The organism is Streptantibioticus parmotrematis, from assembly GCF_019890615.1.
GTDB lineage: Bacteria > Actinomycetota > Actinomycetes > Streptomycetales > Streptomycetaceae > Streptantibioticus_D > Streptantibioticus_D parmotrematis.
Map to the genome: position 1 here is coordinate 1 of NZ_JAINVZ010000027.1, position 56837 is coordinate 56837.

Sequence of the window (56837 nt, forward strand, 5' to 3'; positions counted from 1 at the left end):
TGCACGTGCGGCTCCAGCCATCCCACGGCGACCGCCCCGGCCGCCGCCAGCAGCAGCCCGACCGCGATCCAGCCGCGCCGCCCGGTGGCCACGTAGAGCATCACCACGAACAGCCCGAAGAACAGCAGCGACGTGCCGAGATCGGTCTCCAGCACCAGCACGCCGACGCTCACGCCCCACACCACCAGGATCGGCCCGAGGACCCGCCCGGTGGGCAGCTGCACCTTCCACACCAGCCTGCGCCCGGTGTACGCCAGCGCGTGGGTGTGCGCGGCCAGGTACGCGGCGAAGAAGACCGCGAGCAGCACCTTGGCGAACTCACCGGGCTGGATGGAGAAGGCCCCCAGCCGGATCCAGATCCGCGCGCCGTTGATCGCCGGGAAGCCGATCGGGACCACCAGCAGCACCAGCGCGACCACCATCGACAGATAGCCGTAGCGGGCCAGCGCCCGGTGGTCGCGCAGCGCCAGCACCACCGCGACGAACAGCGCCACTCCGAGCGCGGACCACACCATCTGGGTGGGCGCCGCCACGTCGTGCGGCGTCTGGAGGTCCAGCCGGTAGATCAGCACCAGGCCGGCGCCGTTGAGCAGCACCGCGATCGGCAGCAGCAGCGGATCGGCGTACCGGGCCCGGCGGCGCACCGCGAGGTGGGCGGCCACGGCGAGGGCGGCCAGCGTCCCGCCGTACCCGGCGGCGTTCGGCGGCACCGCGCCGTGGTGGGCCAGCCCGACGTCCACGTACCCGTAGATCGTGATCAGCACGGCGAGCGCCAGCAGCGTCAGCTCCACGCCGCGCCGCCTGGGCAGGCGTACGGCCGGCACGGGAGCGACAGCCCGGGGAGCGCTCATGGCTCGCAACCTAGCAAGCGGTGACCGTTATATCCGGTATGGCGGGGGTGGCGGCTGTCGGGTATGGCGGGGGTGGCGGTCGGGGCGATGCGTTGCGTATGGCGGTGGCCAGAGTTTTGATGGGTGGAGGTTCTGTACGAGTTTGTTGCGTTTTACAGCTAAAGGCCGATTCGTTCATTTCCCCACGGAACGTCTTCCTTGACGGAAGGTCCTCGTATGTCATCCCAGGCAGAAGCTCCCCAAGCACCGCCGGGAACCCCGGACGCCGATCCGCTGCGGTGGTGGGGTCTGACCGTCATCGCCATCGCCCAGCTGATGATCGTGCTGGACGCCACCATCGTGAACATCGCCCTCCCCACCGCCCAGGCCGACCTGCACATCTCGGTGGCCAACCGGCAGTGGGTGATCACCGCCTACACCCTCGCCTTCGGCGGTCTGCTGCTGCTCGGCGGCCGCATCGGCGACCTGTTCGGGCGCAAACGGGTCTTCATCATCGGACTGCTGGGCTTCGCGGTCGCCTCCGCGCTCGGCGGCGCCGCGCAAGGACAGGAGATGCTCTTCGCGGCCCGCGCGCTCCAGGGCGCCCTCGGTGCGATCCTCGCCCCCGCCGCGCTGTCCCTGCTGACCACCACGTTCACCGAACCGTCCGAGCGCGGCAAGGCGTTCGGCATCTACGGCGCCATCGCGGGCGGCGGCGCGGCCGTCGGCCTGGTGCTCGGCGGACTGCTCACCGAGTTCCTCAACTGGCGCTGGTGCCTGTTCGTCAACTCCCCGATCGCCATCGTCGCGGCGCTGGGGGCGACCAGGACCCTGCGCGACAACCTGCCACAGGCGGCGCGGGTACGGCTCGACTTCATCGGCGTGGTGCTGGGCTGCGGCGGCCTGCTGGCCATCGTCTACGGCTGCACCGAGGCGGAGACGCACGGCTGGAGCTCGCCGCGGGTGCTGGGGCTGCTGTGCGGCGGCGGCCTGCTGCTGGTGCTCTTCGCGCTCTTCGAGGGCCGGGTGCGCAACCCGCTGCTGCCGCAGCACATCGTGCGCGACCGCAACCGCGGCGGCGCGGCGCTCACCGTGGCCCTCGCGGTCATCAGCCTGTTCGGCACGTTCCTGTTCCTGACCTACTACCTCCAGACGATCAAGGGCTACTCGCCGGTGATCGCGGGTGTCTCCTTCCTGCCCATGACGGCGGGCATCGTCTTCACCTCCACCCAGGTCTCCAGCAGGCTGCTCACCCGCATCCCGGCGCGGATGCTGATCGTGCCCGGGCTGCTGCTGGTGGCCGTCGGGATGTTCATGCTGGTCTTCCTGCGCGCCGGCAGCTCCTACGCGGCCGTCGTGCTGCCCTCGGAGATCCTCATCGGGCTCGGCATGGGCCTGGTCTTCATGCCGTCGATGAGCGTGGCCACCTCAGGGGTGCGGCCACAGGACGCCGGCGTGGCCTCCGCGGTGGTCAACACCGCGCAGCAGGTGGGCGGTTCGATCGGCACGGCGCTGCTCAACACCATCGCCGCCAGCGCGGCCACCGCGTACATCACCGCCCACGCGACCAGCCCGCACGTCAGCAGGGGTCTCCAGGTCACCGGCACCGTGCACGGCTACAACGTGGCGTCGGCCACCGCCGCCTGCATCATGCTGGCGGCCGCGATCCTCGCCGCGATCCTGATCAACCACCACCCCGACCGCTACGAGGCGGCGGCCCGCAGCCGCAGGGAGGCGGAGGCGCAGTCGGCGGCGTGAGGCGGCGGCGTGGGGCGGGGGCGCGAGGCGAAGGCGTTGGCAGCGGCGTGAGGCGGGGGCGTTGGGCGCGGCGTGAGGCGGGGCGCACGGTTCCGCCGCCGGGGATTGTCAGACCCCTGCCCTAGTGTCGAAGGCATGGACAGCGAACTGGTCGACCTGCCGTACGCGGACCTGCTCCAGCCGCACACCGGTGGCCTCGACGTCGAGGGGCGCTACGACACGCTGCACTTCGACGGCCTCACGCTGAGCGGCCAGGACGCGGCGGGCTCCGGGTTCCTGGAGTGCGCGGTGACGGACTGCGTGCTGGAGGAGGGCAGCCTGCGCGGCGCCCGGCTGGGCGACGTGTGGCTGCGCGGCACCCGCTTCGTCGGCACGAGCCTGGCCGACTCCAGCTGGCTGGACTCCACCGCCACCTCCTGCGTGCTGGCGGGCGTGGAGGCGCACGGTGCGTCGCTGCGCCGGGTGGTCTTCCGGCGCTGCAAGTTCGACTCGGTCAACCTGCGCGGGAGCACCTCGCGCGAGGTGGTCTTCGAGGAGTGCGTCCTGCGGGACGTGGACCTCGGCGGCGCGTCCCTGACCGACGTCTCGTTCCCCGGCTCGTCGCTGGAGCGCCTCCACCTGGCGAAGGCCCGGCTGACCCGCGTCGACCTGCGCGGCGCCACCACGCTGGACCTGGCCGACGGCCACGAGGCGCTGCGCGGCGCGGTGATCAGCCCCACCCAGATGATGGACCTCGCCCCCGCGCTCGCCGCCGCCTTGGGCATACGCGTCGAGGCCTGACCGTCGCGGCCGTCCCGGGGCCGCCGGTTCGCCTCGGCCGCCCGTGAGCGCCGTGCCTCAGCCGTCCACCCAGTTGTGGGTGCGCACCAGGTCCATCACCCTGCGCCGCACCTGCACCACCTGGCCGGCCGTCAGCGTCGGCACGCCCTCCAGCAGCGCCTCGGTCAGCTCCTGCTGGAAGTCGCGGTAGGACAGCACGTCGCACAGGATCTCGTCGTCGTCCTCGCGCCGCGGCGCGAGGAGGTGCACGTCGGAGGCCTTCAGTCCCCGGTCGCCGTCCTCCACCTCGAAGCCGACCCGCAGCCCGGCGCGGTAGCGGTGCTTGTCCTCACGCAGGTCGTTGGCGTGCACGAAGACGTCCTCGCCACCGTCGTCCGGGGCGATGAACCCGTACCCCCGCACGTCGTCGAAACGCACGATCTTGCCGGTGACCACCGAACCCACGCCTACCCCCGCACCCTCAACCGCCCGAGAACCGGCCCGAGCCTACTCCCCGCCCGACCCGGCGGCGCGAGCCCGGTCGGCACCCTGGCCGGGACCCCGCTCGTGCGCCCCGGCGCGAGCCCGGTGACGTCGCGCGGTCAGGCACGCGGCCGCCCACACCACCGCCGACGCTGCCCCGAAGGCCGCGCCCAGCACGCTGACCGCCGTCCAGCCGCCCGCGTCGTAGGCGACCGGGGCGAGCGAGGAGCCGATCGCGCCGCCGATGAAGTACGTCGTCATGTAAGCGGAGTTGATGCGGCTGCGCGCCTCGGGACGCAGCCGGTAGACCTGGCTCTGGTTGGTCACGTGCAGCCCCTGCACCGCCAGGTCCAGCACCACGACGCCGATCAGCAGTCCGGACAGCCGGTGCCTGCCCAGCCACAACGGCAGCCAGGACAGCGCCAGCAGCACCGAGGTCACCGTCGTCGCCGCCGTGGCGTGCCCGCGGTCCGCGATCCGCCCGGCCGCGCTCGCCGCCAGCGCACCGGCCGCGCCCAGCAGCCCGAACAGCCCGATCGTGCCGTCCCCGTAGTGGTACGGCGCCCCCGACAGCAGGAAGGTCAGCGCGGTCCACAGCACCGAGAAGACCGCGAACGCCAGCGCCCCCAGCACCGCCCGCAGCCGCAGCACCGGTTCCTCGCGCAGGATGCGCGCGGTCGACGCCAGCAGCGCCGGGTAGCGCAGCCCGGTCCTGGCGGGCGCCGCGGGCAGCCGGAACCACAGCGCCCCGGCGAGCAGCACCATGGCGACCGCCGCGACCACGTACACCGTGCGCCAGCCGCCCAGTTCGGCCAGATAGCCCGCCACCGTCCTGGCCAGCAGTATCCCGAGCAGCAGTCCGCTCATCACGGTGCCGACGACCTTGCCGCGCTCGGCGTCGGTCGCCAGGTCCGCCGCGTACGGCACCAGAACCTGCGCCGTCGTCGCGCCGAGGCCGACGGCCACCGCGGCGGCCAGCAGCAGGGGCGCCGAGGGCGCGGCGGCCATCGCGGCCAGCGCGCAGGCGGTGCCGATCGCCATCACGGGCACCAGGCGGCGGCGGTTGAGCAGGTCGCCCAGCGGCAGCAGGGTGATCAGCCCGGCCGCGTACCCGAGCTGGGTGAGGGTGACGGTCAGCGCGGCGGCCGAGTGCGAGATGCGCAGCCCGCTCGCGATCGCGTCCAGGAGGGGCTGGCTGTAGTAGAGGTTCGCCACGCACACACCGGTGGCGACGGCGAACAGCCACACGGTGCCGTGCCCGATGCGCGGCGTCCCCACCGGCTCGTCGGTCGGAACGGGGGTGGTGTGCCGTGATCGGACTGGCATACGACCATGCTCGTCTCGGGGCGCGGATCGTGTCCACCGCGTTTCGCCTGCTGAACCGATCCGACACAGTCAACCACTAATCAACTCAACCCAACATCGCCGACTCGCTGCGGCGTCGGCGCGTGGCGCGGTTCGGTATCGCAATCGTCCCAAGTCTTGACAGCGACATCGGCATGTTGGTGACATCTGACGGGTCACGTTCGATTGTGTTCTTTTCCAACCCCGCGGGGAGGGGCCATGGATCGTTTTTCGCCCACCGGCCGAGGCACGGCCACCACGGGCGGCGCGCTGTCCCGGCGCTCACTGCTGCGCGGCGCGGCCCTCGGCGTCGGCGCGGCCGCGTTCGCGCCGCTGGTGACCGCCTGCGGCGGCAAGGGCACGCCCACCGGCGCTGCCGCCAAGACGGTGACCTTCGGTTCGAACGCCGCCGTTCCGCAGCCCAAGGGTGCCTACGAGACGCTCTTCGCCGCCGCGGGCAAGGCGACCGGGCTGACCGTCAAGCCCAACTGGGTCGACCACAACACGTTCCAGCAGAACATCTCCACCTACCTGCAAGGCAACCCGGACGACGTCTTCAACTGGTTCGCCGGCGAGCGCATGCAGTTCTTCGCGGGCCAGGGCCTGGTCAGCAACGTGGACGACGTGTGGTCGTCGATCGGCGGCAACTACACCGACGCGATGAAGGCGCAGAGCAAGGGCGCCGACGGGCACTACTACCTGGTGCCGTTCGACTACTACCCGTGGGCCGTCTTCTACAGCAAGAGCCTGTGGAAGTCGAAGGGGTACCAGGCGCCCACCACGTGGGACCAGTACGTCGCGCTGGCCAAGAAGATGAAGGGCGACGGGCTGATACCCATCGCCTTCACCGACAAGGACGGCTGGCCCGCGATGGGCACGTTCGACTACCTCAACATGCGCATGAACGGGTTCGACTTCCACATCGACCTGATGCGCAAGGGCGACAAGTGGAACACCCCGCAGGTCAAGGCGGTCTTCGACCAGTGGCGTGAGCTGATCCCCTACTACTCGCCCGGCTTCCTGGGCCTGACCTGGCAGGACGGCGCGCAGCAACTGCTCAACGGCAAGGCCGGGATGATGGTCATCGGCCTCGACCAGATCGGCACCATCTTCACCGGTGACAAGGCCGACGACCTGGCGTTCTTCCCGTTCCCCGAGGTCAATCCCACCTACGGGCAGCAGGCCGTGGAAGCGCCCATCGACGGCTTCATGGTCTCCAAGTCGCCGAAGAACCAGCCCGGCGCCACCAAGCTGCTGAAGTACCTCGGCACCGCCAAGGCCCAGCAGCTGTGGCTCGGCACCAACCCGGCCGACATCGCCACCGCCAACGGGGTCGACGCCGCGAAGTACACCGCCCCGCAGAACGCCGCGGTCAAGCTGATCGCCTCGGCGCGCAACCTGTCGCAGTTCATGGACCGTGACACCCGCCCCGACTTCGCCGACCCGGTGATGCTCCCGGCGATCCAGAAGTTCCTCAACGACCCCGGCGACATCGGCAGCATCCTCAGCAACGTCGACAAGCAGGCCAAGTCCATCTGGTCCAGCGGGAGTTGACGCGTGAGGCAGGGGCCCGGGCGGGCAGGGACGAGGCAAGGGCCCGGGCGGGCGAGGACCACAGCGAGGACAGCGAGGAAGCGATGACCGGAGTGCGGGCCCCGGCGGCCACGGAAGGGCGGCCCCCGAAGGCCGCGGGAGGCGGCAGACGGGGTCGGCTGCGGCAGCTCACCGCCCGCGACCGGTTCACGCTGTCGCTGATGGCGGGCATACCCACGCTGATCACCGTGGCGTTCGTGTGGGTGCCCGCGGTCGCGTCGGTGGTGCTGTCGTTCTCCAGCTGGTCGGGGTACGGGGACTTCTCCACCATCCAGTGGGTGGGCCTGGAGAACTACCGGAACATCTTCACCATCTACCCCGAGTTCCAGCCCGCCATCGAGCACAACCTCGCCTGGCTCGCGGTGTTCTTCTGCGTCCCCGCGCCGCTCGGGCTCTTCCTCGCCGTCCAGCTCGACAAGCAGATCCGCTTCTCCCGGATCTACCAGAGCATCCTGTTCCTGCCGGTGGTGCTCTCGCTGGCGCTGATCGGCTTCATGACCGAGCTGATCTTCTCGCCCACCCAGGGCCTGGTCAACAACCTCACCGGGCACGCCGACCACCACGTCATCGACTGGCTCGGCGACCCCCACCTGAACATCTGGGCGGTCATGGTGATGGCGTGCTGGCGCCAGACCGGCTACGTGATGGTGCTCTTCCTCGCGGGCCTCAAGAGCGTCGACCCGTCGCAGAAGGAGGCCGCCGCGCTGGACGGCGCCGGGGGCTGGCAGACCTTCCGCCACGTGGTGTGGCCCGCGCTGCGGCCGATCAACGTGGTGGTCCTGGTGGTCACCGTCATCGAGTCGCTGCGTGCCTTCGACATCGTCTACGTCATCAACAAGGGCACCGACGGACTGGAGTTGCTGTCGGTCCTGGTCACCGACAACATCATCGGTGAGGCCAGCCGCATCGGCTTCGGCTCCGCGCTCGCCACCATCCTGCTGGTGATCTCGCTGGTGTTCATCGTGCCGTACCTGATCTCCATGTTCCGGAAGGACGAGCGCGCATGACCGCCGTCACCACCGACCGCCCGGCCCGGCCCGGCGCCGCCGACCGCACGGCGACGCCCCGCCGCTCCCCGAAGGCGACCCGCGTCGCGCTGCACGTCTTCCTCGTCGGCACGTGCGTGGTGTGGCTGGCCCCGCTGATCTACGCGTTCTACACCGCGCTGCGCCCGTACGCGGACACCGCCCGGCGCGGCTACGTGTCGGTGGGCGGCTCGTACGGCGTCGGCAACTTCGAGACCGCGTGGACGCAGGCCCAGCTGCCGCACTACTTCTGGAACTCGGTCGTCATCACGGTGCCCGCGCTGGTGCTGACGCTGCTGCTGTCCAGCATGGTGGCGTTCGTGGTGTCCCGCTTCTCGTTCCGCATCAACATCGCGCTGCTGATGCTGTTCACCGCGGGCAACCTGCTGCCCCAACAGGCCATCATCACGCCGCTGTTCAAGATGTACCAGCTCATCCCGCTGCCCACCTGGCTGGCCGCCTCGGGCAAGCTGGACGACTCCTTCCTGGGCCTGATCCTCATCCACGTGGCGTTCCAGACCGGCTTCTGCGCGTTCGTGCTGTCCAACTACATGCGCACCATCCCCAAGGAGCTGGGCGAGGCCGCGCTGATGGACGGCGCGTCGGTGTGGCGGCAGTACCGCCAGGTCATCATGCCGTTGTGCCGCCCGGTGCTGGCGGCGCTCGCCACGCTGGAGTTCACCTGGATCTACAACGACTTCTTCTGGGCGACGGTGCTGATGCAGACCGGCTCCAACCGGCCGGTCACCGCGGCGCTCAACAACCTCACCGGCGAGTTCTTCGTCAACAACAACCTGATCTCGGCGGCGGCGCTGATCGTCGCCGTTCCCACGCTGGTGGTCTTCTTCGCCCTCCAGCGCCAGTTCGTCTCGGGCCTGACGCTGGGGGCGAACAAGGGCTGACGCGCGCCGCGTTCGCTGGCGCGCGTTCAGCTCAGGCGGACGGCCATCTGGTCGCGCACGGCGGCGACTTCGGCGGCGTACGTGGTGAGGTCGACGGAACCGGCGCTCTTCGAATCGGCGTTCATATCGCAGACGACGCCGATGGTCCCGCGGTCGGCCCACACGCACACGGGTATCGGCCTTCCCGCCCTCGCGCCCTGACGCATGACCTCGACACCGCAGGTCAGCGCATCGCCACCAGAAGGCGGTGTGATGTCGCGCAGTGGCTCGGCCAGGGTCGCGCCGACGGCGGTGAACTCCTTGGCGAACTGCTCCCGGACGAGGTCCGGTTCGTACACGGTCCCGTGGAAACCGGCCACGTAGAGCATGTCCTGCGGCGAGCCGGCGGGCAGGACACGGGTGTAGTAGAGCTGCGTGGTGTGCAGACCGGCGTAGTACAGGGGCTCGTCCCGGTGGCCGTTCATCGCCCTGTCCGCCGTGCCCCCGTCCGTCTTCACCAGCCGGAAGTCCCCGTACAGCAGGGTCTTCGGGGTGCTGAGGGTGTACTCAGGCGGGCGGGTGTAGACGTGGTGGTAGTCCCCGGCGATCTTGTACACGGGAAACCCGACGACCACCAGGAGCAGCCCGGCCACGACGAACACCCAGGGATTGCGCGGCTTGCGCGGGGGTTCGGGGATGACGAAGTACGGCTGGTGGGGCGGGTAGGGGTTGTAGGGAACGTAGGGGCCGCCGGGTCTGGCGGGGTTGTCGTCGGAGGTTTCGGCGGCCTCGGTGGTCGTGGTGGGTGCGTTCGGTGCGTTCGGTGCGTCCGGTGCGTCCGGTGCGTTCGGCGTGTCGGGCTGAGGTGTGGACATGCTGGAGTCGATCCCCCCTGCTGGTACGCGGCACGGCGCGCGGCTACGGAACCCCCCGGCGCGACGCCATGTCATGTACGCGTTGTAATGAGGCGTACATCATGCCGTACGTGGCGGATGACGTCTCCGATCACGCCCCAGATCACGCCCCCGACTACGCCTCCGCGGCAGCCGGAGCCGCGACCGCGTCGGGCGGGGACTGGTCACCGGCGGCGAGGTCGTTGCCGACCTGGCCGCCGAGCGTCATGACGTTGAGCGTGGCGGAGTTCTCGTTGGCGATGGCCTTCTCCACGCGCGCCACCAGCAGGCGGAACGCGGCGGTGTCGTCCAGCCCGGTGTACGGGCCGACGCGGGCCTCGTAGTAGATGCGTTCGTGGCCGAGGAGTTGCTCGGTCGAGCGGTAGTTCTTCCACTGCTCGCGGTAGCGGTAGACGCTCTCCAACGAGACGGAGCCGGTGACGACCAGGCTGAGCGCGGTGGCGATCTCACGGGCGTACGGCATGCCGATGTTGAGCAGCACGGGCACGAGCGCGGCCCCCACGACGGAGACGGTGCGCATGCGCAGGTACATCGCCTTGGTGCGGATCGCTTTGCGGTCGTACCACTCCTGGTAGGCGGCGAGCCGGGTGTCGAGATACCGGCGAGCGGTGATCCGCCCGGTGGGCGTCGCAGGTTCGTCGTTGTCGCCCGGGGCGGAGGCGGTGGCGTTGTCGGTCACAAGTCCCGCGCGAGAGTGAGGAATTCGGACCAGGCGGTGGGGGCGAAGGTGAGGTGGGGGCCGTCCTTGTCCTTGGAGTCGCGGACGTGGATGACTTCCGGGCAGGCGGCCACCTCCACGCACGCGTCGCCGGAGTCGCCGCTGTGGCTGGATTTGTGCCAGGAGACGGCGACTTCCACGCAATCCCCGTCCCCGCCGCTGCTGTAGGTCGACTTGCGCCAGGAGAAGGAGATTTCAACGCAGTTGTCACCCTGCGACCCGCTGTGGCTGCTCTTGAACCAGGCCAGTCCGGACGTGCTCATAGCCGCTCCCTGGAGTGTGGAGTGCGAAGACCACCTGTTGGCGAGCTGGAGCTCAGAACTGCTGTACGTAGGCGAGGAATTCAGACCAGGCGGAAGCGGAGAAGGTGAGGTTCGGACCGGTCTTGTCCTTGGAGTCCCGCACGTGGACGGCCTCGGGGCAAGCCGCGACTTCCACGCAGTCGTCACCGCTGCCGCTGCTGTAGCTGGACTTCTGCCAAGCGAGGGCGACCTCGATGCAGTCATCTCCTGAGCTGCTGCTGTAGGTGCTCTTGAACCAGGCCAGTTCGGTTGTGCTCATAGCGCTCCTCGCATCTTCTGCAGCAGGCTCACGGAGTCCTCAAGCGTAAGTGCCTGTGAGCGCATCCTGGCATACCTGCTCTGCAGAACGCTGATGGTCTTGGGATCGGCGATGAACTGTCCGCTCTCCTGACCTTCGTTGTACCCGTACCATCGGTGCTCCATCGTTTCCAACAGTCGGATCGGGCCATGCATCCCGGCATGCTCCACCCGCACCAAGGGCATGACTTGGACCTCGATGTTCCGACGACCGGAGAGTTCCAGCACATGGTCAATGAGCTCTCGCGTCACACCCGCCCCGCCCATCCGCCGAAGGAAAAGGTGCTCCTCCAGGATGAAGCCGTAGGACGTGTTCGGCCGTTCCCACAGCAACCGCTGTCGCTCAGCGCGAGCCTGCCACTGGGCCTCGATCTGATCGTCGCTGAGTGGTGGTAGCTGGTTGGCGAACAGACTCCTCGCGTAGGCCTCAGTCTGAAGCAGCCCGGGGATCAGCCGACACTCGTACGTGTACAGGGTGATCGCGGTCGCCTCCAACAGGGCCCACCGGCGGAACCACGCCGCCAGCCCCGGCTGCCGCCCCAGATGCCGTAATGCCTTCCGCAACGCCCCCGTGTTCCCCAGCACCTCCTCCGCCCGTTCCACGAACTTCACGTCCGGCATGCGGCGGCCCAGTTCGATCGACGCCACCGTGTGCTTGGAGAACCGCACGAGCGCGGCGAACTCCTCCCGGCTCAGGCCCGCGTGCTCGCGCAGCGCCTGGACGACCGCGCCGAAAGTCTTCAAGCTGTCCGAGGGATCAGGCTCGTTGCAGCTGTCGAACGTCCCGTCGACCATGACGTGCACCCACTTCCGCAAAGCCTCCGCGAGAAATCAACTGCAATATGATTACGGAGGGTTACGCGTACTGTCCACCCATCGTGCGCGTACGCTGACGGAGCGTACGCACCCGGACCCTGGCGAGCCGTCGTGGACGCGGGCCACATTGGCCCGCATGAACGCAACGCCGGTGGCCGGTGAGCAGGCCGAGACCGCAGAAGTCATCGCAGAGGTACGGGTGTTCGTCCAGCGCTTCAGCAGTACGCCGAGGGGCGCGAGCGCGGCGCGGCGGGAGGCGATGGCGAGGCTGGCGCGCTGGGGCGTGCCGAGGGAGTCGTCGGCGGCGGAGTCGGCGGAGCTGATCGTGGCCGAGCTGGCGGCGAACGCGGTGACGCACGGCGCAGTGGCGGGCCGGGACGCCGAGTTGAGGGTGACGCTGGTGCCGGGGACGTTGCGGATCGAGGTGACGGACACCCGGGCGGAACGGCGACCGCCCGACCCCGGACACCTGGCCGACGCACCCACGCTGGCCGAGTCGGGCCGTGGGCTGCGGCTGGTCGAGGCGCTGGCGGATCGATGGGAAGTGCGGGAGCGCCCGCCGGTGGGGAAGACGGTGTGGGCGGAGCTGGACCTGCCGGGAGTACGGTGAGCGCGCCGGGGGACGCACGGGGGCTGGCACGGGGCATCGCCATCGTGACGTGGACGTACCTCTGTATCGCCGCGCTGGTGACGTGTGGTGTGGCGTGGTCGGGGCTGCGAGCAGTGGGATGGGTGTTCACAGCGGGCTTCGTGGGATCGGTCCCGTTGCTGGTCCTGGTGGTGGCGTTCAACCGCCCGCGGTTCCTGGTGATCCCCAGCGCGCGGCACCTGACCCGGGCCGACGTCAAGGCGGGGGTCTGGACCGGTCGGCCGGTGCGGCACGGCGTCCAGCCGTAATCGCGTTGCCGGGGCCGTGTCGTCGTCGTTAGCGTGCGGCGGGTGAACGAGGGGAACGGCGCGCGGCCCGGGCCGGCGGACTGGCGTGAGGCGAACCGGGCGATGTGGGACGAGCGCGTCCCCCTCCACGTCGCGAGCGACTTCTACGACCTGGCGGCCTTCAGGGCGGGCCGGGACGCGTTGCGCGGCTTCGAGGTGGACGAGGTCGGCGACGTGAACGGCAAGAGCCTGCTGCACCTCCAATGCCATCTGGGCACGGACACCCTGTCGTGGGCGGCCCGGGGCGCACGGGTGACAGGCCTCGACTTCTCTCCCCAAGCGGTGTGCGCGGCACGGGAGTTGACGAAGTCACTGGGCTGGGACGAGTCGACGGCACGGTTCGTCGAGGCGGACGTGTACGACGCCGTGCCCGCGGTGGACGGGCAGCGTCACGACATCGTCTACACGGGCCTGGGCGCGTTGTGCTGGCTGCCGGACGTGCCGCGCTGGGCGCACACGGTGGCACGACTGCTGAAGCCGGGCGGGTTCCTGTACCTCGCCGAGTTCCACCCGGTGGGAACGAGCCTGTCGGAGCGGGACCCGAGCCGGTTCGCCATCGACTACTTCCACCGCGAGGCGCTGGTCTACGAGGACGAGGGCACGTACGCGGCGAAGGGCGCGGAAACCCACGGCAACCGCTCGGTGGAGTGGCAGCACCCGGTGTCGGAGGTCGTGACGTCGCTCATCGAGGCGGGCCTGCGGCTGGAGTTCCTGCGCGAATGGGATTTCACGCTGTTCGAGCACACGGCGGGCATGGTCAAGTGTCGTGACACGAGCGGCCGTTCGGGCAGCGGGGCGACGGCTTTCCGACTGCCGCCGGGCGCGCCGCGCGTCCCGCTGATGTACAGCCTGCGGGCCTCGGCCTGAGTACCTCGGCCCGAGAGCCCTCGGCCTGGTCACCCTCGCGCCGGACGACCGCGCGGGGTGGCGGGCCGAGGCCCGGCCGCCGCCGCGCGCGGAGAGGAGCGGGCCGCTTCCCACGCCGCCTCGATCATCCGGAACGTCTCGTCCAGCGCCGCGTCCGGATCGTCCGCGTCACGCGCCAGCGAGTAGGCGTCGATCACGAATCTCGCGATCGTGCGGCAGGCCGTCGGCGTCGGGGTCAGCCGGGCGTCGGCGGTCATGGCCGCCGCCAGCGACTCCGCGTGGCGCAGCCGCATCGACTCCTCGTACGCGCGCAGGGCGGGGGTTTCGTCGATCAGATGCCACGTCGGGCCGGCGTCGTCGCCGGTGCAGTGGCGTACCAACGCCTCGACCTCGTGCCGTAGCGCGGGGACGAGCGGCTCGTGCGCGGCCCGATCGGTGACCGCCCGGGTGAGGCGTCGCTCGAACTCGTCGTCCTGCTCGAAGACCAGGGCCTCTTTCGAGGCGAAGTGGGAGAAGAGCGTGGTCACGGCCACGTCCGCCTCTGCGGCCACGTCGCGGATGCCCACGGCGTCGTACCCGCGTTCCAGGAAGAGCCGCAGGGCGGTGTCGGCGATCTTCTGGCGGGTCGCGGCCTTCTTGCGCTCGCGACGCCCGGGTGGCGCGGTCATGCCCGCACGCTACCAGATGCGAAACTGAATCTGTTCCGAAATGCTAACTGTTAGTGTTACGGTCGGCGGCATGAGAAAAGTGAGCTTCGCCGAGTTCGGCGGCCCGGACGTCCTGCGCCTCGTCGACGCCGAGGAGCCCCACGCGGGCCCCGGCCGGATACGTGTCGCCGTGCGGGCGGCGGGCGTGAATCCCGTCGACTGGAGGATCCGTGAGGGGCAGAAGCTGAGTGCCCATCCGATCGCGTTGCCGTCCGGTGTCGGACTGGACGCCGCGGGGGTGGTGGACGAGGTCGGGGAGGGTGTCGAAGGGGTCGCGGTCGGGGACCGTGTGTTCGGCGAAGGGGCGAGCACGTACGCGGAGTTCGCCGTGCTGACGGCCTGGGCGCGGATGCCCGAGGGGCTGACGTTCGAGGAGGCGGCCGGGTATCCGTCGGTGGTGGAGACCGCGGTACGTGTCATCCGCGAGGTGGGCGTGCGGCCCGGGCAGACGTTGCTGGTCAGCGGGGCGGCCGGGGGAGTGGGATCGGCGGTGCTCCAGATCGCCCGCGAACGCGGCGTCACGGTGATCGGCACGGCCGGCGCCGCCAACCAGGACTACCTGCGCGGCCTGGGCGCGCTTGCCACGACGTACGGCGCGGGCTGGGTGGAACGAGTACGGGCGCTCGGCGCGGTCGACGCGGCCCTCGACCTGGCCGGCGCGGGGGTGCTCCCCGAACTCGTCGAGCTGGTCGGGGATCCGCGCGGGGTGATCACCATCGCGGACCTGTCCGCGCCGGACCACGGGGTCCGGTTCTCCGGCGTGGCCGGCAGCGTGCCGGACGCGCTCGCGGAGGCGGTCGACCTCATCGCGCGGGGCAGGCTCCACATCCCGGTGGAGAAGTCGTATCCGCTGGAGGAGGCGGCCGCGGCCCACGTCGACAGCCAGGCCGGGCACACGCGGGGACGGCGGGTGCTGGTCGTCGTGTGAGGCGGGCTCGACCGGTGCGAGGGGCGGGCGCGGTGAGCGGGCGTCGCGAATGGGCGTTACGGGGGGCGTTACGAATGGGCGTCACGAGCGGGTGCCGATGCCGGGTGCCGCGACCGGGTGTCGATGCCGGGTGCCCCGAGCGGGTGCGGAGGCCGCGGACCGGCGGCCGTAACACCCCATCGCGTCGCGGGAATCGGGCGAAGCCCCCAGCCGCCCCTGCGCCGCTCGGTAGGCTCGCCACCGTGCCCGACATCGGCCCGGATTCCCACCTCCTCACCGCCACCGACGACAAGCGGGGGTGGCTCGCGCACGGGGACGGTGTGGCGCCCCACCGTCATGCGGACGGGCAGTTGCTCTATCCCTCGGCGGGTGTCCTCGCCACCACCACGGAACGCGGTACGTGGGTCGCCCCGCCCAACCGTGTCGTGTGGACGCCGCCGGGTTTCGAGCACGGCCACCGCGCGTACGGGCAGACGGACGTGCGGGTGGTGGAGATGGCCCGTGGGCTGTGCGCCTCGTTGCCGGACCGGCCGATGGTCTTCTCGGTCTCGCCGTTGCTGCGGGAGGTGTTGCTGGTCCTCACCGGCGGGCGCGCGTTGCGGCCGGGCGCCCGGGACCGGCTGCGCGAGGTGGCGGTCGACGAACTCGCCGACCTCGGCGAAGAGGATCTGTACCTTCCGGAGCCCGCCGACGACCGTCTGCGCGCGGTCACCGGCCTCCTGCACGCCGACCCCGCGAACCCTTCGACGCTGGCGCAACTCGGGCGGACGGTCGGGGCGAGCGAACGCACCCTGAGCCGCCTGTTCCGGACCGAGTTGGGGATGAGCTTCCACCGCTGGCGGAGCCTGCTGCGGGTCCAGCACGCGCTGGTCAGGCTGGTCGAGGGGGACGCGGTCATCGACACGGCCACCCGGCTGGGCTGGGCCAATCCCACGAGTTTCATCGAGGCGTTCACCGCCGTCGTCGGCCAGACGCCGGGGCGGTATCAGGCGGAGCTGCGGCGGGGGGACCGCTGAGCAGGAGGTGGCCGGTGGTGTGGCCTCCGGGTGATGTGGTCCCCGGTAGTGGCGGGTTTCCGGAACATCCTGTCAGGTTGCCGGTTCCGCGCAGATCCGCCGTCCCGTGACCATGGAGGCATGACAGTAAACCCCGTCCAACCGCCGGTATCAGTAACCGAAGTGCACGAAGTGCATGAAATACCCGAAGCGCACGAAGTGTCCGAGAACACCACCGTGGTGATCGTGGGAGCGGGAGTCGCCGGACTCACGCTCGGGAACCTGCTGCTGCGCAGTGGGATCGACTGCGTGATCCTGGAGAGGCGCAGCCGTGAGTACGTCGAGCAGCGGCAGCGTGCGGGTGTCGTGGACAACCGGGGTGCCCGCATGTTCAGGAAGTGGGGACTCGAAGACCGGGTGATCGCCGGGGACCCGGTCAAGCCGGTGCTGAACTTCCGTGTCGACGGCGAGACGCGGCCCCTCGAACTCACCCTGGACGGGAACGACGACGGCCGTTTCTGCCCCCAGCAGGTCCTCGTCCGCAACCTCATCGACGCCTTCGTCGCCGACGGCGGTGACCTCCGCTTCGACGCCGAGGTCCTGTCGTTGCGGACCGTCGCCGACGAGGGGCTCCCGTACGCGCGTTACCGGGACGGCGACGGAACGACACGGGTCGTCGGCTGCGAGTTCATCGCCGGTTGCGACGGTGACCGAGGTGCGAGCAGGGCTGCCGTCCCCGAAGGGATCCTCACGAAGTACTCCCACGAGTACGGGTACGCCTGGCTGACGGTGCTGGCGGAGGTCCCCGCCACCCACCAGTCCCTGATGGCGTTGCATCCGCGGGGATTCGCCGGGCAGTTCGCCCGAGGGCCGCACGCGAGCCGGTTCTACTTGCAGTGTCCGCTCGACACGGACCTCTCCGAGTGGCCGGACGAGCGGATCTGGGAGGAGCTGGCGACCCGCTTCGACGAGCCGGTCGCGTCCCAAGGCCCCATCGTCAGCACGCAGTTGGTCCCGTTGCGCAGTGTGGTGTACAGCCCGATGAGCCACGGCCGGCTGTATCTGCTCGGCGACGCCGCGCACCTCGTTCCTCCGATGAGCGCGAAGGGCATGCACCTGGCCCTGCACGACGCGGAGGTCTTCGCGAACGCGGTCATCCACCACCGGTCCAACGGACAGGACACGACCCTGCTCGACGCCTACTCGTCGACGTGCCTGCGCCACGTGTGGGACTACCAGGCGTTCGCGGCGTGGTGGACCGAGCTGATCCACAACGCGGGCGACGCCTCCTACGGAGGCACTTTCCGCCACGAGATCGCCAGAGCGGACCTCACCCGCCTCTTCGACCCCGGCTCGACGTCCAACCGCTGGCTGAGCGAGTTCATCGGCGGGCTGGCCTAGCAGAGCCGAGGAGCCCGCGTGGGCGGGGGATGCGGGACGGCGGGCGCCCGCCGAAGCGGCTGCCCGCCCCTCGCCGACGCCGGTTCACCTCCGGTCCGGCGACACCTGCCCCCGGGCCACTGTCTCTGTCACACTTCCCTTCATATCTGGCGCACCGTCAGGCTGGTACAGCCGGTACAGGCAGGGGGATCGCATGGCGAGCAATGCCGCACCGAAACCACCGCTCGGAACGCCCTTCAGGATCCGCGACGACCTCATATGCGTCGGCTCCTGGAGCACCGCCGCCAAGGGCGCCTCCGTGCAGACGGTCGACGGAACGGGAAAGCGTGTGACCGTCACGCGCCTCGCCCTCGCGGGCCCGTTCGCGTTCGCACTGAAGAAGAAGACGGGCGACCTGAGTGTCGTGGTGTGCGGAGCGGACGGCACCACCCAGGTGACGAAGATCGGGCCGAAGAAGGCCCAGGACGTGATGGCCTGGGCCATCGCCTTCAACGCCTGGGCGCAGGCGTAGCGATGACGTGGAGCCGCGAGCCCGTACGGCGTGACGCCTCGACCGGCCTCACGCCGTCGTACGCGCCGACCCGAGCGGGTCGAACTTCGCTGCCGCGGCGATGAGTTGAGCGCTCCGCGCTCCGGCGCGGCGCGCGTGGTCGGCGTCGCTCGGCCGGCAGCGGAGGGCCTCGGGATCGTACGCGGTCATGATGACACCGGCGTGATCGGTCTCGGGCTCGTGAAGCGACGTCGGCCGGCCCCGGTGGCGGAGAGCCGTGTGCAGTCGGCGTGACTGTTCCACGTCGACAACGGGATCCACGGTGCCGTGGATCAGCGAGACGGGCACAGCGGGCACGCTGTCGTCGGCCTCGGCGAGGGCTTCCAGCGGATCGCGGCCCGTCAACGGATCGGGGCCGCTGTAGCCTCCGGCGATCCCCACGACGGCCCGCGGCCGCCACCCGTCGAGCGCGCCGGGCGTGAGCACGGCCGCCACGGCGACCTTGGCGCCCAGGGACCAACCGGCCAGCACGACGCGTTCCGTGTCGGCACCGAAGTCCGTCCCCCGCCGCCGCACGAAGGCGACGGACTCCCGTAGGTGCGTACGTCCCCCGTCGGACGCGTCCGGCCGCCAGTCGGGAACGAAGCACACCACACCGAGCGAGGCCACGGCCCGAGCGAGAGGAGCGAGAACGTCGCGTTCGTCGGGCCCCCTCCCGTGCCAGAGCAGCACCGAGGGCGCCATGCCCGCCAGGACCGCGGGCCGGTACACGTCGAGGCGCTGCCCACTCGCCCCGTAGACGCGCCCCTCCACCACAGCCACATCCACGATCCGCCCCCGGTCGTTGTGCGTTGCGCCCCCGGGTCGGGAACGCCGAGCCGCAACCTTAACGATCAGGCCCCCACGGCGCGGTGGTCGGAAAGCCGTCGTACGCGAGGCGTGCGCCGCCGAGGTGGGGGCGGCCGTCGTAGCCCGGCGCGCAACCGCCAATCCCGGCAACTGGCTCCCGCGGCACGGCGTCCCGGGTGCTGCGAGCCGGCATGCCCGTCTACAGGCGTCCGGAAAGACGCCGACGCTTCGGCGTCATCACGAGCGCCAGGGTGGGGTCGAAGTCGGCTCGATAGTGAACGATGCGATCATCCAGTGGGCCCGTGACGGATTCCTTCCGCGCTTCGAAGACAATGGCTCCGTCTTCGTCTCTGCCGGCGGTTCGAATGGGCGGCTGGATCACCTCTGCGCTCCAGACCGTTGCGACTCGTTGACTTGTGCGAGGTTCGCATACGATGCGGAATCCGGAGCGCTTCACTTTCGACTCCCTTGCCCATTCGGACGATTGGCGGCGAAGGATCGCTCTTACGGTTTCCAGCGCGGTGAGCTTCGGGAGCTCAAGCTCTGGGTCCTTCCACCTGTTCCGCTCGTGCAGATTGTGAATCGCTACCCATTCCTCCCTCGGCCTGCGATCGATCCAGGTGAACGACACCTCCTGCTCGGGTCGCAAAATCGCGTGCCCAAGGTCTACTTCCTCGCCGTCGAGCAAGAAGACCGATTGGTTCCGGTGCGTGTACCAAATCCTACGACCCGAGTCCTCGTGGTCGCGCAGAGTGAGAAGCATTTCGCATGGATGGGTGTTGACGAGCCTTCCCTCTATGACCACCTCAAGGCTTTCCTGGTCCCACTCCCGGACCCACCTGCATGCTTCAGCGCCGAGAAGGCCAGGAAGGTCACGTGCTGTCGCTGCTCTGTGTTCGAGCCCGGTGAGAAACAGGTTCACCGAGGGGGTGTGGGAGCTTCGAGCCGTTTCGTATGCTGCCTGGCCGGTTCTACGGGTGAACTCAAGGGATTCTCTTGCGATTCGGCTGGAGCGGCGTACGAAGAACGTAGACGCCAATGCAATTGCCGGAGAGGCCACGGAAAGAGCCTCGGGCCAAGTGGGCATGGGTTCCCTCTCGTTGACGGCGGCGCGCCCGCCGGGGTCCCTACCCTCAGCCCCTGTCCTGCTGGCCGTCGGCCTACGCGCCGTGGTCGCGAAAGGGCCCCGGGTCATCACGTGGTCCTGGCGGCCGCCCGCACCTTGCGCCGCATCCGCCCGCGCACACGCGAAGACCCCACATTCAGCGGACTCGCTGACGGTGGGGTCTTGTGGCACTCACTGACGAAGTGCCCCCGGCAGGATTCGAACCTGCGCACACGGCTCCGGAGGCCGTTGCTCTATCCCCTGAGCTACGGGGGCGTGTCGTTCGCTTTGCGGCGACGGGTAGAACCCTACCAGCTTCGCGACCATGCCCGTGACGGGGTTTTCGCGGGGTGGGGAGGGGGTGGGGAGGGAGACGCAGCAGGCCCGGGGAGGTGCGCCCGGTCGGGGAAGAAGTGGGTAAAACGCGGACGCAACCGCCGTCGCGCGCCTACGCTGCTGGTTGTGCAGGGCGCGCCCGGCCGGGTGCTTGTCGTGGACGACAACAAGGTCATCCGGCAGCTGATCAGGGTCAACCTCGAGCTGGAGGGCTTCGAGGTCGTGACCGCGGCCGACGGTGTGGAGTGCCTGGAGACGGTGCACCGCGTCCGGCCCGACGTCGTCACGCTCGACGTGGTCATGCCCCGGCTCGACGGCCTGCGCACCGCCGCCCGCCTGCGGGCGGACCCCCGTACCGCCCACCTTCCCCTCGCGATCGTCAGCGCCTGCGGCCGTTCCGAGATCGAGCGGGGTCAACGCGCCGGGGTCGACGCCTTCCTCGGCAAGCCGTTCGAGCCCGCCGAGCTGGTGCGCCTCGTGCACGACCTGATGCGGCGGCGCCCGGCCCGCGAGGCGCCCGCCCCGGCCGCCCCCGTCGCGCAGACCTGAGCCCCGCGCAGCCCCCGCCCCGCGTCCACCCCTCGAAACCGGTTCGCCCTCGCACCCCCCACCTCACCTACGCTGGTCCCGTGACCCCCGGAGACCTCTCCCTCGCCGTCCGGCGCGCCGTGCGGTGTGCCGTCGACGACGGCGAGCTCGGGGTCGCCGTGCCCGACCGCGTCGACATCGCCCGCCCCCGGGACGCCGCCGAGGGGGACTACGCGGTCAGCCTCCCGCTGCGGCTGGCGAAGGCCGCGGGACTCAAGCCGCTGGACGTAGCCGACGCCCTGGCCCGCAGGCTCACCGGCGCTCCCGGCCTCGCGCGCGTCGCCGTCGCGCCCCCCGGCTTCCTCAACGTCACCCTCGACGCCGCCGCCCGCGCCGCCCTGCTCGCCTCGGTACGCGCCCACCCCGGCCCCCGCGCCACCCTCGGCGACCTCCACCTCACGCCCGTCCACGACGGCGAGCCCCGCGCGGCCGCCGTCGCCGACGCGCTCACCCGCATGCTGCGCGCCTGCGGAGCCCACGAAGGGCCGCCCGCGCCGGTCCGGGTACGGCCCGCGCCGACGCCGCTCCCCGCACTCACCGCCGACGCGCTGCGCTGGGCCCTCGTGCGGCCGCCCGCGCGGGACACCCCCGCCCTCGACCCAGCCGTCCTGCTCTCCCAGCGCCACGCCAACCCGCTCTTCCGCATCCAGTACGCGCACGCCCGCGCCCACGCCCTCCTGCGCGGCGCCGCCGCCCTCGGCATCACCCCCGCCGACGGCGCCCCGGGCCACCCCGCCGAACTCGCCCTGCTCGCCGTGCTCGCCGACCACCCCCGCGTGGTGACCGCCGCCGCCCGCGACCGCGCGCCCGACCGGCTCGCCCGCGCGTTGGAGAGCACCGCCGACGCCTTCTTCGACTTCCACGACGCCTGCCCCGCGCTCCCGTTCGGCGACGAGAAACCCTCGGCCGCCCACCGGGTGCGGCTGGCGCTCGCCGACGCCGCCGCCCCGGTGCTGGCCGGCGGCCTCGCCCTGCTCGGCATCGGCGCCCCCGACCACCTGTGACCGACGTTTGAGGACGTAAGACCGTGAGCCGTTCCGCCCACCCCGCCGGACCCCGTTACGCCGACGTGCTGCCCGAGGGCCACTACACCGCCCCGCCCACCGACCTCAACGCCCTCGACCCGCGCGTGTGGTCCCGTACCGTCGCCCGGGGCGAGGACGGCGTCGCCACCGTCGGCGGCGTCAAGGTCACCGAACTCGCGGAGCGCTTCGGCACGCCCGCGTACGTCATGGACGAGGCCGACTTCCGCGCCCGCTGCCGTGCCTGGCGCGAGGCGTTCGGGAGGGACGCCGACGTCTTCTACGCGGGCAAGGCGTTCCTGTCCCGCGCGATCGTGCGCTGGCTGACCGAGGAGGGCCTCAACCTCGACGTCTGCTCCGAGGGCGAACTCGCCACCGCGCTCGCCGCGGGCATGCCCGCCGATCGCATCGCGCTGCACGGCAACAACAAGTCCGCCCGCGAGATCGAGCGCGCCGTCGAGGCGGGCGTCGGGCGCATCGTCCTCGACTCCTTCCAGGAGATCGCCCGCGTCGCCGGGATCGCCGAGCGCCTCGGGCGGCGCCAGCGCGTCCAGATCCGGGTCACCGTCGGCGTCGAGGCGCACACCCACGAGTTCATCGCCACCGCGCACGAGGACCAGAAGTTCGGCATCGCGCTCGCCGAGGGGCAGGCGGCCGAGGCGGTGCGCCGGGCGATCAAGCTGGACAGCCTGGAGCTGATCGGCATCCACTCGCACATCGGCTCGCAGATCTTCGACACCTCCGGCTTCGAGGTCGCCGCGCACCGCGTCGTCGGCCTGCTGAAGGACGTACGCGACGAGCACGGCGTCGAACTGCCCGAGATCGACCTCGGCGGCGGCCTCGGCATCGCGTACACCTCGGACGACGACCCGCGCGAGCCCGCCGAGATCGCCGCCGCGCTGCGCGAGATCGTCACCCGGGAGTGCGCGGCGGCAGGCCTCGCGGTGCCGCGCATCTCGGTCGAGCCGGGCCGCGCGATCGTCGGCCCGACCGCGTTCACGCTCTACGAGGTCGGCACCGTCAAGCCGCTGCGGGGCCTGCGCACGTACGTCAGCGTCGACGGCGGGATGTCGGACAACATCCGTACCGCGCTGTACGACGCCGAGTACAGCGTCGGCCTGGTCTCCCGCGCCTCCACCGCCGAGCCGATGCTGACCCGGGTGGTCGGCAAGCACTGCGAGTCGGGCGACATCGTGGTGAAGGACGCCTTCCTCCCCGCCGACGTCGCGCCCGGCGACCTGATCGCGGTCCCGGCCACCGGCGCGTACTGCCGCTCGATGGCGAGCAACTACAACCACGCGCTGCGCCCGCCGGTCCTCGCGGTGCACGAGGGGCAGGCGCGGGTGATCGTCCGGCGCGAGACGGAGGAGGATCTCCTGCGTCTCGATATCGGCTAGCAAGATCTTGGTCTCGGATCCTGGACAAAGGACGGAAAGTCCCGTCCGGTGGGTGAGACTGGTCCCACAACGGGCCGCCGCGGCCCGGTACCGGAGCGGGCCGCCGCGCCCGCACACGCAGGTGTTCGTAGGAATCGAGGTCGGATGATGCGTACGCGTCCGCTGAAGGTGGCGCTGCTGGGCTGTGGAGTGGTGGGCTCTGAGGTCGCGCGCATCATGACGACGCACACGCACGACCTCACAGCGCGCATCGGCGCCCCCGTCGAACTCGCCGGGATCGCCGTGCGCAGGCCGGACCGGGTGCGCCAGGGCGTGCCCGCCGAGCTGATCACCACCGACGCCACCGCGCTGGTCAAACGCGGCGACATCGACGTGGTGGTCGAGGTCATCGGTGGCATCGAGCCGGTGCGCACCCTGATCACCACCGCGTTCGAGCACGGCGCGAGCGTGGTCTCGGCCAACAAGGCGCTGCTCGCGGCCGACGGCGCCACGCTGCACGCGGCGGCCGTCAAGGCGGGCGTCGACCTCTACTACGAGGCCGCGGTCGCCGGGGCGATCCCGCTGATCCGGCCGCTGCGCGAGTCGCTCGCCGGTGACAAGGTCAACCGCGTGCTGGGCATCGTCAACGGCACCACCAACTTCATCCTGGACCGGATGGACTCCACCGGCGCCGGATACTCCGAGGCGCTGGACGAGGCGACCGCGCTCGGCTACGCGGAGGCCGACCCCACCGCCGACGTCGAGGGCTTCGACGCCGCCGCCAAGGCCGCCATCCTCGCCGGGATCGCCTTCCACACCCGCGTCACCATCGGCGACGTGCACCGCGAGGGCCTCACCGAGGTCACCGCGGCCGACATCGCGTCGGCCAAACGCATGGGCTGCACCGTCAAACTGCTGGCGATCTGCGACCGCAGCGCCGACGGCAAGTCGGTCACCGCCCGCGTCCACCCCGCGATGATCCCGCTCAGCCACCCGCTGGCCAGCGTGCGCGAGGCGTACAACGCGGTCTTCGTGGAGGCCGACGCGGCCGGGCAGCTGATGTTCTACGGTCCCGGCGCGGGCGGCTCGCCCACCGCCTCCGCGGTCCTGGGCGACCTGGTGGCCGCCTGCCGCAACAAGCTGGCCGGCACCACCGGCGCGGGGGAGTCCGCGTACACCCGGCTGCCGGTGAGCCCGATGGGCGAGGTGGTCACCCGCTACCACATCAGCCTGGACGTGGCCGACAAGCCCGGTGTGCTGGCCCAGGTCGCCACCGTCTTCGCCGAGCACGACGTGTCGATCGACACCGTGCGGCAGCAGAGCAGGGACCGCGGCGCCGACGGCGTCGCCGCGGACGGCACGGGCGGCGTGCGGGAGGGCGGCGAGGCCTCGCTGGTCGTCGTCACCCACCGGGCGCCCGACGCCGCGCTGTCGGCGACCGTCGAGGCCCTGCGGAAACTCGACACCGTGCGCGGCGTCGCGAGCATCATGCGTGTGGAAGGGGAGTAACCCATGAACGCTGTAGTGGACCGCCCTCGAATGTCCGGCACCCATCAGTGGCGCGGCATCATCGAGGAGTACCGGGACCGGCTTCCGGTGACCGCCGAGACCCCCGTGGTCACGCTGCTGGAGGGTGGCACCCCGCTCGTCCCCGCGCAGCTGCTCAGTGAACGCACCGGCTGCGACGTCCACTTGAAGGTCGAGGGCGCCAACCCCACCGGCTCCTTCAAGGACCGCGGCATGACCATGGCCATCTCCAAGGCCAAGCAGGAGGGCGCGCAGGCGGTCATCTGCGCCTCCACCGGCAACACCTCCGCCTCGGCCGCCGCGTACGCGGTGCGCGCCGGGATGGTGTGCGCGGTGCTGGTGCCGCAGGGCAAGATCGCGCTGGGCAAGATGGGCCAGGCGCTGGTGCACGGCGCGCGCATCCTCCAGGTGGACGGCAACTTCGACGACTGCCTCGACCTCGCGCGCGGCCTGTCGGAGAAGTACCCGGTGGCGCTGGTCAACTCGGTCAACCCGGTCCGCATCGAGGGCCAGAAGACCGCCGCGTTCGAGATCGTGGACGCGCTCGGCGACGCGCCCGACATCCACGTGCTCCCGGTGGGCAACGCGGGCAACATCACCGCGTACTGGAAGGGCTACCGCGAGTACGCGGCGGACGGCATGTCGACGCGTACCCCCCGCATGTGGGGTTTCCAGGCGGCCGGTTCTGCGCCCATCGTGAACGGCGCGCCGGTGCGCGACCCGCAGACCATCGCCACCGCGATCCGGATCGGCAACCCCGCGTCCTGGAAGTTCGCGGAGGCGGCGCGCGACGAGTCCGGCGGCCTCATCGAAGCGGTGACCGACCGTCAGATCCTGTCCGCCTACCGCCTGTTGGCCTCCCGGGAAGGCGTCTTCGTCGAGCCCGCGTCGGCCGCCTCGGTGGCCGGACTGCTCAAGGCGGCCGAGGAGGGCAGGCTCGACCCGGGCCAGCGTGTGGTGTGCACGGTCACCGGCAACGGCCTGAAGGACCCCGACTGGGCGGTCGCCGGAGCCCCGCAGCCCATCACCGTCCCGGTCGACGCGGACGCGGCGGCGGAACGCCTCGGCCTGGCCTGACGCCACGCCGCACTGCCGTGTGCACCGGAACCCGTCGGACGCCCCGGTGCATACGGCAGAGCGCGACACGCACCGTGCGCCCCGCGTGCGCCCTATGTCGCCACGCAACCTTCCTTCGATAGGCTGACCCCATCGGCGCCGCAGTGTGCCGTCCCCCGGACCATGCCACCGGCATCGTCCGGCCCGTCCGCCCACCGCTGTCCCGGGTGCCGGACGGAACCGCCCTCATCGCGCCGTACGGCCGTCACGCCAAGGCCCCAGGGTGGCAACGCACTTGCCCTACAAGGAGAGTCATCGACCGATGGCCGGTCCCGCCTTCCGCGCCGCCGCCGTCCGTGTGCGCGTCCCCGCGACCAGCGCCAACCTCGGCCCCGGATTCGACGCCCTCGGCCTGGCGCTCGGGCTCTACGACGACGTCGTGGTCCGGGTCGCCGACTCCGGCCTGCACGTGGACATCGCGGGCGAAGGCGCCGACACCCTGGCCCGCGACGAGAAACACCTGGTCGTACGGTCCCTGCGCACCGCGTTCGACCTGCTCGGCGGCCAGCCGCGCGGCCTGGAGGTGGTCTGCGCCAACCGCATCCCGCACGGCCGCGGCCTCGGCTCCTCCTCCGCCGCCATCTGCGCCGGGATCATCGCCGCCCGGGCGGTGACCATAGGCGGGCCCGACAAGCTCGACGACGCCGCGCTGCTGGAACTGGCCACCGAGATCGAGGGCCACCCCGACAACGTCGCGGCCTGCCTGCTGGGCGGGTTCACGCTCGCCTGGACCGAGTCCGGGGCCGCGCGGGCCATCCGGATGGACCCGGCCGCCTCCGTCGTCCCGGTGGTCTTCGTGCCGGCCAAGGCGGTGCTCACCGAGACCGCGCGCGGGCTGCTGCCGCGCACCGTGCCGCACGTCGACGCCGCCGCCAACGCGGGCCGTGCCGCGCTGCTCGTGGAAGCCCTGACCCGGCGTCCCGAACTGCTGCTCGCCGCCACCGAGGACCGCCTGCACCAGGAGTACCGCGCCCCGGCGATGCCGCAGAGCGTGGCGTTGGTGGGCCGTCTGCGGGCGGACGGCGTGCCCGCTGTCGTCTCCGGTGCCGGGCCCACCGTGCTGGCACTGACCGACGAGGGCTCGGCCGAGAAGGTCGCCGCCCTGGCCGGACCGGGGTGGGCCGCCAACCGGCTTGCCCTGGACATCTCGGGGGCCGGAGTCCTGCCGCTGGCGGGCGCCGGACGGGACGGCGCCGGGGGTGCCGTTGTCTGAGGGAACGGGGGTTTGAGCCGGTGGCCCGGAAGGGAAGAACCGCTCGCGGCGGCAGCACGCCCCGTGCGAGGCCGGCCGGCGGATTCCGGGGAGCCCCGGGGAGCCGCCCGGCGCGTGGCCCGGCGGAGGCGGCGGGGGCCGCCCACGTGACCGGCACGGGATCCGTCGCACGATTGCCGGGCGTGGAGAGGGGGAATATTAGTTGGATCAGGTAGTGTTAATCTCAAGTCTGCACACGGAGCCCGATGGGCCCGGTGCTCAGTGTCCCGTCTCGGGACCACCACTCTTCCGGGAGCCTCCCACACTGCCTGAGCAGCCTGCCTTCGCAGTGCCGAGCACGCTCCGGAGTCGGCGCGAGCGCGATGCCACCCCTGTGTGACCGGCGTCCGCACCGAAACCACGCAGTAATTTCTCCGCCGCCATCAGGCGGCACACCGCCCCGGATCCGGGCAGCACACGAGACCCGAATCCGGACAGCACAACCGGTCGCCGAGCCGATCTGGCCGACGCCCGCTCCAGGGAAGGACCCTTCGTGAGCGACACCACCGATCTGATGGGCGTACGCGCAGAGAACGCTGCCGCCGCGTCCGATGCCGCGCCTGCCACCGGTGCTGCCACTGGTACGGCCACCCGGCGCCGCAGGACAGGCACCGGCCTTGAGGGCATGGTGCTGGCCGAGCTGCAGCAAGTGGCCTCCGGCCTCGGCATCAAGGGCACCGCGCGGATGCGCAAGGGCCAGCTGATCGAGGTCATCAAGGAGCGCCAGGCAGGCGGTGGCGGCACCGCCGCCGCGCCGGCCGCCGACGCCCCCGCCGACAAGCCCAAGCGCCGCGCCACCTCCCGGGCGCGCACCGGCGAGGCCGCGTCCGCCGACGCCGCCAAGGCCGGTTCGGCCGAGGGCCAGCAGCAGATCGACATTCCCGGCCAGCCCGCCGGTGACAAGCCCGCCGAGCGCCGCGCCCGCCGCGCCGCCGAGGAGCCGCAGGCCGACGCCAAGCCGGCCGCCGAGGCCCGCACCGACAAGGCCGAGCGCGCCGACCGCGGTGACAAGGCCGAGCGCGGTGACAAGGCCGAGCGCGGCGGCGACAAGGCCGAGCGCGCCGACCGCAAGGACGACGCCGACGCCGCCCGTTCCGAGGGCCAGGGCGACCGCGAGGGCCGCCGGGACCGCGGCCAGGGCCAGCAGGGCCAGGACCGCGGCCAGGGCGGTCAGGGCGGCAAGAACGACCGCCAGGAGCGCGGGGAGCGCCGCCAGCGCGACCGGCGCCGCGGCGAGGACGGCGGCGCCCAGGGCGGCGGCGACGGCAACCGCCAGCAGCGCGACCGCCGGGGCGAGGACACCGCCGAGGACGACTTCGAGGGTGGCCGCCGTGGCCGCCGCGGCCGTTACCGCGACCGCCGTGGCCGTCGTGGCCGCGAGGACTTCGCGAACGAGCCGCAGGTCGCCGAGGACGACGTCCTGATCCCGGTCGCCGGCATCCTGGACATCCTGGACAACTACGCGTTCATCCGTACCTCCGGCTACCTGCCCGGGCCGAACGACGTCTACGTCTCGCTCGCCCAGGTCCGCAAGAACGGCCTGCGCAAGGGCGACCACGTCACCGGCGCGGTGCGGCAGCCCAAGGACGGGGAGCGGCGCGAGAAGTTCAACGCGCTGGTGCGACTGGACTCGGTCAACGGGATGTCCCCGGAGACCGGCCGGGGCCGCCCGGAGTTCGGCAAGCTCACCCCGCTGTACCCGCAGGAGCGGCTGCGGCTGGAGAGCGAGCCGGGCTCGCTGACCCCGCGCATCATCGACCTGGTCGCCCCCATCGGCAAGGGCCAGCGCGGTCTGATCGTCTCGCCGCCCAAGGCGGGCAAGACGATGATCATGCAGTCCATCGCCAACGCCATCACGCACAACAACCCCGAGTGCCACCTGATGGTCGTCCTGGTGGACGAGCGGCCCGAAGAGGTCACCGACATGCAGCGGTCGGTCAAGGGCGAGGTCATCTCCTCGACCTTCGACCGTCCGGCCGAGGACCACACCACCGTCGCCGAGCTGGCCATCGAGCGCGCCAAGCGCCTGGTGGAGCTGGGTCACGACGTGGTCGTGCTGCTGGACTCCATCACCCGTCTGGGCCGCGCCTACAACCTGGCGGCGCCGGCTTCCGGCCGCATCCTGTCCGGTGGTGTCGACTCGACCGCGCTGTACCCGCCGAAGAAGTTCTTCGGCGCCGCGCGCAACATCGAGGACGGCGGCTCGCTGACCATCCTGGCCACCGCGCTGGTCGAGACCGGCTCGCGGATGGACGAGGTGATCTTCGAGGAGTTCAAGGGCACCGGCAACATGGAGCTCAAGCTCGACCGCAAGCTCGCCGACAAGCGCATCTTCCCCGCGGTGGACGTCGACGCGTCCGGCACCCGCAAGGAGGAGATCCTGCTCGGCAGCGAGGAGCTGGCGATCACCTGGAAGCTGCGCCGGGTGCTGCACGCGCTCGACTCGCAGCAGGCCATCGAGCTGCTGCTGGACAAGATGAAGCAGACCAAGTCCAACGGCGAGTTCCTGATGCAGATCGCCAAGACCACGCCCGGCAACGGCGACTGACGGGCCGTCAGCGACACTCGTACGCCCCCGTCACGCACGCCGTGGCGGGGGCGTCGTCGTGCAGGGCAAGCCCTTTCCCGCACCCTCTGTCGCCTCATGGCATGTGCGCGTAAGATCGGCCCGCCGACCCGGGGGGAACACCGATTCGAGCGAAGCGCGCCCGTCGAGGCGCAGGCTTCGCCATGCCCGGCGTGCTTCCGCACGACGCTCAGGTCCCCTGGCCGATCGGCCTACGATCACGCTCAACGCATCAGGAGACCGAGTGTCCCAACCTGCCAGACGCGGGAAGCACCGCCGCCGGGCCCGCATCGCGGTGCCCGCTGCCGCCGCCACGCTCTTCATCGGCGGCGCCGGTGCGTTCCTCATGGCTCCCGCCGACGCGGCGACGCTGCCGGACGACATCGGCGCGCACCCGCACGCCGCCGCCTCCCAGGCGCAGCTGACCGCCCGCGTGCACGGCGCGCTCACCACCGCCGGGACCGCCGCGCCGCACGCGAAGCCGCGGTCCTCGGGCACCGCCGCCCCGGACGTCATCGGCGGCACGGCCACCAGCATCTCGTCCGCGCCCTGGATGGTGCAGCTGTGGTACGACGACGACAAGGGCACCACCGACACCAGTGACGACGTGAGCTTCTTCTGCGGCGGCACCGTGGTGTCGCCCACCAAGATCCTCACCGCCGCGCACTGCGTGTCCGGCTACGACTGGAATGCCCACGGCGCCGTCGTCTACGGCACCGACCAGGTCCCGACCACCAGCGGTGGCACCAGCGACCTGCACGGCGGCACGGTGACCGGCGTGTGGCGGCAGTGGAGCGACCCGTCGTTCAAGGCCGGCGCCGACGGCAACAGCGCCGACAACGACGTCGCCGTGCTGACGCTGCCCTCCCCGATCAACGTCACGCCGCTGCCCATCACCACCTCCGACGACACCACGTCGTACAAGGCGGGCACCCAGGCGAAGATCTACGGCTGGGGCCGCACCACCTCCGCCAACGACGACATCTCGCAGTCGCTGATGAGCGCCACGGTGCCCATCGACGCCGACTCCGCCTGCTCGTCGTACTGGGGCGGCAGCTACGTCCCCGGTGACATGACCTGCGTCGGGAACCCGGGCACCGGCTCCGACACCGGCACCGTCGGCGCCTGCAACGGCGACTCCGGCGGCCCCCTGGTGGTCAACGGCCGCATCGTCGGCATCGTCTCCTGGGGCGCCAAGGACTGCGTGGCCCAGGGCTCGTACGACGTCTTCACCAAGCTCAGCACGTACGTCGGCGCCACCGAACCGCGCATCGACGACACCGACCTGAGCGGTGACGGCCGGGCCGACATGTTCGCCATCGACACCAAGGGCCAGGGCTGGGAGTACGACTCCCGTGGCACCTCGTTCGGGCCGCGGCAGACGCTGGGCGACTGGAGCGGGGTCAACCTGGTGCGCCAGACCGACCTCGACCGGGACGGCGTCCAGGACCTGCTGGTGCGCACCGACGACGGCACCCTCTACTGGCAGCACTACGACCTGACCGCCAAGAAGACGGTGGCCACCAAGCTGGGGGCCGGCTGGAACGCCATGAAGTTCCTGCTGGTGCCGGGCGACCTCAACGGCGACGGCTACCAGGACCTGCTGGCCGCCGACTCCAGCGGCAACTTCTGGCTCTACCCCGGCACCGGCCACGGCACCTTCGGCGCCCGCGTCAAGCTGGGCACCGGCTGGAACATCTACGGTGCGAACGTCTTCGGCAAGGGCGACCTGACCGGCGACGGCAAGCTGGACCTGCTGGCCCAGGACTCCTCGGGCAACCTCTGGCTCTACCAGGGCACCGGAGTCGCCTCGCACCCGCTGGCCTCGCGCGTGAAGATCGGCTGGGGCTTCAGCATGTACAACGCGTACGTCTCGAACGGCGACATGACCGGCGACGGCCACTCCGACCTGATCGCCCGCGACTCCAGCGGCAACCTGTGGCTCTACCCCGGCACCGGAAGCGCCTCGCACCCCCTGGGGTCCCGCGTCAAGGTGGGTTCCGGCTACAGCGGCTACCACCTGAGCTGACCTCTGCGCTCCCCACCCGGTAGTTCCGGTTCGTCCCGTTGCGTACCGGGCGCCCCGGGAGATTAATGCCACACCGCACCGGTGCGGCCCACGGGCCCGTATCCGCTCTGACCAGGGCGGATACGGGCCTTCATGGTTCCTGGGCGATTCCGGGGGCCGGGAACCGGGCCTTGAGGATGGGACGTCGTCCCCATCGGAACAGGTCATATCTGAATTCCGGATATGGGGGCATAAGCGAACCGAGGCGAGAGGCGAAGCCCATGACGGACCAGCCCGAGCCCGGGAGCGGACAGCACGCCCCGGGCGACCGAATACCCGCCGGCCGCGGGCTCCCGCTGCGGGGCCCCGGCCGACGCCGCAAGCCGCGCTCCAGGGGCTGGAAGATCGCCGTGTGGTCCCTGGCGGGCCTGGTCGCGCTGGGCGGCGCGGGCACCGGCTTCCTGTACTACAAGCTCAACGGCAACCTCACCGGCGTGGACATCAACGCCGAGCTGGGCACCGACCGCCCGGCGAACGTGGACAACGGATCGATGGACATCCTGGTCCTCGGCTCCGACTCCCGCTCCGGCGCCAACCGCGAGTACGGCCACGACGAGGGCGGCGCCCGCTCCGACACCGCGATGATCGTCCACGTCTACCCGGGCCACAAGAAGGCCACCGTGGTCAGCATCCCCCGCGACACCCTCGTCGACCGGCCCGCGTGCAAGCTGCCCGGCGGCGGCACCGCGCCCGCCCGCAGCGGCGACATGTTCAACGACGCCTACGCCACCGGCGGCCCGGCCTGCGCGGTCAAGACCGTCGAGTCGATGACCGGGATCCGCATGGACCACTACGTCGAGGTGGACTTCACCGGCTTCAAGAACCTGGTGAACGCCATGGGCGGCGTCCCGGTCACCACGACCAGGGCCATCGACGACCCCGACAGCCACCTGAACCTCCCGGCGGGCCGGCACACCCTCGACGGCGAGCAGGCGCTCGGCCTGGTCCGCACCCGCCACGCGGTCGGCGACGGCAGCGACCTGGGCCGCATCCAGCTCCAGCAGGCCTTCGTCAAGGCGCTGATCGGCCGGGCCGGCGACGCCGGGCTCCTGACCGACCCGGCCAAGCTCTACGACATGGCCGACACCGCGACCAAGGCCCTGACCACCGACTCGGGCCTGGCCTCGGTCGGCAAGCTGGTCGGCTTCGCGCAGAGCCTGCGGGGCATCGGCGCGGGCGGGCTGAACATGGTCACCATGCCGGTGAACTACGACCCCACCGACCCCAACCGCGTCGTCCCGCTGACCTCCCAGGACGACCAGGTGTGGGCGGCCCTGCGCGCCGACAAGCCGGTCCCGGCCTCCGCCACCAAGGGCTCGGCGGGCGCGAACGCCGGAGCAGGCGGCGTGGTCACCCCGCAGCCCTCCCGGTCCACGACAGCGGGCCACTGACCCGCGGGCCGCCGACCGTACGCCTCTGACCAGGCACGCGGCCCCCGTCGGGGCGGGCGCGGGGCCCCGCGGAATACTTCGGGCGTCCACCCGGTTTGGGGAGTACGGGCCTGTCCTGGCAGACTGGTCCGCTGGCCCCGGTTCACGATGCGCAATCCCGCGCCTCGACCCGGCGCCCTCCCGAACCTAGGAGCACCCTTGAAGCGCGACATTCACCCGGAGTACGTGGAGACCCAGGTCACCTGCACCTGCGGCGCCTCGTTCACCACCCGCAGCACCAAGACCGACGGCGCCATCCGTGCCGACGTCTGCTCGGCCTGCCACCCCTTCTACACCGGCAAGCAGAAGATCCTCGACACTGGTGGCCGCGTGGCCCGCTTCGAGGCCCGCTTCGGCAAGAACGCCGGTTCCGCCAAGAAGTAGCGGCCCGCACGCCGGTTCCCGGCCGTCCCCGTCGCGGGGCGGCCGGAACCGGCGTTTGTCGTCCCTGCCCCATCCCGTTTGAATCCCGCTCCATCCCGTTTGAATCCCGCTCCATCCCGTCACCCACGAGGGAACCCGAAGATGTTCGAGGCGGTCGAGGAACTGATCGGCGAGCACGCCGACCTCGAAACGCGGCTTGCCGACCCGGCGGTCCACGCCGACCAGGCGGAAGCGCGCAAGCTCAACAAGCGCTACGCGGAGCTGACCCCGATCGTCGGCACCTACCGGGAGTGGAAGCAGACCGGTGAGGACAGCGCGACCGCCCGTGAACTGGCCGCCGAGGACCCGGAGTTCGCGGCCGAGGTCAAGGAACTGGACCGGCACCGCGAGGAGCTGACCGAACGGCTGCGCCTGCTGCTGGTCCCGCGCGACCCCAGCGACGACAAGGACGTGATCCTGGAGGTCAAGGCGGGCGAGGGCGGCGAGGAGTCCGCACTGTTCGCCGGCGACCTGCTGCGGATGTACCTGCGCTACGCCGAGCGCCTCGGCTGGCGGACCGAGATCCTCGACGCCAACGGCTCCGACCTGGGCGGCTACAAGGACGTGCAGGTCGCCGTGAAGGCGCGCGGCACCGTCGAGCCCGGCCAGGGCGTCTGGGCCCGCCTGAAGTACGAGGGCGGCGTCCACCGGGTGCAGCGCGTGCCCGCCACCGAGTCGCAGGGCCGCATCCACACCTCCGCCGCGGGCGTGCTGGTCACCCCGGAGGCCGAGGAGGTCGAGGTCGAGATCGGCCCCAACGACCTGCGCATCGACGTCTACCGCTCCTCGGGCCCCGGGGGCCAGTCGGTCAACACCACCGACTCCGCCGTGCGCATCACGCACCTGCCCACCGGCCTGGTGGTCTCCTGCCAGAACGAGAAGAGCCAGTTGCAGAACAAGGAGTCGGCGATGCGCATCCTGCGCTCCCGGCTGCTGGCCGCCGCCCAGGAGGAGGCCGAGCGCGAGGCGTCCGACGCCCGCCGCAGCCAGGTGCGCACGGTCGACCGCTCCGAGCGCATCCGCACCTACAACTTCCCCGAGAACCGGATCTCGGACCACCGGGTCGGGTTCAAGGCGTACAACTTGGACCAGGTCCTCGACGGGGACCTCGACGCGGTCATCCAGGCCTGCGTCGACGCCGACTCGGCGGCCAAGCTCGCCGCCGCCCAGTGAGCGACGCCTCGTACGTCCGCCCAGGAGAAGGAGCTTAGGGCCGTGAACCTGCTGCTCGCCGAGGTGGCGCAGGCCACCCAGCGGCTGGCCGACGCCGGCGTGCCCTCCCCGCGCTTCGACGCGGAGGAGCTGGCCGCGTACGTGCACGGGGTCAAGCGCGGCGAGCTGCACAACGTGCCCGACGCGGACTTCGACGCCCGCTACTGGGAGGCCGTGGCGCGGCGCGAGAACCGCGAGCCGCTCCAGCACATCACCGGCCGCGCGTTCTTCCGCTACCTCGAACTCCAGGTGGGCCCGGGGGTGTTCGTGCCCCGGCCGGAGACCGAGTCGGTGGTCGGCTGGGCGATAGACGCCGTGCGCGCGATGGACGTCGCCGAACCGCTCATCGTCGACCTGTGCACCGGCTCGGGCGCCATCGCGCTCGCGCTCGCCCAGGAGGTCCCGCGCTCGCGCGTGCACGCCGTCGAGCTGGACGAGGGCGCGCTGCACTGGACCCGCAGGAACGTCGAGGGCTCCCGTGTCGTGCTGCACCAGGGCGACGCGCTGAGCGCGCTGCCCGAGCTGAACGGCCAGGTCGACCTGGTCGTCAGCAACCCGCCGTACATCCCGCTCACCGAGTGGGAGTACGTCGCCCCCGAGGCGCGCGACCACGACCCCCAACTCGCGCTGTTCTCCGGCGAGGACGGCCTCGACACCATCCGCGGCATCGAGCGCACCGCGCACCGGCTGCTGCGCCCCGGCGGCCTGGTCGTCATCGAGCACGCGGACACCCAGGGCGGCCAGGTCCCGTGGATCTTCAACGAGGAGACCGGGTGGACCGACGCGGCCGACCACCGCGACCTCAACAACCGACCCCGCTTCACGACCGCCCGGAAGGCGACCCCGTGACCGCGCGCCCCACCGCACCGCACGCCCCCCTGGAGGAACGCTGATGGCTCGCCGCTACGACTGCTCCGACGCCGCCGACCGCGCCACCGGGCTGCGCGAGGCGACCTCCGCCGTGCGCCGCGGCGAGCTGGTGGTGCTCCCCACCGACACCGTCTACGGCATCGGCGCCGACGCGTTCTCCGCCGAGGCGGTCGGCGACCTGCTCCAGGCCAAGGGACGCGGCCGCAACATGCCCTCCCCGGTGCTGGTCGGCTCGCCCAACACGCTGCACGGCCTGGTCACCGACTTCTCCGAGAAGGCCTGGGAACTCGTCGACGCCTTCTGGCCCGGCGCGCTCACCCTGGTCGCCCGCCACCAGCCGTCGCTCGCCTGGGACCTCGGCGACTCGCGCGGCACCGTCGCCGTGCGCATGCCGCTGCACCCGGTCGCCATCGAACTGCTCACCGAGACCGGCCCGATGGCGGTCTCCAGCGCCAACCTCACCGGCCACCCGTCGCCGCAGACCTGCGACGCCGCGCAGGAGATGCTAGGCGACTCGGTCTCGGTCTACCTCGACGGCGGTCCGACCCCGGCGGCCGTGCCGTCCTCCATCGTGGACGTCACCGGCCCGGTGCCGGTCCTCCTGCGCGCCGGCGCGCTCAGCGCCGAGGAACTGCGCAAGGTCGTGCCCGACCTGGAGGAGTCGAATTGACCGGTCCCGACGCGCGACGGGACACCCGGGACACCGAGGGCGGCGCCTTCGGGGCGGACCGCTTCCGGGTGCTGTACGTGTGCACCGGAAGCGTCTGCCGGTCGCCGATCGCCGAGCGGCTGACCCGCATGGAACTGCGCCGCAGGCTCGGCCCCGGGGCGGAGCAGATCGCGGTGCGCAGCGCGGGCACCTGGGGGCACGTCGGCGCGCCCATGGAGGCGCACGCGGCCACCGTGCTGACCGAGTACGGCGCCGACCCGGCCGGCTTCAGCGGGCGTGAGCTGCTCGACGAACACGTCATCGAGGCCGACCTGGTGCTCACCGCCACCCGTGACCACCGCGCCCAGGTCATCTCGATGGGCCACGCCGCGGGCCTGCGCACCTTCACGCTCAAGGAGTTCACCCGGCTGGTGCGGGCCATAGACCCCGCGACGCTGCCCGAGGGCGGCGTCATCGACCGCGCCCGCGCGCTGGTGCGGGCCGCCGCCGCGCTGCGCGGCTGGCTGCTGGCACCCAGCGCCGAGGCCGACGAGGTCCACGACCCGTACGGCGCCCCGGTGACCGTCTTCCGGCACATCGGCGCCGAGATCCACACCGCGCTCGACCCGGTGGTCACCGCGCTCACCGGCGTGCCCGCCCCGGCGCACTCCTGACGACACGCGCCCCGCCGGACCGCTGAACGGAGCACGGCCACAGCGCGCGCCCCGCCCCGCACGCCTACAGTTGGTCCATGGCCCCGCCGGGGGCCGTACCCCCACGCACGCCGGGAGCGGCCGTTATGACGGTTGCCAGGACCACCCAGCCCAGTCGGCCGCCCAGCCGCGCCACCGCCGCCACGTACGGGCCGCAGGTCGCCGACTTCGAGGCGTTGCGCGCCCAGGACCCGGAACTGGCCGGAGTGCTGCTGGCCGAGTACGAACGCCAGACGGCCGGCCTCCAGCTGATCGCCGCCGAGAACTTCGCCTCCCCGGCCGTGCTCGCCGCCCTCGGCTCGCCCCTGGCCAACAAGTACGCCGAGGGCTACCCCGGCCGGCGCCACCACGGCGGCTGCGAACTGGTCGACCTCGCCGAGCGGATCGCCGTCGAGCGGGCCTGCGCGCTCTTCGGCGCCGACCACGCCAACGTCCAGCCCTACTCGGGCTCCTCGGCCGTCCTGGCGGCGTACGCGGCCCTCCTGGTGCCCGGCGACACGGTGCTGGCGATGTCGCTGCCGCACGGTGGCCACCTCACCCACGGCAGCCCGGCCAACTTCTCCGGCCGCTGGTTCGACTTCGCCGGGTACGGCGTCGACCCGGCCACCGGGCTCATCGACTACGACGAGGTGCGCGACCTGGCGCTGGCCCGCCGCCCCAAGGCGATCGTCGCCGGTTCCATCGCGTACCCCCGCCACCTCGACCACGCCGCCTTCCGTGCGATCGCCGACGAGGTGGACGCCTACCTCGTGGTCGACGCCGCGCACACCCTCGGCCTGGTCGCCGGGGGCGCCGCGCCCAGCCCGGTGCCGTACGCCGACGTGGTGTGCGCCACCACCCACAAGACGCTGCGCGGACCCCGCGGCGGCCTGCTGCTGTGCCGGGCGGAGCTGGCGCAGCGGGTGGACCGCGCGGTCTTCCCGTTCACCCAGGGCGGGCCGCAGATGCACACCGTCGCGGCGACCGCGGTGGCGCTCGGCGAGGCCGCGAGCCCCGCGTTCCGCACGTACGCCCGGCGCACGATGGACAACGGCCGCGCACTGGCCGCCGCGCTCGCCGCCGAGGACATCGCCCCGCAGACCGGTGGCACCGACACCCACCTGGTCGCCGCGGACGTCACCGCGCTGTGCCCCGGCGGCGGCCTCGTCGCCCGCGGCCGGTGCGCCGCCGCCCGGATCTACCTCGACAAGGTGCCGCTCCCCGGCGACCTGCGCCCGCCCGCCCCGCCCGGCCTGGTGCGCGGCGTGAGACTCGGCACAGCCGCCGTCACCACCCAGGGCATGGGGGAGCGGGAGATGACCGAGATCGCCTCCCTGGTGGCCCGCGCGCTGCGCGAGGAGCCCGGGGTGGCGGCCGACGCGGCCGCCCTGGCCTGCGCTTTCCCGCCCTATCCGGGAGGCGGCACGGAGCGCTCTGCGGCGCTCGGTGCGCAGCGCCCGGCGGGACGGACGTGAGCTGTGTGAAGACGACGTGCAACCGTTCGCGGTTCCTGTGTGTCCTCATCTTTGTTCACGCTCCCCGCTCGGAGGCGAATAAGGTGTGACACCGTGCGCGAATACCTCCTGACACTCTGCGTCGCAGCGGCGGTCACCTATCTGCTGACCGGCCCGGTGCGGAAGTTCGCCATCGCCGCGGGGGCGATGCCGGCCATCCGCGCCCGCGACGTGCACCGCGAGCCCACGCCCCGGCTCGGCGGCATCGCGCTCTTCGGCGGGCTGTGCGCGGGCCTGCTGGCCGCCTCGCAGCTGACCAACCTCAGTGACGTCTTCAAGCTCTCCAACGAGCCGCGCGCCCTGCTGTCGGGCGCCGGGCTGATCTGGCTGCTGGGCGTGCTGGACGACAAGTGGGGCGTGGACGCGCTGATCAAGCTCGGCGGCCAGATGATCGCCGCCGGTGTGATGGTGATGCAGGGGCTCACCATCCTGTGGCTGCCGGTGCCCGGTGTCGGGCCGGTCGCGCTCAGCCCGATCCAGTCGACGCTGCTGACGGTGGCGCTGGTCGTCATCACCATCAACGCGGTCAACTTCGTCGACGGCCTCGACGGCCTGGCCGCGGGCATGGTGTGCATCGCCGCGATCGCGTTCTTCCTGTACGCCTACCGGCTGTGGTTCGGCTACGGCGTCGAGCAGGCGGCGCCCGCGGCCCTGTTCAGCGCCATCCTGGTCGGCATGTGCGCGGGCTTCCTGCCGCACAACATCCACCCGGCCCGCATCTTCATGGGCGACTCCGGATCGATGCTGATCGGCCTGGTCATGGCGGCCTCCGCGATCTCGGTCACCGGCCAGGTCGACCCGGACGTCATCACCAACACCACCGGGTCGCTGCGCAGCACCGTGCACGAGATGGTCCCGGTCTACATCCCGCTGCTGCTCCCGCTCACCCTGATCGCCATCCCGGCCGCCGACCTCGTGCTCGCCGTGGTGCGCCGCACCTGGAACGGGCAGTCGCCGTTCGCCGCCGACCGCGGCCACCTGCACCACCGGCTGCTGGAGATCGGGCACTCGCACAGCCGGGCCGTGCTGATCATGTACTTCTGGTCGGCGCTGATCGCGTTCGGCACGGTCGCGTTCTCGGCCCGCTCCTCCAGCATGTGGATCCTGCTGGTCGTGGTGGTGCTGAGCGGGCTCGGCCTGGTCGTGCTGCTCTCCCCGCGCTTCAAGCCGCGCGCCCCGCGCTGGGCCGAGGGCTTCCTGCCGCCGCGTTACCGGGCCGGTGCCCGGGCGGCCGCCGCTGCCGCGACGGATGCCGACGCCGCCGCCGATGCCGCGCCCCGCGAGGCCGGGACGCTCACCGGACTGCACGGCGCGACGGCGATCGGTGACCGCACGCCCCAGACCGAGCGACAGAGCGTCACCAGCGTCAGGTGACAAAGCGCGGCCATCCGGACGAACCGGCTGCTCCGGACGGCGGTCAGCCGAAAGCGCTCATCTGTAGCCCCCAAGTGTGACAGTGAGCACACGATGTAGGTAAAGACCTCATCAAATAGTTTGTGATACCGTTCACGAAAGCCAGGACGTGAGCCGAAGGCCAGGGCGGAATCCCCAGCACTGGTCGTGCGGCCGCGGTCCTCCCGCCTCCCGACCGCGGGACGGGAGGCGCCCCGCCCGGCCTTATCCTCGATCAACACACCGGCCCGCCGCCCGGGCCGACGCTCGTCCAGGCACGCACGCGCCACCCGCCCCCGACCCACGCCGGAGCTGCCCCCCATGCAGTCCAACGACGCCCGGATCCTCCGGGGCGCCGCGATCGTCGCCGCCCCGGTGGGAATCATCGCCACTGTCGTCAGCGCGCTCGTCGCGGGCGGCAAGGGCCTGATCGGTGGTGCCGTCGCGCTCGCCGTGGTCGCCGTCTTCTTCGGCCTCGGCTCCTGGGCCGTGATGCGCCTGACGCAGGACCGCCCCCAGGCCGCCATGATGGCCGGCCTCCTGGTCTACACGGTGCAGATCCTGGTCATCGGCGTCTTCATCGTCGTCTTCAGCGGAACCACCCTCTTCAGCCCCCGCGCCTTCGGCATCAGCCTGCTGGTCACCGCGCTCTCCTGGGTGGGCGGACAGGTCAAGCAGACCCTCACCAGCCGCATGCTCTACGTCGACCCCAAGCCCTCCGTGCCGGCCAAGCGGGACGCGGACCTGGTGAAGACGGAGCCCGGCGATGGCGTATAAGGGGCGGGTAAAGCCGGTTGATCCCCATCTGCTATCGTCCGGAATCGCATCCGGCCGTGGGGGCCCCTCTCGTTCGAAGACGGTGCCGCCCCCTCGGCCAGCGGTGTACTCGGACCCGGATCGGCACGCACGGCACGGGGCCCGGGTGCCCGGTCTTCGGTGCAGGCTCCCAGTGGACCGCGGTGGCTCCGCCACGCCATGTCCCCAGTGCCGACCAGCGGCTCCACCAGCCGCGCTGACACACAAGGTTGCAGTTACTTATGCGTCACGACGAAGGAGTCACGGGTGAGTGCCCACACGCTGCTCGCTGAGAGCGGATGCCACATCAACGCGCACTGTGCATTTCCCGCGCCGGGCCTCAACTCGTTCGACTTCAAGCCGATCTTCAGCATCGGGAGCGTCGACTTCACCAAGCCGATGCTCCTCGCGGTCATCTGCATGCTGATCGTCGTCGGCTTCTTCTGGGCGGCCTTCAGCAAGCCGAAGCTGGTCCCCGGCAAGCTGCAACTGGTCGGCGAGATCGGCTACAACTTCATCGCCCGCAGCATCGCGCGCGAGGTGATCGGCAAGAAGGGCGACAAGTACGTCCCCTTCCTCGCGTCGATCTTCTTCTTCGTGTGGCTGATGAACATCATGTCCATCATCCCGCTCGCGCAGTTCCCCGTCGCGTCGCGATTCGCCTTCCCGGTGGGCCTGGCGCTGCTGGTGTGGATCACCTACATGTTCCTGACGTTCAAGACCCACGGTTTCCGGCGCGGCGTCAAGAACCTGGTGTGGCTGGACAACCTGCCCAAGCCCATCGTGCCGCTGATCGTCCTGCTGGAGTTCCTGCAGAACGTCATCCTGCGCCCGTTCACCCTGGCGGTGCGGCTGTGGGCCAACATGTTCGCCGGCCACATGCTCATCGTGGTCTTCAGCGTCGCGAGCTGGTACCTGCTGACCCCGTCGATCATGTCGGCGGTCGCGGGCAGCTCCTTCGTCCTGGCGGCCGGCATGACCGCCTTCGAGCTGCTGATCCAGTTCCTGCAGGCGTACATCTTCACGCTGCTCGCCTCGATCTACATCAGCGGAGCGCTCGAAGAGGGTCACTGACCCCCGGATCGACTCCTTCACCAGACTTCCGCCGGGAAGCCCCCCAGCGGACCGCATCACACAGGAAGACAGGGAAATGTCTCTCGAGCTTGTCAACCTCGCCGCCTCCACCACCACCGCCGGCCGTCTGGGCGCCGTCGCCTACGGTCTCGCCGCGATCGGCCCGGGTGTGGGTATCGGCCTGGTCTTCGGCCACTCCATCGAGGCCATGGCCCGTCAGCCCGAGGCCATGCCCATCATCCGCACCAACATGTTCCTCGGCTTCGCCCTCTGCGAGGTGCTCGCGCTCCTGGGTCTGGTGGCGCCGTTCATCTTCCAGAAGTGAGCTAGTCACCAACCAGTAGCCACTCGACGAAAGGTTCAGACATGATCGCCTTCCTGGCTGAGGGAGGAGCGCAGAACCCGCTCATCCCCGACACCACGGAACTGATCGTCGGCCTGCTCTGCTTCTTCATCGTCTTCGGCGTCCTCGGAAAGAAGCTCCTGCCGAACATCCAGAAGACCCTGGAAGAGCGCCGCGACGCGATCGAGGGTGGCCTGGAACGCGCGGAGAAGGCCCAGGAAGACGCCACCCGGACGCTTGAGCAGTACAAGGCCCAGCTCGCCGAGGCCCGCCACGAGGCCAACCGGCTGCGCCAGGAGGCGCAGGAGCAGGGCGCCACGCTCATCGCCGAGATGCGGTCCGAGGGCCAGCGTCAGCGCGAGGAGATCGTCGCCGCCGGTCACACCCAGATCGAGTCCGACCGCCGCCAGGCCGCCCAGGCCCTGCGGCAGGACGTGGGCCAGCTGGCCACCGAACTGGCGGGCAAGCTGGTCGGCGAGTCCCTCGAGGACCACGCCCGGCAGAGCCGCGTGATCGACCGCTTCCTCGACGAGCTCGAGGAGAAGGCCGAGGCGGCGCGATGAACGGAGCGAGCCGCGAGGCCCTGGGCGCCGCGCGCGAGCGCCTCGACACGCTGACGGACAACACCGCCGTCGACGTGATCAAGCTCGCCGAGGACCTGGCCGCCGTGACCGCGCTGCTCGACCGTGAGGTGTCGCTGCGCCGGATCCTCACCGACCCGTCGCAGTCCGGCGAGGCCAAGGCCGGGCTGGTGACGCGTCTGCTGTCCGGTCAGGTCGGCAGCGAGACCTCCGACCTGGTGGCCGGCCTCGTCCGGTCCCGGTGGTCCGCCCCGCGCGACCTGGTCGACGCGATCGAGGAGCTGGGCGAGAGCGCCGAGCTGATCGGCGCGCAGCGGACCGGCGTGCTGGACGACGTGGAGGACGAACTGTTCCGCACCGCGCGGATCATCGCCTCCGCCCCCGACCTGCGGGCCGCGCTCAGCGACCCGGCCGCGGAGGGCTCGGCGCGGGCCGGGCTGATCACCGGGCTGCTGGGCGGCCGGGCGCAGCCCGTCACCACCCGGCTGGTCGCGCGTCTTGTCGCGCTGCCGCGGGGCCGTAGCCTGGAAGCGGGGCTCGACGCCCTCTCCAAGCTGGCCGCGGCACGCCGCGGCCGGGTGGTCGCGGTGGTCACGACGGCGATCCCGCTGTCCGACCAGCACAAGCAGCGGCTCGGCGCGGCGCTCGCCAAGCTGTACGGCCGCCAGGTGCACCTGAACCTCGACGTGGACCCCCAGGTCCTCGGCGGGATCATCGTGCGGGTGGGCGACGAGGTCATCGACGGCTCCGTCACCAGCCGCCTCGAAGAGGCGACCCGGCGGCTGGCCGGCTGACCGGCCACCAACCTAGATAGCACTGAAGCGGCCCTGGTTGGGCCGTAGCGGAGGTCCTCCGGGGACGAACCCCGGGGCCGGGACCACCGCGAGTAACTTCGGGCCCAACAAGGAGAGCAGGGAACCCAGATGGCGGAGCTCACGATCCGGCCGGAGGAGATCCGGGACGCGCTGGAGAATTTCGTCCAGTCGTACAAGCCGGACGCGGCCTCGCGCGAGGAGGTCGGGACGGTCAGCGTTGCCGGCGACGGCATCGCGAAGGTCGAGGGTCTTCCCTCGGCCATGGCGAACGAGCTGCTGAAGTTCGAGGACGGCACGCTCGGCCTCGCCCTCAACCTGGAGGAGCGGGAGGTCGGCGCCGTCATCCTCGGTGAGTTCAGCGGCATCGAGGAAGGGCAGACGGTCCGCCGTACCGGCGAGGTGCTGTCCGTCGCGGTCGGCGAGGGCTACCTCGGCCGCGTCGTCGACCCGCTGGGCAACCCGATCGACGGCCTCGGCGAGATCGAGACCGAGGGCCGCCGCGCCCTCGAACTCCAGGCCCCCACGGTCATGCAGCGCAAGTCGGTGCACGAGCCGATGCAGACCGGCCTGAAGGCCGTCGACGCGATGACCCCGATCGGCCGCGGCCAGCGTCAGCTGATCATCGGCGACCGGCAGACCGGCAAGACCGCCCTCGCCGTCGACACGATCATCAACCAGCGCGACAACTGGCGCTCGGGCGACCCGAAGAAGCAGGTCCGCTGCATCTACGTCGCCATCGGCCAGAAGGGCTCCACCATCGCGTCCGTGCGCGGCGCGCTGGAGGAGGCCGGCGCCCTGGAGTACACGACCATCGTCGCCGCCCCGGCGTCCGACCCGGCGGGCTTCAAGTACCTCGCCCCCTACACCGGGTCCGCGATCGGCCAGCACTGGATGTACCAGGGCAAGCACGTCCTGATCGTCTTCGACGACCTGTCCAAGCAGGCCGACGCCTACCGCGCGGTCTCCCTGCTGCTGCGCCGCCCGCCGGGCCGTGAGGCCTACCCGGGCGACGTCTTCTACCTGCACTCGCGTCTGCTGGAGCGCTGCGCCAAGCTCTCCGACGAGATGGGCGCCGGCTCCATGACCGGTCTGCCGGTCGTCGAGACCAAGGCCAACGACGTGTCGGCGTTCATCCCGACCAACGTCATCTCCATCACCGACGGCCAGTGCTTCCTGGAGTCCGACCTGTTCAACGCGGGCCAGCGGCCGGCGCTCAACGTCGGTATCTCGGTCTCCCGTGTCGGTGGCTCCGCCCAGCACAAGGCGATGCGCCAGGTCTCCGGCCGTCTGCGCGTGGACCTCGCCCAGTACCGCGAGCTGGAGGCGTTCGCCGCCTTCGGTTCCGACCTGGACGCGGCCTCCAAGGCGGCCCTGGAGCGCGGCAAGCGCATGGTCGAGCTGCTCAAGCAGGGCCAGTACGCGCCGTACTCCGTCGAGGAGCAGGTCGTCTCCATCTGGGCCGGCACCAACGGCAAGCTGGACGACGTCCCCGTCGAGGACATCCGCCGCTTCGAGCGCGAGCTGCTGGACTGGCTGGAGCGCGAGAAGAAGGAGCTGCTGACCAGCATCCGCGAGGGCGGCAAGATGGGCGACGAGACCATCGAGGCGATCTCCGACGCGGTCGACACCTTCAAGAAGCAGTTCGAGACCTCGGACGGCAAGCTGCTGGGTGAGGGCTGAGCATGGGCGCCCAACTTCGGGTCTACAAGCGCCGTATCCGCTCCGTCTCCGCCACCAAGAAGATCACCAAGGCGATGGAGATGATCGCCGCCGCACGCATCGTCAAGGCGCAGCGCGCGGTGGCGGCGTCGACCCCGTACGCCGATGAGCTGACCCGCGCCGTCTCCGCGGTGGCCCAGGGTGCGAACAACAAGCACCCGCTGACCACCGAGGTGGACAACCCCCGCCGTGCCGCGGTGCTGCTCGTCACGAGCGACCGCGGTCTGGCCGGCGGTTACTCCGCCAACGCGATCAAGGCCGCCGACCGGCTCTCGGAGCGCCTGCGCGCCGAGGGCAAGGAGGTCGTGCCGTTCGTCGTGGGCCGCAAGGGCGTGGCGTACTACGCCTTCCGCAACCGGGACGTCGAGCAGTCGTGGACCGGCTTCACCGACAGCCCGACGTACGCGGACGCCAAGCGGGTCGCCGATCCGCTGATCGAGGCCGTGACACGGGACACCGCCGAGGGCGGCGTGGACGAACTGCACATCGTCTTCACCGAGTTCGTCTCGATGCTGACGCAGGCGCCGGTCGACCGCCGGATGCTGCCGCTCAGCCTCGCCGCGTCGGACGAGACCGAGCAGCCCGCCGGCCCGCGGGCCCTGTTCGAGTTCGAGCCGTCCGCCGAGGGCGTGCTGGACGCGCTGCTGCCGCGGTACGTCGAGAGCCGGATCTACAACGCCCTGCTGCAGTCGGCCGCTTCCGAGCACGCCGCCCGCCGCCGGGCGATGAAGTCGGCGACCGACAACGCCGAGGAACTCATCAAGTCGCTCTCGCGGCTTGCCAACGCGGCCCGCCAGGCCGATATCACCCAGGAAATCAGCGAGATCGTCGGTGGCGCTTCCGCCCTCGCCGACGCGACCGCGGGGAGTGACTGACACCATGACAACCTCTGTTGAGACGGCCACTGAGGCGGTCGCCACGACGGGCCGTGTCTCGCGAGTCATCGGCCCGGTCGTCGACGTGGAGTTCCCCGTCGACGCGATGCCGGAGATCTACAACGCGCTGCACGTCGACGTGGCCGACCCGGCCAACGCGGGCGAGACCCGGACCCTGACCCTCGAGGTGGCCCAGCACCTCGGCGAGGGCATGGTCCGCGCGATCTCCATGCAGCCCACCGACGGTCTGGTCCGCCAGGCCGTGGTGACCGACACCGGCAAGGGCATCACCGTGCCCGTCGGCGACGTCACCAAGGGCCGGGTGTTCAACACCCTCGGCCAGATCCTGAACGAGCCGGAGGCGGAGTCCGAGATCACCGAGCGGTGGGCGATCCACCGCAAGGCCCCGGCGTTCGACCAGCTCGAGTCCAAGACCGAGATGTTCGAGACCGGCCTGAAGGTCGTCGACCTGCTGACCCCGTACGTCAAGGGCGGCAAGATCGGTCTGTTCGGTGGCGCGGGTGTGGGCAAGACCGTCCTCATCCAGGAAATGATCATGCGTGTGGCCAAGCTGCACGAGGGCGTTTCCGTGTTCGCCGGCGTCGGCGAGCGCACCCGTGAGGGCAACGACCTGATCGAGGAGATGGCGGAGTCCGGCGTGCTGCCGCAGACCGCGCTGGTCTTCGGTCAGATGGACGAGCCGCCGGGCACCCGTCTGCGGGTCGCGCTGGCCGGTCTGACGATGGCGGAGTACTTCCGCGACGTCCAGAAGCAGGACGTGCTGTTCTTCATCGACAACATCTTCCGCTTCACCCAGGCCGGTTCCGAGGTCTCCACGCTGCTCGGCCGCATGCCCTCCGCGGTGGGCTACCAGCCGAACCTGGCGGACGAGATGGGTCTGCTCCAGGAGCGCATCACCTCGACCCGCGGTCACTCGATCACCTCGATGCAGGCGATCTACGTCCCCGCGGACGACCTGACCGACCCGGCCCCGGCGACCACCTTCGCGCACCTCGACGCGACGACGGTGCTCTCCCGGCCGATCTCGGAGAAGGGCATCTACCCGGCGGTGGACCCGCTGGACTCGACGTCCCGCATCCTGGACCCGCGCTACATCTCGCAGGAGCACTACGACACCGCCATGCGGGTCAAGGGCATCCTGCAGAAGTACAAGGACCTCCAGGACATCATCGCGATCCTCGGCATCGACGAGCTGGGCGAGGAGGACAAGCTCACCGTCCACCGCGCCCGCCGCATCGAGCGCTTCCTGTCGCAGAACACCCACGCGGCGAAGCAGTTCACCGGTGTCGACGGCTCGGACGTGTCGCTGGACGAGTCCGTCTCGGCGTTCAACTCCATCGCCGACGGTGAGTTCGACCACTTCCCGGAGCAGGCGTTCTTCATGTGCGGTGGCCTGGAGGACCTGAAGGCCAACGCCAAGAAGCTGGGCGTCTCCTGACGCCTCGCGCCCATCACGCGTGACGAGGGGCGGGCTGGTCCCGCCCCTCTCCCGCACCCCGTTATCCTGTGACCCAACACCCGTCGTCCCCGGCGGGTGGAGACCCGAGGAGCCATCTTGGCCGAGCTGCACGTCGAGCTGGTCGCCGCCGACCGCAAGGTCTGGTCAGGTGACGCCACGATCGTCGTCGCGCGCACGGCGTCGGGCGACGTAGGCATCATGGCGGGCCACACTCCGCTCCTGAGTGTGCTGGAGTCCGACCCGGTGACCATCCGCACCACGGACGGCGGCACCGTCGTCGCCGCGGTGCACGGAGGATTCATCACGTTCTCCGACAACAAGCTCTCGATCCTCGCGGAGATCGCCGAGCTTGCCGAGGAGATCGACGTCGAGCGCGCCGAGCGGGCTCTGGAGCGCGCCAAGTCGGAGACCGACGGCGCCGCCCAGCGTCGCGCCGACGTCCGGCTGCGTGCCGTCACGGGCGCGCGCTGACACCACGCGACCCAAGGCCGCGGACCGCTCACGAGGCGGTCCGCGGCCCGGTCGCACCGCGAGCGGTTTTTTCTCTGATACGGGTCCGGCCACGGCGGACGTGAGGCGAGGAGGTCGACGGGCATGGTCCTCGCTCTGCAGGTGTTCGGCGTGGTCGTGGCGGTCGCCGCGCTGGGCCTGTTCGTCTTCGGCCTGCGCCGCCGCCTGATCCAGCGCCCCGGCGGCACCTTCGACTGCTCGCTGCGCGTCCCCGGCGACCCGGCGGCCGAGCCGTCCGGCAAGGGCTGGGTGTACGGCGTGGCGCGCTACAGCGGTGACCGCGTCGAGTGGTTCCGGGTCTTCTCCTACGCGCCCCGGCCGCGGCGCGTCCTGGAACGCGCCGCGATCGAGGTCGTCCAGCGCCGCACGCCGCAGGGCGAGGAGGAACTCGCGCTGCTGTCGGACGCGTACGTGCTGACCTGTACGCACCAGGGCGAGACCCTGGAACTGGCGATGAGCGAGGACGCCCTGACGGGCTTCCTCGCCTGGCTGGAGGCAGCCCCGCCCGGCCAGCGCGTCAACGTGGCCTGAGCGGCCACCCCCTCAACGCGGCCTGAAGCGGCCCGACTTCCCCTCGCCGCCACGTCCTCACCGCTCCCCGCCCGGCACCCACAGCACGTCCCCCCGCTCCACGTTGGCGGTCCTCGCCAGAATGAAGAGCAGGTCCGACAGGCGGTTGAGGTACTTGGCGGTGAGGGGGTTCATCTCGTCGCCGTGGCTCTCCAGCGCCGCCCACGTCGAGCGTTCCGCGCGGCGGACGACCGTGCAGGCCTGGTGGAGCAGGGCCGCGCCGGGCGTGCCGCCGGGGAGGATGAAGCTGCGCAGCTTCTCCAGCGGTTCCAGGAAGCGGTCGCAGTCCGCCTCCAGCTTGTCGACGTAGGCCTGCTCGACCCGCAGCGGCGGGTACTTCGGGTCCTCGACCACCGGCGTCGCCAGGTCCGCGCCCACGTCGAACAGGTCGTTCTGCACGCGGGTCAGCACCGCCGCGACCTCCTCGGGCAGACCGCCCAGCGCCAGCGCCACCCCGATCGCCGCGTTGGCCTCGTTGGCGTCGGCGTAAGCGCCGATGCGCGGGTCGGTCTTGCGGGCCCGGCTCATGTCGCCCAGGGCGGTCGTGCCGTCGTCCCCGGTCCGGGTGTAGATGCGCGTCAGATTGACCATGCGCCAGACTCTAGGACAGGCCGCTGGACCGGGTGCGCGGGGCGCGTGCGGCGAAGAACACACCGTGACGCGGGCCTCTTCCTGCTGCGCCGGGGCGTGAACGAGCGTTAAGGTCCGGCCAACAACGTCAACAGTGGGGTGTGTCTCGTGGCGAAGAAGCTGGCCGTCATCGGAGCCGGCCTGATGGGCTCCGGCATTGCTCAGGTTTCCGCGCAGGCGGGGTACGACGTGGTCCTGCGCGATGTCACCGACGAGGCGCTGGCTCGCGGCAAGGGCGGCATCGCCACGTCCTACGAGAAGTTCGTCTCCAAGGGCAAGCTCACCGCCGAGCAGGCCGAGGCCGCGCTCGGCCGGATCACCACCACGACCGACCTGGACGCCGTCGCGGACGCCGACATCGTCGTCGAGGCGGTCTTCGAGAAGATCGAGGTCAAGCAGGAGATCTTCCGCACCCTCGACAAGCTGGTCCGCGACGACGCGGTGCTCGCCTCCAACACTTCCGCGATCCCGATCACCAAGATTGCCGCGGTCACCGGGCGCCCGGAGCGGGTCGTCGGCACCCACTTCTTCTCGCCCGTGCCGCTGATGCAGCTGTGCGAGCTGGTGCGCGGCTACAAGACCAGCGACGAGACGCTGGCCACCGCGCGGGCCTTCGCTGAGGAGATCGGCAAGACCTGCATCGTCGTCAACCGCGACGTGGCGGGCTTCGTCACGACCCGCCTGATCTCCGCCCTGGTCGTCGAGGCGGTCAAGCTCTACGAGGCCGGGGTGGCCTCCGCCGAGGACATCGATGTCGCCTGCAAGCTGGGCTTCGGCCACGCCATGGGCCCGCTGGCCACCACCGACCTGACCGGCGTGGACATCCTGCTGCACGCCACCGGCAACATCTACACCGAGTCGCAGGACGAGAAGTTCGCCCCGCCGGAGCTGATGCGGCGCATGGTCGACGCGGGCGACATCGGCCGCAAGAGCGGCCAGGGCTTCTACAGCTACTGAGCCGCGGGCCGGACGCCGCCGCGCCGTGGACGCCAGGGGAGTGCCCCGGCGCCCACGGCGGCGGCGAAGCGCCGAGGCCACCGCACGCCATCACCCCATGGAGTGAATTCGGTATCGGTTCGCTCACGGACGGCAACCCCGGGGTGCGACGGATCGTCAGTTGCGTTGAGACTGAGGGGGTCATCGAACCCCGGAGCACCATGGGAGCGCGCATGCACATCAAGGGCGACCACGCCCGGCTCGTTGTCGGGGGACGCCTCGACGTACGCAGCGCGGCGGACGCCCGTGCGGTGCTGCACACCGCGCTCGACTCCGGCCACGGGGACCTGGTGCTCGACCTGACCGACCTCGACTCCTGGGACGCCACCGGCCTGGGCGTCATCATGGGCGCCCACCGCCGCGCGGGCCGCGCCAACCGGCGGCTGGTGCTGCGCGGGGTGCCGCCGCAGATGCAGCGGCTGCTCGTCGCCACCCGGCTGCACCGCATCCTCACCATCGACGGCGGCCCCCTCGGCGCCGCGCCCGCCGACGAGCTCCCGGCGGACCCCCTCCCGCACGCCTGACCCGCGCCCCCGGGCTCCGCCGTCCTCCGAGCGCGCCGTCCGCGCGCCCGCGTGCTCCCGAAAGGCCTCCGCGCCCGCGTGCTCCCGAAAGCCGCATCCCGGGCGGTGCTTCGGCCCTGGTTTCCTTCGGTAGTCTGCGAAGGTTTAGGGTTCGGTTTCCGGCGTGTCGACTCCGGCGCGCTGTGGAGGGGAGCCGGACCGGTCCTGAAGGCGGACGTACGGACTTCCGTTACGACGACAGCCCGTACGCGACGCATATGGGGGCGGAGACGATGGACCCACACGACCACGGACCCCGGCAGCAGCACCAGGCGCCCGGCCCGGCGGGCCCCGGCGGCGCGCCCGACGCGAACGACCTGTCGGCGGTGTTCGACAGCGGGGTCACGGCGGGCGGCAGCGTCCCCGGCGCCCCCCGCGCTGCCGCGTCCGACGCGACGGCCCCCGGCGACGAGGCGGCCGGGCGCTCCGCGTACCGCGATCCGCTGATATCCGAGGCGGGCACCGGCGCGACCGCCCGCGTGGCCCAGGTCGTCGCGGGCGACCTGCTGCTGACCGTCAACCCCGTCGACGGCAGCGAGGTCGTCGGCTGCCCGCCCGCCAGGATCCCGGCCGTCGCCCGCCGCACCGCCGAGGACCGCGCCGCGCGCGACCGTGCCGCCCGGCCCGCCCCGGTCACCGGCCACCCGTTCCCCGACCTGCCCGTGCTGGAGCGCGCCGAGGAGACCGACCGGCTGGTCAAGCTGGTCTCCCGGGGCCGCTCGGTGCGCGTCACCGGCCCCGCCGGCTGCGGCCGCACCGCGCTGCTCGACGCCGTCGCCGAACGCTGCGCGGACCTCGCCCCGGACGGCGTGATCCGCCTGACCGGCCACCGCCGTACCGTCGCCGACCTGCTGCACGAGCTGTACGCGACCGTCCACACCGTCGACGCCCACCGCCCCGGGCCGGACCGGCTGCGGGACCTGGTGCGCGAGATCGGCGCGGTCGTCGTGCTGGACGACGTGGAGTTCGGCGGCGCGCCCCTGGAATCGCTGCTGGCCGCCGCGCCGGAGTGCGCCTTCGTCATCACCGCCACCCCCGACGTCGCCGCGCCGCTGCCCGACTCCCACCTCGAAGAGGTCTTCCTGCCCGGCCTGTCCCAGGAAGGCTGCCTGGACCTGCTGGCCCGCGTGGCCGGTCGCGACCTGTCGGAGGAGGAGAGCGCCTGGGCCGCCGACCTGTGGTTCGCCTCCGAGGGCCTGCCGCTGCGCTTCGTCCAGGCCGGTGCGCTGCTGCGGCAGCGCGATCAGGCCCTCGCCCGGCCCGGCGCCGCGGACCTGCCCGCCGACGCGCCCGCGGGCGACGTCCCGCCGCCGCCCGCGGGCCGGGGTCAGCTGCCGTCGCTCGCCGAGGCCGCCGCCCCTGCCGACCTGCTCGCCTCCCGGCTCGGGCCCGACGCGCAGGAGGCGCTGCGGTTCGCGGTGGCGCTCGGCGGCGAGTGCCCGCACTCGTCCCACCTGCCCGCGCTGGTCGGCGCCGAGCACGCGGACGCCGCGCTCGCCGAACTGATCGCCACCGGCCTGGTCACCCCCTCCGGCGCCCGCTACCGGCTGGCGGCCGGGGTGCTGGGCCAGCTGACCGAGGGCGGCGTGGAGACCGGCGGTTACGCCCAGACCGCCGCCACGCACTACGCCTGGTGGACCGGCCACCCCTCGGTCCCGGCGGAACGGATCGCCGCCGAGGCGGACGCCGTGCTCGCCGCCATGGCCGCCGCCCGCGCCGCCGGTCACCACGAGTGCGCGGTACGGCTCGCCCGCGCCGCCGCGCCGCAGTTCGCGGCCGGGCTCGACTGGGGTGCGTGGGAGCGGGCCCTGCGCGCGGGCCAGGAGGCCGCCCGGCTGGCCGGGGACGTCGCCGAGGAGGCCTACTTCCACCACGAGTTGGGCGTCCTGGCGCTGTGCTCCGGCAACCTGGACCGGGCCCGCACCGAGCTGGAGGCGTCGATCGGGATGCGCGGGGTGCTGGCCGACCGCCAGGGCACCATCGTGGGCCGCCGCACCCTCGCCCTGGTCACCGACCGCGCCGGACGTCCCGCGGTGCCCGCTCCGGTACGGGCCGAGCCCCCGGCGGCCGCGCCGCAGGAGCGCCTCCCGCGGACCGAACGCACCCCGCTGGTCCCGCCGACCGTGCCCATCGTGGCCGCGGGCACCGCCGCGGCGCCCTTCGAGGACGCGGCGGTCACGGTCCTGACGCCCAGGGTCGGCGCGAACGGACCGGCCCACAAGCGGCGCTTCCCCTACCTCGCCACCCGCCGCAACCTCGTCGCCGCGGGCGCGGGCGCGGTCCTGGTGGCCGTCCTCGGCACGGTCGTCACCCTCGGCGCGACCTCCCAGCGCGACCCGTCGACCCCGATGACGGTCAAGCCCGGCGGCGGCCCGGCGGCCCGCAACGACGACAACTCGGGCCTGCCCGCCGACCCGTCGGCCCCGGCCACGGGCACCTCGACGACCCCGTCGACGGCGGTGTCGGGGGGCCCGGCCACGTCGCCCTCGGCCTCCGGCGGCCCCGCGAGCGGCTCCACCGGCACGAGCCCGGCCCCGGGTACGACGGAGACGAGCAGCGCACCGTCCGGCGGCGGAAGGCCGTCGCCGTCGCACTCGCACCCGGCGCCTCCTCCGCCCACGCAGTCGTCGCCGCCCCCCTCTCCCTCGCCGAGCCAGAGCACGACGCCCACGCCGTCCCCGTCGACGACCACGACGCCCACGGGAACGGACTCGGCGAGCGGACCCGCTCCGACGACCACCGGGACCGACTCCGGCGCCCCCAGCGCGTCGGACACCGGGAGCGCCCCGGCGGCGTCGGACAGCCCCTCGTAAGCCCGCACGCACCCATGGGAAAGCCCCGACGCCAGCGATGGCGTCGGGGCTTTCCCGTTGCGGAGCGGCCCGGGGGACGGATCAGAACAGGCGCAGCTTGTCGTCCTCGATGCCGCGCAGGGCGTCGTAGTCGAGGACCGCGCAGGAGATCCCGCGGTCGGTGGCGAGCACCCGCGCCTGCGGCTTGATCTCCTGGGCCGCGAAGACGCCCTTGACCGGGGCGAGATGGGGGTCGCGGTTGAGCAACTCCAGGTACCGGGTGAGCTGTTCGACGCCGTCGATCTCGCCGCGCCGCTTGATCTCGATCGCGACGGTGGCGCCGTCCCCGTCCCGGCACAGGATGTCCACCGGGCCGATCGCGGTGGGGTATTCGCGCCGAATCAGCGTCCACCCCTCGCCCAGGGTCTCGATGCGGTCGGCCAGGAGTTCCTGGAGGTGTGCCTCCACCCCGTCCTTGATCAGACCGGGGTCGACGCCCAGCTCGTGGGAGGAGTCGTGCAGGACCTCCTCGATGGTGATGATGAGCTGTTCGCCGGCCTTGTTGATCACCGTCCAGACCCCGTCGCCCTCCTTGAGGGTGCACGGCGGGGACATCCAGTTGAGGGGTTTGTAGGCGCGGTCGTCCGCATGGATCGACACACTGCCGTCGGCCTTGATGAGGAGGAGTCGCGGGGCCGAGGGCAGGTGGGCGGTGAGCCGGCCTGCGTAGTCCACGGAGCAGCGAGCAATGACGAGACGCACGGTCGCCCACGCTACTTCAACCGGAACCCCTGGCGCGATCCGGCCTGATGGGACGGGGGTGGACTCCTGTGACAGGCCACGCATTCGAACGCAAAGCCGGGCACTTGATATGGCCTGGAGAGTGGCCGGTTGTACGCGCAAGCGCCTGGTGTGGCCGCAGCCATACGCCTACGGTGGGTAGCGGGAGTCCGTCATACGGTTGTCACGTCTGCGGATTTCCTCCGACATCCGTCAGGCCTCGCGGGAGTGTCCCGTGGGGTCGCGAGAGGAGTACCCATGTCGCTCGACGTCTCACCGGCCCTCCTGGAACAGGCCGAGCGAGGCGAGGTCGACGAAGCCGAATTCGTCGACTGCGTCCGGACCTCCCTGCCGTACGCGTGGGAGATGATCAGTTCTCTGGTGGCACAACTCAAGGTCGACGGGGGAGAGTTCGCCGACAACCAGGTTCCGCCGCCGGACGAGCAGGCGCGTGGCCAACTGCTGAGGGCCCTGGCGAGCGACGCGATACGCGGCGCGCTGCAACGGCATTTCGGCGTCCGGCTCGCATTCCAGAACTGCCACCGGGTCGCGGTCTTCCCGCTGGACGCCGCGGTCGACCAGAGGTACGCCAAGTTCACCTCGGTGCGGGCCCAACTGCTCAACCAGTCGCCGGAGTTGCGCGACTGCTGAGCGATCCGGACGGGTCCGGCCGCTCCGGGCCCCGTCCGCTCACGATTCCCGCCGTCCCCGCCCTCCCCACGACCCCGACGCCCTTCTCCGCCTTCTCCAGCTCCCGCTGCGCGACCCCACGGCCCGACGGCGCCCGGACCGGGACGCGATCGGATCGAGTCGATCACGCCCGCCCGGACCCCTCGCGCCGAACGTGCCGATCAGGCCAGCAGCGGGAGCACCTCACCGCCCAGCCGGGCCACGCAGGCCTCCGTCTCCGCCAGGTCTCCACTGCCCTCGGCGAGCAACGCGAAACGGCTGATCCCGGTCCGCTCGACGGTCGCCGCGATCCGGTCCGCGCACACCCGGGGCGAGCCCACCGGGTGCAGCGAGCACAGCAGATCGGTGTAGGCGTGCGCGTCGCGCCTGGCACGCGGGCGCCCGTCCACCGTCACATGCGCCGCGAGCCCGTGCTGCAACCAGCCGGGCATCGCCTTGCGCAGCGTCTCCACCGCGCCCCGCGTGGTGTCGGCGACCTGGGTGACCCCGGCCGAGACGTGTTCCGCCGCGGTGGCCGCCACCTCGTCCGGATCGCGCCCGGCCGCCAGCGCCTCCTGCCGCCACAGCGCCGTCATCGCGGCCTTCTCCTCGTCACCGCAGTGCATGCCGAGCAGCATCGGCAGCCCGCGCGCCGCCGCCAGCCGGACCGTGGCCGGTGACGTGCAGGCGACGATCACCCGCGGCCGGGCGGGCACGCCGATGTCGTCCAGGTCGTCCGGCCGGGGGACCACCGGCACCTCGCGGAAGCGGTGGCGCGGCCCGTCCGAGCCCACCCGGGGCTCCGACAGCCAGCGCAGCAGCAGGTCGAGCGACTCGGGGAAGTCCTCCTGGTAGGCGTCGAGTCCGGTGCCGAAGACCTCCAGGTCCTGCCAGGGGCCGCCACGTCCGACGCCGAGGACGAACCGCCCGCCCGACGTCAGGTGCAGCAGCGCCGCCTGCTCGCCGAGCGCCACCGGGTGCGTGGTCGGCAGCACGCTGACCGCCGTGCCCACGGTGATCCGCCGGGTGCGGCCCAGCAGCAGCGCCGCCAGCGTGACCGCCGACGGGCACACTCCGTACGGCATGAAGTGGTGTTCGGCCAGCCAGACCGAGTCGAGCCCGGCCCGCTCGGCCGCCTCGGCGGTGCGCACCGTGCGGTGCAGCGCCTCGGCGTGTCCCTGGCCCGGGAACTGCGCCGAGAGCGCGAACGCTCCCACCCGTGGTGTCTCGCGCATGTCGTCCTCACCTCTCTTCCCCGCCCGTTCGCCCGCGGTGCGGCGGACCGGATTCCGCCTGGTGAACGGGAGGCTCCCCCATGGGGGTTAACGCCTGACACGTGCCAAAGGCACGGTCGGCGCCGTGATTTCGTGACTGCGTGATTGTCGGACGCGTGACGCCGCGTTGTCCGCCGGTTACCGGAGCCGGTCCGGGCCGCGTACGCTGGTGTCCGGGTCTGCCGGAACCCGCCCTGTCGCCGACTCGCCCCCGTACGAGGTGTCCCGTGTCCCCCCGCCGAAACCGCCCGCACCGGGCCGTCAAGCCCGAACCGAGCCGGGACGGCGAACGCCACGGGCTGGAACGGACCGAGAGCTGGCACGGCGAGGAGTGGGTGAT

Annotated in this window: 57 protein-coding genes and 1 tRNA gene (1 of these 58 running past the window's edge); 43 read left to right on the forward strand and 15 right to left on the reverse strand. The window is 71.5% G+C overall.

Features of this window, described 5'->3' with window-relative positions; all coding sequences use genetic code 11:
- The coding region (locus tag K7472_RS27800; RefSeq protein WP_222981337.1) for an FtsW/RodA/SpoVE family cell cycle protein at positions 1-851 on the reverse strand (851 nt) is incomplete at its 3' end.
- A 216-nt stretch (positions 852-1067) separates the two neighbouring features.
- On the opposite strand from K7472_RS27800, the gene K7472_RS27805 reads away from it, so the two are divergent.
- Positions 1068-2588: an MFS transporter gene (locus K7472_RS27805; RefSeq protein WP_222981338.1), complete on the forward strand. Its 1521-nt coding sequence runs from the start codon at positions 1068-1070 to the stop codon at positions 2586-2588.
- 135 nt (positions 2589-2723) lie between these two features.
- The gene (locus K7472_RS27810; protein ID WP_222981339.1) at positions 2724-3368 is read left to right on the forward strand and encodes a pentapeptide repeat-containing protein; all 645 of its coding nucleotides are present in this window, start codon (positions 2724-2726) and stop codon (positions 3366-3368) included.
- Between the two features lie 57 nt (positions 3369-3425).
- Here K7472_RS27810 and K7472_RS27815 read toward each other — a convergent pair whose 3' ends face one another.
- On the reverse strand, positions 3426-3812 hold the full coding sequence (locus tag K7472_RS27815) for a cold-shock protein (protein ID WP_308014121.1): 387 nt from the start codon (positions 3810-3812) through the stop codon (positions 3426-3428).
- A 42-nt stretch (positions 3813-3854) separates the two neighbouring features.
- A complete protein-coding gene (locus tag K7472_RS27820) occupies positions 3855-5156 on the reverse strand; it encodes an MFS transporter (protein ID WP_222981340.1) in 1302 nt (433 codons plus the stop codon).
- 237 nt (positions 5157-5393) lie between these two features.
- Here K7472_RS27820 and K7472_RS27825 point away from each other — a divergent pair, with 237 nt between their 5' ends.
- From K7472_RS27825 to K7472_RS27835, 3 genes are all read left to right on the forward strand, one after another.
- A complete protein-coding gene (locus K7472_RS27825; protein ID WP_222981341.1) occupies positions 5394-6728 on the forward strand; it encodes an ABC transporter substrate-binding protein in 1335 nt (444 codons plus the stop codon).
- Between the two features lie 83 nt (positions 6729-6811).
- Positions 6812-7774, forward strand: coding sequence for a carbohydrate ABC transporter permease (locus tag K7472_RS27830; RefSeq protein ID WP_222981342.1), 963 nt, complete (start codon positions 6812-6814; stop codon positions 7772-7774).
- The gene (locus K7472_RS27835; protein ID WP_222981343.1) at positions 7771-8694 is read left to right on the forward strand and encodes a carbohydrate ABC transporter permease; all 924 of its coding nucleotides are present in this window, start codon (positions 7771-7773) and stop codon (positions 8692-8694) included. The genes K7472_RS27830 and K7472_RS27835 overlap by 4 nt, the downstream gene beginning before the upstream one ends.
- 26 nt (positions 8695-8720) lie before the next feature.
- Here the strand turns inward: K7472_RS27835 and K7472_RS27840 are convergent, their stop codons facing one another.
- The 5 genes from K7472_RS27840 to K7472_RS27860 form a co-directional block, all read right to left on the reverse strand.
- Entirely contained in the window at positions 8721-9548 is an 828-nt protein-coding gene (locus K7472_RS27840) for a hypothetical protein (protein ID WP_222981344.1), read from the reverse strand.
- Positions 9549-9702: 154 nt separating this feature from the next.
- Positions 9703-10266 carry a DUF4231 domain-containing protein gene (locus K7472_RS27845; RefSeq protein WP_308014122.1) on the reverse strand — a complete coding sequence of 188 codons (564 nt, stop codon included), beginning with the start codon at positions 10264-10266 and terminating at the stop codon, positions 9703-9705.
- Positions 10263-10568 (reverse strand): DUF397 domain-containing protein, encoded by a 306-nt coding sequence (locus K7472_RS27850; protein ID WP_222981345.1) that lies wholly within the window; start codon positions 10566-10568, stop codon positions 10263-10265. Before K7472_RS27850 ends, K7472_RS27845 begins: the two co-directional genes overlap by 4 nt.
- A 52-nt stretch (positions 10569-10620) precedes the next feature.
- Positions 10621-10866, reverse strand: coding sequence for a DUF397 domain-containing protein (locus K7472_RS27855; RefSeq protein ID WP_222981346.1), 246 nt, complete (start codon positions 10864-10866; stop codon positions 10621-10623).
- Entirely contained in the window at positions 10863-11699 is an 837-nt protein-coding gene (locus tag K7472_RS27860) for a helix-turn-helix domain-containing protein (protein ID WP_222981347.1), read from the reverse strand. The genes K7472_RS27855 and K7472_RS27860 overlap by 4 nt, the downstream gene beginning before the upstream one ends.
- Positions 11700-11856: 157 nt before the next feature.
- Between K7472_RS27860 and K7472_RS27865 the strand changes: the two genes are divergently transcribed.
- The 3 genes from K7472_RS27865 to K7472_RS27875 all read left to right on the forward strand — a co-directional run bounded on the left by K7472_RS27865 (position 11857) and on the right by K7472_RS27875 (position 13523).
- Entirely contained in the window at positions 11857-12330 is a 474-nt protein-coding gene (locus K7472_RS27865) for an ATP-binding protein (RefSeq protein ID WP_222981348.1), read from the forward strand.
- On the forward strand, positions 12327-12617 hold the full coding sequence (locus K7472_RS27870) for a hypothetical protein (protein ID WP_222981349.1): 291 nt from the start codon (positions 12327-12329) through the stop codon (positions 12615-12617). Before K7472_RS27865 ends, K7472_RS27870 begins: the two co-directional genes overlap by 4 nt.
- A gap of 102 nt (positions 12618-12719) precedes the next feature.
- On the forward strand, positions 12720-13523 hold the full coding sequence (locus K7472_RS27875; RefSeq protein WP_222981409.1) for a class I SAM-dependent methyltransferase: 804 nt from the start codon (positions 12720-12722) through the stop codon (positions 13521-13523).
- A 29-nt stretch (positions 13524-13552) separates the two neighbouring features.
- Here the strand turns inward: K7472_RS27875 and K7472_RS27880 are convergent, their stop codons facing one another.
- Positions 13553-14191 carry a TetR/AcrR family transcriptional regulator gene (locus K7472_RS27880; RefSeq protein WP_222981350.1) on the reverse strand — a complete coding sequence of 213 codons (639 nt, stop codon included), beginning with the start codon at positions 14189-14191 and terminating at the stop codon, positions 13553-13555.
- A gap of 70 nt (positions 14192-14261) precedes the next feature.
- Here K7472_RS27880 and K7472_RS27885 point away from each other — a divergent pair, with 70 nt between their 5' ends.
- The 4 genes from K7472_RS27885 to K7472_RS27900 all read left to right on the forward strand — a co-directional run bounded on the left by K7472_RS27885 (position 14262) and on the right by K7472_RS27900 (position 18065).
- On the forward strand, positions 14262-15158 hold the full coding sequence (locus tag K7472_RS27885) for an NADP-dependent oxidoreductase (protein ID WP_222981351.1): 897 nt from the start codon (positions 14262-14264) through the stop codon (positions 15156-15158).
- Between the two features lie 242 nt (positions 15159-15400).
- Entirely contained in the window at positions 15401-16174 is a 774-nt protein-coding gene (locus K7472_RS27890; RefSeq protein ID WP_308014123.1) for an AraC family transcriptional regulator, read from the forward strand.
- A gap of 198 nt (positions 16175-16372) precedes the next feature.
- Positions 16373-17554, forward strand: coding sequence for a 4-hydroxybenzoate 3-monooxygenase (locus tag K7472_RS27895; protein ID WP_308014124.1), 1182 nt, complete (start codon positions 16373-16375; stop codon positions 17552-17554).
- 193 nt (positions 17555-17747) lie between these two features.
- Entirely contained in the window at positions 17748-18065 is a 318-nt protein-coding gene (locus K7472_RS27900; RefSeq protein WP_222981353.1) for a hypothetical protein, read from the forward strand.
- Between the two features lie 48 nt (positions 18066-18113).
- On the opposite strand, the gene K7472_RS27905 is transcribed toward K7472_RS27900, so the two are convergent.
- From K7472_RS27905 to K7472_RS27915, 3 genes are all read right to left on the reverse strand, one after another.
- A complete protein-coding gene (locus K7472_RS27905) occupies positions 18114-18866 on the reverse strand; it encodes an alpha/beta hydrolase family protein (protein ID WP_222981354.1) in 753 nt (250 codons plus the stop codon).
- A 226-nt stretch (positions 18867-19092) separates the two neighbouring features.
- Positions 19093-19815, reverse strand: coding sequence for a hypothetical protein (locus tag K7472_RS27910; protein WP_222981355.1), 723 nt, complete (start codon positions 19813-19815; stop codon positions 19093-19095).
- Between the two features lie 387 nt (positions 19816-20202).
- Positions 20203-20274 (reverse strand) — tRNA-Arg (locus K7472_RS27915).
- A 186-nt stretch (positions 20275-20460) separates the two neighbouring features.
- On the opposite strand from K7472_RS27915, the gene K7472_RS27920 reads away from it, so the two are divergent.
- The 26 genes from K7472_RS27920 to K7472_RS28045 all read left to right on the forward strand — a co-directional run bounded on the left by K7472_RS27920 (position 20461) and on the right by K7472_RS28045 (position 48754).
- The gene (locus tag K7472_RS27920; RefSeq protein WP_222981356.1) at positions 20461-20883 is read left to right on the forward strand and encodes a response regulator; all 423 of its coding nucleotides are present in this window, start codon (positions 20461-20463) and stop codon (positions 20881-20883) included.
- Between the two features lie 80 nt (positions 20884-20963).
- Positions 20964-21926 (forward strand): ArgS-related anticodon-binding protein NrtL, encoded by a 963-nt coding sequence (nrtL, locus tag K7472_RS27925; RefSeq protein WP_222981357.1) that lies wholly within the window; start codon positions 20964-20966, stop codon positions 21924-21926.
- Positions 21927-21949: 23 nt separating this feature from the next.
- On the forward strand, positions 21950-23341 hold the full coding sequence (gene lysA / locus K7472_RS27930; RefSeq protein ID WP_222981358.1) for a diaminopimelate decarboxylase: 1392 nt from the start codon (positions 21950-21952) through the stop codon (positions 23339-23341).
- A 144-nt stretch (positions 23342-23485) separates the two neighbouring features.
- Positions 23486-24829, forward strand: a complete 1344-nt coding sequence (locus tag K7472_RS27935) for a homoserine dehydrogenase (protein ID WP_222981359.1) — start codon at positions 23486-23488, stop codon at positions 24827-24829.
- 3 nt (positions 24830-24832) lie between these two features.
- Complete coding sequence (gene thrC, locus K7472_RS27940) at positions 24833-25924, forward strand: threonine synthase (RefSeq protein ID WP_222981360.1); 1092 nt, start codon at positions 24833-24835, stop codon at positions 25922-25924.
- A gap of 301 nt (positions 25925-26225) precedes the next feature.
- Complete coding sequence (gene thrB, locus K7472_RS27945; protein ID WP_222981361.1) at positions 26226-27176, forward strand: homoserine kinase; 951 nt, start codon at positions 26226-26228, stop codon at positions 27174-27176.
- Positions 27177-27708: 532 nt separating this feature from the next.
- Positions 27709-29763: a transcription termination factor Rho gene (gene rho, locus K7472_RS27950; RefSeq protein ID WP_222981362.1), complete on the forward strand. Its 2055-nt coding sequence runs from the start codon at positions 27709-27711 to the stop codon at positions 29761-29763.
- A 262-nt stretch (positions 29764-30025) separates the two neighbouring features.
- Complete coding sequence (locus K7472_RS27955; protein WP_222981363.1) at positions 30026-31810, forward strand: trypsin-like serine protease; 1785 nt, start codon at positions 30026-30028, stop codon at positions 31808-31810.
- A gap of 260 nt (positions 31811-32070) precedes the next feature.
- Positions 32071-33240, forward strand: a complete 1170-nt coding sequence (locus tag K7472_RS27960; protein WP_222981364.1) for an LCP family protein — start codon at positions 32071-32073, stop codon at positions 33238-33240.
- Between the two features lie 198 nt (positions 33241-33438).
- A complete protein-coding gene (gene rpmE / locus K7472_RS27965; RefSeq protein ID WP_109452169.1) occupies positions 33439-33663 on the forward strand; it encodes a 50S ribosomal protein L31 in 225 nt (74 codons plus the stop codon).
- Between the two features lie 141 nt (positions 33664-33804).
- Positions 33805-34875: a peptide chain release factor 1 gene (prfA, locus tag K7472_RS27970; protein WP_222981365.1), complete on the forward strand. Its 1071-nt coding sequence runs from the start codon at positions 33805-33807 to the stop codon at positions 34873-34875.
- Between the two features lie 42 nt (positions 34876-34917).
- Positions 34918-35763: a peptide chain release factor N(5)-glutamine methyltransferase gene (prmC, locus tag K7472_RS27975; RefSeq protein ID WP_222981366.1), complete on the forward strand. Its 846-nt coding sequence runs from the start codon at positions 34918-34920 to the stop codon at positions 35761-35763.
- A 43-nt stretch (positions 35764-35806) separates the two neighbouring features.
- The gene (locus tag K7472_RS27980; RefSeq protein ID WP_222981367.1) at positions 35807-36454 is read left to right on the forward strand and encodes an L-threonylcarbamoyladenylate synthase; all 648 of its coding nucleotides are present in this window, start codon (positions 35807-35809) and stop codon (positions 36452-36454) included.
- Positions 36451-37107, forward strand: a complete 657-nt coding sequence (locus tag K7472_RS27985; RefSeq protein WP_372458107.1) for an arsenate reductase/protein-tyrosine-phosphatase family protein — start codon at positions 36451-36453, stop codon at positions 37105-37107. Before K7472_RS27980 ends, K7472_RS27985 begins: the two co-directional genes overlap by 4 nt.
- 125 nt (positions 37108-37232) lie before the next feature.
- Positions 37233-38600, forward strand: coding sequence for a serine hydroxymethyltransferase (gene glyA, locus K7472_RS27990; protein WP_222981368.1), 1368 nt, complete (start codon positions 37233-37235; stop codon positions 38598-38600).
- Positions 38601-38693: 93 nt separating this feature from the next.
- Positions 38694-40013 (forward strand): MraY family glycosyltransferase, encoded by a 1320-nt coding sequence (locus K7472_RS27995; RefSeq protein ID WP_222981369.1) that lies wholly within the window; start codon positions 38694-38696, stop codon positions 40011-40013.
- A gap of 339 nt (positions 40014-40352) precedes the next feature.
- A complete protein-coding gene (locus K7472_RS28000) occupies positions 40353-40808 on the forward strand; it encodes a hypothetical protein (RefSeq protein ID WP_222981370.1) in 456 nt (151 codons plus the stop codon).
- Between the two features lie 285 nt (positions 40809-41093).
- Positions 41094-41900 carry a F0F1 ATP synthase subunit A gene (gene atpB / locus K7472_RS28005; RefSeq protein WP_222981371.1) on the forward strand — a complete coding sequence of 269 codons (807 nt, stop codon included), beginning with the start codon at positions 41094-41096 and terminating at the stop codon, positions 41898-41900.
- Positions 41901-41976: 76 nt separating this feature from the next.
- Positions 41977-42225 carry an ATP synthase F0 subunit C gene (atpE, locus tag K7472_RS28010; RefSeq protein ID WP_109452185.1) on the forward strand — a complete coding sequence of 83 codons (249 nt, stop codon included), beginning with the start codon at positions 41977-41979 and terminating at the stop codon, positions 42223-42225.
- Between the two features lie 41 nt (positions 42226-42266).
- A complete protein-coding gene (locus tag K7472_RS28015; protein WP_222981372.1) occupies positions 42267-42806 on the forward strand; it encodes a F0F1 ATP synthase subunit B in 540 nt (179 codons plus the stop codon).
- Positions 42803-43618, forward strand: coding sequence for a F0F1 ATP synthase subunit delta (locus K7472_RS28020; RefSeq protein WP_222981373.1), 816 nt, complete (start codon positions 42803-42805; stop codon positions 43616-43618). Before K7472_RS28015 ends, K7472_RS28020 begins: the two co-directional genes overlap by 4 nt.
- Before the next feature lie 129 nt (positions 43619-43747).
- On the forward strand, positions 43748-45319 hold the full coding sequence (atpA, locus tag K7472_RS28025; RefSeq protein ID WP_222981374.1) for a F0F1 ATP synthase subunit alpha: 1572 nt from the start codon (positions 43748-43750) through the stop codon (positions 45317-45319).
- A 2-nt stretch (positions 45320-45321) separates the two neighbouring features.
- On the forward strand, positions 45322-46233 hold the full coding sequence (locus K7472_RS28030) for a F0F1 ATP synthase subunit gamma (RefSeq protein ID WP_222981375.1): 912 nt from the start codon (positions 45322-45324) through the stop codon (positions 46231-46233).
- A 4-nt stretch (positions 46234-46237) separates the two neighbouring features.
- Complete coding sequence (gene atpD, locus K7472_RS28035) at positions 46238-47692, forward strand: F0F1 ATP synthase subunit beta (protein WP_222981376.1); 1455 nt, start codon at positions 46238-46240, stop codon at positions 47690-47692.
- Positions 47693-47806: 114 nt separating this feature from the next.
- Positions 47807-48184: a F0F1 ATP synthase subunit epsilon gene (locus K7472_RS28040; protein ID WP_222981412.1), complete on the forward strand. Its 378-nt coding sequence runs from the start codon at positions 47807-47809 to the stop codon at positions 48182-48184.
- A 123-nt stretch (positions 48185-48307) separates the two neighbouring features.
- Positions 48308-48754, forward strand: coding sequence for a DUF2550 domain-containing protein (locus K7472_RS28045; RefSeq protein ID WP_222981377.1), 447 nt, complete (start codon positions 48308-48310; stop codon positions 48752-48754).
- Positions 48755-48811: 57 nt separating this feature from the next.
- Here the strand turns inward: K7472_RS28045 and K7472_RS28050 are convergent, their stop codons facing one another.
- Positions 48812-49384 (reverse strand): cob(I)yrinic acid a,c-diamide adenosyltransferase, encoded by a 573-nt coding sequence (locus K7472_RS28050; protein WP_222981378.1) that lies wholly within the window; start codon positions 49382-49384, stop codon positions 48812-48814.
- 147 nt (positions 49385-49531) lie between these two features.
- On the opposite strand from K7472_RS28050, the gene K7472_RS28055 reads away from it, so the two are divergent.
- The 3 genes from K7472_RS28055 (at position 49532) to K7472_RS28065 (ending at position 53795) form a co-directional block, all read left to right on the forward strand.
- Complete coding sequence (locus tag K7472_RS28055) at positions 49532-50380, forward strand: 3-hydroxyacyl-CoA dehydrogenase family protein (protein WP_222981379.1); 849 nt, start codon at positions 49532-49534, stop codon at positions 50378-50380.
- Positions 50381-50580: 200 nt separating this feature from the next.
- Entirely contained in the window at positions 50581-50943 is a 363-nt protein-coding gene (locus K7472_RS28060; protein ID WP_289679269.1) for an STAS domain-containing protein, read from the forward strand.
- A gap of 272 nt (positions 50944-51215) precedes the next feature.
- Positions 51216-53795 (forward strand): ATP-binding protein, encoded by a 2580-nt coding sequence (locus tag K7472_RS28065; protein ID WP_222981380.1) that lies wholly within the window; start codon positions 51216-51218, stop codon positions 53793-53795.
- Positions 53796-53876: 81 nt separating this feature from the next.
- Here the strand turns inward: K7472_RS28065 and nucS are convergent, their stop codons facing one another.
- Positions 53877-54536, reverse strand: coding sequence for an endonuclease NucS (gene nucS, locus K7472_RS28070; protein ID WP_222981381.1), 660 nt, complete (start codon positions 54534-54536; stop codon positions 53877-53879).
- Positions 54537-54812: 276 nt separating this feature from the next.
- On the opposite strand from nucS, the gene K7472_RS28075 reads away from it, so the two are divergent.
- A complete protein-coding gene (locus K7472_RS28075; protein WP_222981382.1) occupies positions 54813-55205 on the forward strand; it encodes an SCO5389 family protein in 393 nt (130 codons plus the stop codon).
- A 200-nt stretch (positions 55206-55405) separates the two neighbouring features.
- Here the strand turns inward: K7472_RS28075 and K7472_RS28080 are convergent, their stop codons facing one another.
- Positions 55406-56458 carry an LLM class flavin-dependent oxidoreductase gene (locus K7472_RS28080; RefSeq protein WP_222981383.1) on the reverse strand — a complete coding sequence of 351 codons (1053 nt, stop codon included), beginning with the start codon at positions 56456-56458 and terminating at the stop codon, positions 55406-55408.
- 266 nt (positions 56459-56724) lie between these two features.
- Between K7472_RS28080 and K7472_RS28085 the strand changes: the two genes are divergently transcribed.
- Positions 56725-56837: the start of an Rv1322 family protein gene (locus tag K7472_RS28085; RefSeq protein WP_222981384.1), read on the forward strand. It continues 202 nt past the right edge of the window; only the first 113 of its 315 coding nucleotides appear in the window; it begins with the start codon at positions 56725-56727; its stop codon lies off the right edge, out of view.

Bases quoted from the DNA above. Each gene is read 5' to 3' on its own strand.
- K7472_RS28060 (WP_289679269.1), top strand. From the start codon at position 50,581: ATGGGAGCGCGCATGCACATCAAGGGCGACCACGCCCGGCTCGTTGTC.
- K7472_RS28050 (WP_222981378.1), bottom strand. From the start codon at position 49,384: ATGGTCAATCTGACGCGCATCTACACCCGGACCGGGGACGACGGCACG.
- K7472_RS28015 (WP_222981372.1), top strand. From the start codon at position 42,267: ATGATCGCCTTCCTGGCTGAGGGAGGAGCGCAGAACCCGCTCATCCCC.
- K7472_RS27875 (WP_222981409.1), top strand. From the start codon at position 12,720: ATGTGGGACGAGCGCGTCCCCCTCCACGTCGCGAGCGACTTCTACGAC.
- K7472_RS27820 (WP_222981340.1), bottom strand. From the start codon at position 5,156: ATGCCAGTCCGATCACGGCACACCACCCCCGTTCCGACCGACGAGCCG.
- atpA (WP_222981374.1), top strand. From the start codon at position 43,748: ATGGCGGAGCTCACGATCCGGCCGGAGGAGATCCGGGACGCGCTGGAG.
- K7472_RS27810 (WP_222981339.1), top strand. From the start codon at position 2,724: ATGGACAGCGAACTGGTCGACCTGCCGTACGCGGACCTGCTCCAGCCG.
- thrB (WP_222981361.1), top strand. From the start codon at position 26,226: ATGGCCGGTCCCGCCTTCCGCGCCGCCGCCGTCCGTGTGCGCGTCCCC.
- K7472_RS27840 (WP_222981344.1), bottom strand. From the start codon at position 9,548: ATGTCCACACCTCAGCCCGACACGCCGAACGCACCGGACGCACCGGAC.
- K7472_RS28000 (WP_222981370.1), top strand. From the start codon at position 40,353: ATGCAGTCCAACGACGCCCGGATCCTCCGGGGCGCCGCGATCGTCGCC.
- K7472_RS27885 (WP_222981351.1), top strand. From the start codon at position 14,262: ATGAGAAAAGTGAGCTTCGCCGAGTTCGGCGGCCCGGACGTCCTGCGC.
- K7472_RS28075 (WP_222981382.1), top strand. From the start codon at position 54,813: ATGTCGCTCGACGTCTCACCGGCCCTCCTGGAACAGGCCGAGCGAGGC.
- K7472_RS27900 (WP_222981353.1), top strand. From the start codon at position 17,748: ATGGCGAGCAATGCCGCACCGAAACCACCGCTCGGAACGCCCTTCAGG.
- glyA (WP_222981368.1), top strand. From the start codon at position 37,233: ATGACGGTTGCCAGGACCACCCAGCCCAGTCGGCCGCCCAGCCGCGCC.
- K7472_RS28030 (WP_222981375.1), top strand. From the start codon at position 45,322: ATGGGCGCCCAACTTCGGGTCTACAAGCGCCGTATCCGCTCCGTCTCC.
- atpD (WP_222981376.1), top strand. From the start codon at position 46,238: ATGACAACCTCTGTTGAGACGGCCACTGAGGCGGTCGCCACGACGGGC.
- K7472_RS27865 (WP_222981348.1), top strand. From the start codon at position 11,857: ATGAACGCAACGCCGGTGGCCGGTGAGCAGGCCGAGACCGCAGAAGTC.
- K7472_RS27980 (WP_222981367.1), top strand. From the start codon at position 35,807: ATGGCTCGCCGCTACGACTGCTCCGACGCCGCCGACCGCGCCACCGGG.
- K7472_RS27850 (WP_222981345.1), bottom strand. From the start codon at position 10,568: ATGAGCACGTCCGGACTGGCCTGGTTCAAGAGCAGCCACAGCGGGTCG.
- K7472_RS27860 (WP_222981347.1), bottom strand. From the start codon at position 11,699: ATGGTCGACGGGACGTTCGACAGCTGCAACGAGCCTGATCCCTCGGAC.
- K7472_RS27880 (WP_222981350.1), bottom strand. From the start codon at position 14,191: ATGACCGCGCCACCCGGGCGTCGCGAGCGCAAGAAGGCCGCGACCCGC.
- K7472_RS28080 (WP_222981383.1), bottom strand. From the start codon at position 56,458: ATGCGCGAGACACCACGGGTGGGAGCGTTCGCGCTCTCGGCGCAGTTC.
- K7472_RS27830 (WP_222981342.1), top strand. From the start codon at position 6,812: ATGACCGGAGTGCGGGCCCCGGCGGCCACGGAAGGGCGGCCCCCGAAG.
- K7472_RS28020 (WP_222981373.1), top strand. From the start codon at position 42,803: ATGAACGGAGCGAGCCGCGAGGCCCTGGGCGCCGCGCGCGAGCGCCTC.
- K7472_RS27960 (WP_222981364.1), top strand. From the start codon at position 32,071: ATGACGGACCAGCCCGAGCCCGGGAGCGGACAGCACGCCCCGGGCGAC.
- K7472_RS28065 (WP_222981380.1), top strand. From the start codon at position 51,216: ATGGACCCACACGACCACGGACCCCGGCAGCAGCACCAGGCGCCCGGC.
- atpE (WP_109452185.1), top strand. From the start codon at position 41,977: ATGTCTCTCGAGCTTGTCAACCTCGCCGCCTCCACCACCACCGCCGGC.
- K7472_RS27835 (WP_222981343.1), top strand. From the start codon at position 7,771: ATGACCGCCGTCACCACCGACCGCCCGGCCCGGCCCGGCGCCGCCGAC.
- K7472_RS27805 (WP_222981338.1), top strand. From the start codon at position 1,068: ATGTCATCCCAGGCAGAAGCTCCCCAAGCACCGCCGGGAACCCCGGAC.
- K7472_RS27855 (WP_222981346.1), bottom strand. From the start codon at position 10,866: ATGAGCACAACCGAACTGGCCTGGTTCAAGAGCACCTACAGCAGCAGC.
- prfA (WP_222981365.1), top strand. From the start codon at position 33,805: ATGTTCGAGGCGGTCGAGGAACTGATCGGCGAGCACGCCGACCTCGAA.
- K7472_RS28045 (WP_222981377.1), top strand. From the start codon at position 48,308: ATGGTCCTCGCTCTGCAGGTGTTCGGCGTGGTCGTGGCGGTCGCCGCG.
- thrC (WP_222981360.1), top strand. From the start codon at position 24,833: ATGAACGCTGTAGTGGACCGCCCTCGAATGTCCGGCACCCATCAGTGG.
- K7472_RS27825 (WP_222981341.1), top strand. From the start codon at position 5,394: ATGGATCGTTTTTCGCCCACCGGCCGAGGCACGGCCACCACGGGCGGC.
- K7472_RS27935 (WP_222981359.1), top strand. From the start codon at position 23,486: ATGATGCGTACGCGTCCGCTGAAGGTGGCGCTGCTGGGCTGTGGAGTG.